Annotated in this window: 51 protein-coding genes, 3 tRNA genes and 1 pseudogene (1 of these 55 running past the window's edge); 23 read left to right on the forward strand and 32 right to left on the reverse strand. The window is 56.2% G+C overall.

The genetic code is table 11. The annotated features are described in order from the left end of the window. Together KJ653_03630 and KJ653_03635 are read right to left on the reverse strand one after the other, a co-directional pair. Window positions 1–816 (reverse strand): ABC transporter permease (locus tag KJ653_03630; protein MBU0684925.1); only part of this gene is annotated, 816 nt, incomplete at its 3' end. 16 nt (window positions 817–832) lie between these two features. Next, window positions 833–1,993, reverse strand: coding sequence for an ABC transporter substrate-binding protein (locus KJ653_03635; protein ID MBU0684926.1), 1,161 nt, complete (start codon window positions 1,991–1,993; stop codon window positions 833–835). Window positions 1,994–2,089: 96 nt separating this feature from the next. On the opposite strand from KJ653_03635, the gene KJ653_03640 reads away from it, so the two are divergent. Then, window positions 2,090–2,611: a helix-turn-helix domain-containing protein gene (locus KJ653_03640; protein MBU0684927.1), complete on the forward strand. Its 522-nt coding sequence runs from the start codon at window positions 2,090–2,092 to the stop codon at window positions 2,609–2,611. Here KJ653_03640 and KJ653_03645 read toward each other — a convergent pair. The 3 genes from KJ653_03645 to trxA form a co-directional block, all read right to left on the reverse strand. After that, a complete protein-coding gene (locus tag KJ653_03645) occupies window positions 2,608–3,327 on the reverse strand; it encodes a class II glutamine amidotransferase (GenBank protein MBU0684928.1) in 720 nt (239 codons plus the stop codon). The genes KJ653_03640 and KJ653_03645 overlap by 4 nt on opposite strands. Before the next feature lie 10 nt (window positions 3,328–3,337). Beyond that, window positions 3,338–3,751: an OsmC family protein gene (locus tag KJ653_03650; GenBank protein MBU0684929.1), complete on the reverse strand. Its 414-nt coding sequence runs from the start codon at window positions 3,749–3,751 to the stop codon at window positions 3,338–3,340. 130 nt (window positions 3,752–3,881) lie between these two features. Then, the gene (gene trxA, locus KJ653_03655) at window positions 3,882–4,295 is read right to left on the reverse strand and encodes a thioredoxin (protein MBU0684930.1); all 414 of its coding nucleotides are present in this window, start codon (window positions 4,293–4,295) and stop codon (window positions 3,882–3,884) included. 183 nt (window positions 4,296–4,478) lie between these two features. Here trxA and KJ653_03660 point away from each other — a divergent pair, with 183 nt between their 5' ends. From KJ653_03660 to KJ653_03670, 3 genes are read left to right on the forward strand one after another with little or no spacing between them, the layout of a single operon-like run. Continuing rightward, a complete protein-coding gene (locus tag KJ653_03660; GenBank protein ID MBU0684931.1) occupies window positions 4,479–4,766 on the forward strand; it encodes a PRC-barrel domain-containing protein in 288 nt (95 codons plus the stop codon). A 39-nt stretch (window positions 4,767–4,805) separates the two neighbouring features. Further along, window positions 4,806–5,315 carry a gamma carbonic anhydrase family protein gene (locus KJ653_03665; GenBank protein ID MBU0684932.1) on the forward strand — a complete coding sequence of 170 codons (510 nt, stop codon included), beginning with the start codon at window positions 4,806–4,808 and terminating at the stop codon, window positions 5,313–5,315. A 51-nt stretch (window positions 5,316–5,366) separates the two neighbouring features. Further along, on the forward strand, window positions 5,367–5,921 hold the full coding sequence (locus KJ653_03670) for a nitroreductase family protein (GenBank protein ID MBU0684933.1): 555 nt from the start codon (window positions 5,367–5,369) through the stop codon (window positions 5,919–5,921). Between the two features lie 6 nt (window positions 5,922–5,927). Here the strand turns inward: KJ653_03670 and KJ653_03675 are convergent. The 3 genes and pseudogenes from KJ653_03675 to KJ653_03685 form a co-directional block, all read right to left on the reverse strand. Then, window positions 5,928–6,420, reverse strand: a pseudogene (locus KJ653_03675) (HDIG domain-containing protein). Between the two features lie 7 nt (window positions 6,421–6,427). Then, window positions 6,428–6,964 carry a tRNA (cytidine(56)-2'-O)-methyltransferase gene (locus tag KJ653_03680; protein ID MBU0684934.1) on the reverse strand — a complete coding sequence of 179 codons (537 nt, stop codon included), beginning with the start codon at window positions 6,962–6,964 and terminating at the stop codon, window positions 6,428–6,430. A 22-nt stretch (window positions 6,965–6,986) separates the two neighbouring features. Then, window positions 6,987–7,484: an ArsR family transcriptional regulator gene (locus KJ653_03685; protein MBU0684935.1), complete on the reverse strand. Its 498-nt coding sequence runs from the start codon at window positions 7,482–7,484 to the stop codon at window positions 6,987–6,989. A gap of 185 nt (window positions 7,485–7,669) precedes the next feature. Here KJ653_03685 and KJ653_03690 point away from each other — a divergent pair, with 185 nt between their 5' ends. Then, entirely contained in the window at window positions 7,670–7,963 is a 294-nt protein-coding gene (locus KJ653_03690) for a DNA-binding protein (protein MBU0684936.1), read from the forward strand. 32 nt (window positions 7,964–7,995) lie between these two features. Here KJ653_03690 and KJ653_03695 read toward each other — a convergent pair whose 3' ends face one another. From KJ653_03695 to KJ653_03705, 3 genes are read right to left on the reverse strand one after another with little or no spacing between them, the layout of a single operon-like run. Next, on the reverse strand, window positions 7,996–8,571 hold the full coding sequence (locus KJ653_03695) for a hypothetical protein (protein ID MBU0684937.1): 576 nt from the start codon (window positions 8,569–8,571) through the stop codon (window positions 7,996–7,998). Window positions 8,572–8,574: 3 nt separating this feature from the next. Beyond that, on the reverse strand, window positions 8,575–10,020 hold the full coding sequence (locus KJ653_03700; GenBank protein MBU0684938.1) for a hypothetical protein: 1,446 nt from the start codon (window positions 10,018–10,020) through the stop codon (window positions 8,575–8,577). A 5-nt stretch (window positions 10,021–10,025) separates the two neighbouring features. Continuing rightward, complete coding sequence (locus KJ653_03705) at window positions 10,026–10,772, reverse strand: ABC transporter ATP-binding protein (GenBank protein MBU0684939.1); 747 nt, start codon at window positions 10,770–10,772, stop codon at window positions 10,026–10,028. A gap of 155 nt (window positions 10,773–10,927) precedes the next feature. Here KJ653_03705 and KJ653_03710 point away from each other — a divergent pair, with 155 nt between their 5' ends. Together KJ653_03710 and KJ653_03715 are read left to right on the forward strand one after the other, a co-directional pair. Beyond that, a complete protein-coding gene (locus KJ653_03710) occupies window positions 10,928–11,245 on the forward strand; it encodes a hypothetical protein (GenBank protein ID MBU0684940.1) in 318 nt (105 codons plus the stop codon). 96 nt (window positions 11,246–11,341) lie between these two features. After that, window positions 11,342–11,415, forward strand: a tRNA-Asn gene (locus KJ653_03715). Between the two features lie 3 nt (window positions 11,416–11,418). On the opposite strand, the gene KJ653_03720 is transcribed toward KJ653_03715, so the two are convergent. Beyond that, a complete protein-coding gene (locus KJ653_03720; protein MBU0684941.1) occupies window positions 11,419–12,444 on the reverse strand; it encodes a hypothetical protein in 1,026 nt (341 codons plus the stop codon). A gap of 177 nt (window positions 12,445–12,621) precedes the next feature. On the opposite strand from KJ653_03720, the gene KJ653_03725 reads away from it, so the two are divergent. From KJ653_03725 to KJ653_03740, 4 genes are all read left to right on the forward strand, one after another. Continuing rightward, window positions 12,622–13,080: a peroxiredoxin gene (locus KJ653_03725; GenBank protein ID MBU0684942.1), complete on the forward strand. Its 459-nt coding sequence runs from the start codon at window positions 12,622–12,624 to the stop codon at window positions 13,078–13,080. An 80-nt stretch (window positions 13,081–13,160) separates the two neighbouring features. Beyond that, entirely contained in the window at window positions 13,161–13,718 is a 558-nt protein-coding gene (locus KJ653_03730; protein ID MBU0684943.1) for a peroxidase-related enzyme, read from the forward strand. A 17-nt stretch (window positions 13,719–13,735) separates the two neighbouring features. After that, window positions 13,736–14,566: an agmatinase gene (gene speB / locus KJ653_03735; protein MBU0684944.1), complete on the forward strand. Its 831-nt coding sequence runs from the start codon at window positions 13,736–13,738 to the stop codon at window positions 14,564–14,566. A 58-nt stretch (window positions 14,567–14,624) separates the two neighbouring features. Beyond that, window positions 14,625–14,698 (forward strand) — tRNA-Ile (locus KJ653_03740). Between the two features lie 120 nt (window positions 14,699–14,818). Here KJ653_03740 and KJ653_03745 read toward each other — a convergent pair. After that, entirely contained in the window at window positions 14,819–14,941 is a 123-nt protein-coding gene (locus tag KJ653_03745; GenBank protein ID MBU0684945.1) for a hypothetical protein, read from the reverse strand. A 320-nt stretch (window positions 14,942–15,261) separates the two neighbouring features. On the opposite strand from KJ653_03745, the gene KJ653_03750 reads away from it, so the two are divergent. Next, window positions 15,262–17,040 carry a S9 family peptidase gene (locus KJ653_03750; protein MBU0684946.1) on the forward strand — a complete coding sequence of 593 codons (1,779 nt, stop codon included), beginning with the start codon at window positions 15,262–15,264 and terminating at the stop codon, window positions 17,038–17,040. A gap of 4 nt (window positions 17,041–17,044) precedes the next feature. Here KJ653_03750 and trxB read toward each other — a convergent pair whose 3' ends face one another. Then, window positions 17,045–18,013, reverse strand: coding sequence for a thioredoxin-disulfide reductase (gene trxB, locus KJ653_03755; GenBank protein ID MBU0684947.1), 969 nt, complete (start codon window positions 18,011–18,013; stop codon window positions 17,045–17,047). A 123-nt stretch (window positions 18,014–18,136) separates the two neighbouring features. Between trxB and KJ653_03760 the strand changes: the two genes are divergently transcribed. Further along, the gene (locus KJ653_03760; GenBank protein ID MBU0684948.1) at window positions 18,137–19,432 is read left to right on the forward strand and encodes a cation:proton antiporter; all 1,296 of its coding nucleotides are present in this window, start codon (window positions 18,137–18,139) and stop codon (window positions 19,430–19,432) included. A 1-nt stretch (window position 19,433) separates the two neighbouring features. On the opposite strand, the gene icd is transcribed toward KJ653_03760, so the two are convergent. From icd to eno, 5 genes are all read right to left on the reverse strand, one after another. Further along, window positions 19,434–20,609 carry an NADP-dependent isocitrate dehydrogenase gene (gene icd / locus KJ653_03765; GenBank protein ID MBU0684949.1) on the reverse strand — a complete coding sequence of 392 codons (1,176 nt, stop codon included), beginning with the start codon at window positions 20,607–20,609 and terminating at the stop codon, window positions 19,434–19,436. A gap of 19 nt (window positions 20,610–20,628) precedes the next feature. Then, window positions 20,629–21,135 carry a 3-isopropylmalate dehydratase gene (locus KJ653_03770; protein ID MBU0684950.1) on the reverse strand — a complete coding sequence of 169 codons (507 nt, stop codon included), beginning with the start codon at window positions 21,133–21,135 and terminating at the stop codon, window positions 20,629–20,631. A gap of 12 nt (window positions 21,136–21,147) precedes the next feature. Further along, window positions 21,148–22,401 (reverse strand): 3-isopropylmalate dehydratase large subunit, encoded by a 1,254-nt coding sequence (locus KJ653_03775; GenBank protein MBU0684951.1) that lies wholly within the window; start codon window positions 22,399–22,401, stop codon window positions 21,148–21,150. A 3-nt stretch (window positions 22,402–22,404) separates the two neighbouring features. Continuing rightward, window positions 22,405–23,688: a homoaconitate hydratase gene (aksA, locus tag KJ653_03780; protein MBU0684952.1), complete on the reverse strand. Its 1,284-nt coding sequence runs from the start codon at window positions 23,686–23,688 to the stop codon at window positions 22,405–22,407. 427 nt (window positions 23,689–24,115) lie between these two features. Further along, complete coding sequence (gene eno, locus KJ653_03785; protein ID MBU0684953.1) at window positions 24,116–25,396, reverse strand: phosphopyruvate hydratase; 1,281 nt, start codon at window positions 25,394–25,396, stop codon at window positions 24,116–24,118. A 104-nt stretch (window positions 25,397–25,500) separates the two neighbouring features. On the opposite strand from eno, the gene KJ653_03790 reads away from it, so the two are divergent. Continuing rightward, a complete protein-coding gene (locus KJ653_03790) occupies window positions 25,501–28,245 on the forward strand; it encodes a DEAD/DEAH box helicase (protein ID MBU0684954.1) in 2,745 nt (914 codons plus the stop codon). Here KJ653_03790 and KJ653_03795 read toward each other — a convergent pair. Beyond that, complete coding sequence (locus KJ653_03795) at window positions 28,242–28,853, reverse strand: RlmE family RNA methyltransferase (protein ID MBU0684955.1); 612 nt, start codon at window positions 28,851–28,853, stop codon at window positions 28,242–28,244. The genes KJ653_03790 and KJ653_03795 overlap by 4 nt on opposite strands. A 101-nt stretch (window positions 28,854–28,954) precedes the next feature. Here KJ653_03795 and purM point away from each other — a divergent pair, with 101 nt between their 5' ends. Continuing rightward, complete coding sequence (gene purM, locus KJ653_03800; GenBank protein ID MBU0684956.1) at window positions 28,955–29,977, forward strand: phosphoribosylformylglycinamidine cyclo-ligase; 1,023 nt, start codon at window positions 28,955–28,957, stop codon at window positions 29,975–29,977. Window positions 29,978–29,999: 22 nt separating this feature from the next. Here the strand turns inward: purM and KJ653_03805 are convergent, their stop codons facing one another. The 5 genes from KJ653_03805 to KJ653_03825 form a co-directional block, all read right to left on the reverse strand. Continuing rightward, complete coding sequence (locus KJ653_03805) at window positions 30,000–30,236, reverse strand: cytochrome B5 (GenBank protein MBU0684957.1); 237 nt, start codon at window positions 30,234–30,236, stop codon at window positions 30,000–30,002. Between the two features lie 32 nt (window positions 30,237–30,268). Beyond that, window positions 30,269–30,556, reverse strand: coding sequence for a GYD domain-containing protein (locus KJ653_03810; GenBank protein MBU0684958.1), 288 nt, complete (start codon window positions 30,554–30,556; stop codon window positions 30,269–30,271). Between the two features lie 82 nt (window positions 30,557–30,638). After that, window positions 30,639–31,169, reverse strand: a complete 531-nt coding sequence (locus KJ653_03815) for a DUF531 domain-containing protein (GenBank protein ID MBU0684959.1) — start codon at window positions 31,167–31,169, stop codon at window positions 30,639–30,641. Between the two features lie 45 nt (window positions 31,170–31,214). Then, the gene (locus tag KJ653_03820; protein ID MBU0684960.1) at window positions 31,215–31,418 is read right to left on the reverse strand and encodes a hypothetical protein; all 204 of its coding nucleotides are present in this window, start codon (window positions 31,416–31,418) and stop codon (window positions 31,215–31,217) included. Between the two features lie 72 nt (window positions 31,419–31,490). After that, on the reverse strand, window positions 31,491–33,938 hold the full coding sequence (locus KJ653_03825; protein MBU0684961.1) for a hydrogenase iron-sulfur subunit: 2,448 nt from the start codon (window positions 33,936–33,938) through the stop codon (window positions 31,491–31,493). A 276-nt stretch (window positions 33,939–34,214) separates the two neighbouring features. On the opposite strand from KJ653_03825, the gene KJ653_03830 reads away from it, so the two are divergent. Continuing rightward, entirely contained in the window at window positions 34,215–36,635 is a 2,421-nt protein-coding gene (locus tag KJ653_03830; GenBank protein MBU0684962.1) for a hypothetical protein, read from the forward strand. Between the two features lie 18 nt (window positions 36,636–36,653). Here KJ653_03830 and KJ653_03835 read toward each other — a convergent pair whose 3' ends face one another. Both KJ653_03835 and KJ653_03840 read right to left on the reverse strand, forming a co-directional pair. Next, window positions 36,654–37,091: a hypothetical protein gene (locus KJ653_03835; protein MBU0684963.1), complete on the reverse strand. Its 438-nt coding sequence runs from the start codon at window positions 37,089–37,091 to the stop codon at window positions 36,654–36,656. Between the two features lie 115 nt (window positions 37,092–37,206). Beyond that, window positions 37,207–37,279, reverse strand: a tRNA-Phe gene (locus tag KJ653_03840). Window positions 37,280–37,553: 274 nt separating this feature from the next. On the opposite strand from KJ653_03840, the gene KJ653_03845 reads away from it, so the two are divergent. From KJ653_03845 to KJ653_03870, 6 genes are all read left to right on the forward strand, one after another. Then, window positions 37,554–38,564: a hypothetical protein gene (locus tag KJ653_03845; GenBank protein MBU0684964.1), complete on the forward strand. Its 1,011-nt coding sequence runs from the start codon at window positions 37,554–37,556 to the stop codon at window positions 38,562–38,564. 64 nt (window positions 38,565–38,628) lie between these two features. Continuing rightward, window positions 38,629–40,335, forward strand: coding sequence for a type II/IV secretion system ATPase subunit (locus KJ653_03850; protein ID MBU0684965.1), 1,707 nt, complete (start codon window positions 38,629–38,631; stop codon window positions 40,333–40,335). 166 nt (window positions 40,336–40,501) lie between these two features. Then, a complete protein-coding gene (locus KJ653_03855) occupies window positions 40,502–41,356 on the forward strand; it encodes a type II secretion system F family protein (protein ID MBU0684966.1) in 855 nt (284 codons plus the stop codon). After that, the gene (locus KJ653_03860; GenBank protein MBU0684967.1) at window positions 41,357–42,289 is read left to right on the forward strand and encodes a type II secretion system F family protein; all 933 of its coding nucleotides are present in this window, start codon (window positions 41,357–41,359) and stop codon (window positions 42,287–42,289) included. A gap of 87 nt (window positions 42,290–42,376) precedes the next feature. Further along, complete coding sequence (locus tag KJ653_03865) at window positions 42,377–44,005, forward strand: type II/IV secretion system ATPase subunit (protein ID MBU0684968.1); 1,629 nt, start codon at window positions 42,377–42,379, stop codon at window positions 44,003–44,005. Between the two features lie 380 nt (window positions 44,006–44,385). Continuing rightward, window positions 44,386–44,673, forward strand: coding sequence for a hypothetical protein (locus KJ653_03870; GenBank protein MBU0684969.1), 288 nt, complete (start codon window positions 44,386–44,388; stop codon window positions 44,671–44,673). Between the two features lie 68 nt (window positions 44,674–44,741). Here the strand turns inward: KJ653_03870 and KJ653_03875 are convergent, their stop codons facing one another. The 5 genes from KJ653_03875 to gyrB all read right to left on the reverse strand — a co-directional run bounded on the left by KJ653_03875 (window position 44,742) and on the right by gyrB (window position 56,560). After that, window positions 44,742–49,946 carry a hypothetical protein gene (locus tag KJ653_03875; GenBank protein MBU0684970.1) on the reverse strand — a complete coding sequence of 1,735 codons (5,205 nt, stop codon included), beginning with the start codon at window positions 49,944–49,946 and terminating at the stop codon, window positions 44,742–44,744. 113 nt (window positions 49,947–50,059) lie between these two features. Beyond that, on the reverse strand, window positions 50,060–51,076 hold the full coding sequence (locus KJ653_03880; GenBank protein ID MBU0684971.1) for a zinc ribbon domain-containing protein: 1,017 nt from the start codon (window positions 51,074–51,076) through the stop codon (window positions 50,060–50,062). Window positions 51,077–51,190: 114 nt separating this feature from the next. Beyond that, the gene (locus tag KJ653_03885; protein MBU0684972.1) at window positions 51,191–51,907 is read right to left on the reverse strand and encodes an AAA family ATPase; all 717 of its coding nucleotides are present in this window, start codon (window positions 51,905–51,907) and stop codon (window positions 51,191–51,193) included. Window positions 51,908–52,032: 125 nt separating this feature from the next. Beyond that, entirely contained in the window at window positions 52,033–54,651 is a 2,619-nt protein-coding gene (gyrA, locus tag KJ653_03890) for a DNA gyrase subunit A (GenBank protein MBU0684973.1), read from the reverse strand. A 10-nt stretch (window positions 54,652–54,661) separates the two neighbouring features. Beyond that, the gene (gyrB, locus tag KJ653_03895) at window positions 54,662–56,560 is read right to left on the reverse strand and encodes a DNA topoisomerase (ATP-hydrolyzing) subunit B (protein ID MBU0684974.1); all 1,899 of its coding nucleotides are present in this window, start codon (window positions 56,558–56,560) and stop codon (window positions 54,662–54,664) included. 398 nt (window positions 56,561–56,958) lie between these two features. Between gyrB and thiC the strand changes: the two genes are divergently transcribed. Beyond that, on the forward strand, window positions 56,959–57,671 hold the 5' portion of the coding sequence (gene thiC, locus KJ653_03900; GenBank protein MBU0684975.1) for a phosphomethylpyrimidine synthase ThiC. Its footprint extends 553 nt past the window's final position; only the first 713 of its 1,266 coding nucleotides appear in the window; the start codon lies at window positions 56,959–56,961; its stop codon lies beyond the right edge, outside the window.

Below are 57,671 nucleotides of genomic sequence, written 5' to 3' on the forward strand. Positions count from 1 at the left end.
CCGCTCGAAGATGGCTGCCACTCCCGTGGTCAGCACGCTCAATAGCCCTATTACAAGCATCCCAGCGTACATCTTCTCGAACGCTCCGTATTGGTAGGCCATATTGTTGATGTAATAGCCGACGCCGCCGCCGACAGCGCCAAGCATTTCTGCCGCAACTATGCACATCCATCCAACGCCGAGGCCGACTTTGACTCCAGTCATCATGTACGGCAAGGTGAACGGCAACACAACCTTGGCGAAGACATCTATCCGTCTTGCCCCAAGCGTCCGCGCGGCGTCGATCAGCACGGGGTCCACGCTCCTGGCCCCCAAAATGACGTTCAGCAGAATCGGGAAGAATATCCCGAGGAACACAATCGCAACGGGTCCCCACAAAAACCCAAACGCTATTAGGAATATGGGAACCCAAGCGATGGGCGGAATAGGCCTGAAGAGCTCCATGATCGGCCTGCCGATGGCGTCAGCGTTGCGCGACCGGCCCATCAGAAGGCCGACCGGTACCGCTGAGCAGAATGCGAGTGCGAAGCCGAGTGATATTCGCTTCAGACTGGCATAGATGTGGTTTGTCATGTAGAGTCCAGACGGATCCTGATGTGTGAAGGAATCGAAGAATGCGGCCAGCACGTGCCACGGATAGGGTATGAAACCAGGAGTCGATGATCGAGGGCTTCCAGGAAAAGGCCAGTCACCATGCAACCAGGCAGAGTACAGCGACCAGAGGGCGATGAAGACTGCAAGAGATGAAGCGCTGAGGAGGACTCTGAACCAGTTCGAAAGCAGAAACTCTCTGAACCTTTTCAGAATATCTTCCATATGTCCACTCTCTCCCCTAGATGCGAGGGGAAAAGAAAGAGGTTTGGGAGCTCAGGTCTTGATCTCCAAGCTGAGGCCTTTCCTCTCGAGCGCGATCTTCAACAGCAGGAACTGGATAGAACTCTCTCCCGGTGTTGCCACGGTCTTGTTCACGAGGTCCTTCAGGTCGGTGATTCCCGAGCCTATTTTTCACGACGATACCGCTGCCCTCGCTGTTCGCTTGTGCGATGATCGTAGTCCCGGCACCGTTGATAAGGTGCTGCAGTATTGCAGGAGGAGCTCCCAGGTATCCGATGTCGACGCTCTTCGCGAGGAAGCCGGTCATCTCCGCACCCCCGTTGGCGAATGGCGCCCCAACAGCGTCTGTCACACTGAGGCCGTACTTCTGAAAGAGCGTCTTCGTTCCGCCAACGCTGAGATTCTGGGCGACCACCTGGGCCATCTGGTGCAGGTCCCCCAGGAGATATCCGAGACGGATTGGCGACGACGGGTTGAGAATCGTCTCGCTTGGAAGAACACTCGAAGCAGCATCGAGCATCGAACCGTTCGCGTAATGGTCGACGAAATCCCCCTCAGACGTATAACCCTGTGCAGTCAGGTTCGCCATGTCGGTCTCGACATACATGTTCGTGAACTCTTCGAGGGCGGATCTGAAGCTCGAGCCCATCAGATAGCCGAACTTGATGTGCTCGAACGCCGCCTCAACGACCGTCGAATTCCTAGAAGTGAATTTTACGGCCATATTGACAAGGAGCGTGTAGTTTGCACTGCTCTTGTTGTCCATGGCCTCTAGCATCCACTGGGTCGCGTCGATGTGGGCTTTCACGAACCTCTTCGTGAGTTCGGCACCGTTCGGACCAGCCTGGAACTCGTTCCGGACCACGACCACACAGCACGGATGGTTCGACATGATCTCATTCGACCACATCATCACATCGCCAACCCCGCCAGCGACGGAATCTGAGACATATGGCTCCCAGGCGATGTACGCGTCCACCTGACCGGTTGACAGCGCAGCTTTCATGTCCTTGGGCGCGAGAGTGACATACTTCACGACACCGCCTTCAGACCTCTTGCTCAGCAGAAGGGCGGTCGACACTCCACCCACGACAACTACTGCAACCACGACAATGGCTATGATCATCCTCTTGTCCATGTTGGCTCCCCATTCCATCATTGGCTGGTGCTTATTAAGCCTTTTCTACATATGTACGAAATAGAAGATACAATTGTATAAATATGTGGGCTACAATTAACACCTTCAGGATACAACATGGACAAAGCTAGGCATCTACTCTCTGCCGCAGCCGAATCCGATACCAAGTTCAGGGAGACTCTCCACGAAGTCCTGAAGGGGCTCGGCTGGACTGTTCAAGAGCTGTCCAAGAAGGCGGAAGTATCTCCCAGCACGCTTTACAAGATCATCAACGAAGACCGGTCTCCATCTATGGACGTCCTCAGGAAGATCCTCAGGGCTGTACGGGAGGCTGAAGGACTGACAGCGGGGAGCTTCATCGCGCTGATTGTCACCAGGCGAGTCCTCGACGAGGTGGTCGAGAGATCCGTCCAGATAGGCGATGAGAAGGTCAAGATACGGGAATACCCTGCGGCGACGGTGGAGGACGCCATCGTCTCAGCCATCCGCGCCGAGAGAGATGGTGCTGTCGCGGTCGTATGTGCGCCGATCGTCAGTCCGACGATTGAGAAGATTCTCGACATCCCAATCGCAACAATCGTTCCCAAGGACAGCGTTACGGAAGCAATCAGACTGGCCGCCAGAAAAACGAGGGTCTAGCGGATCATCTCGCGCCTCACTTTGAGATCGAGGCCCACGGACACGAGCTGCCCCTTCTTGACCTGGGAGGTCCTGGTCCTGTAGCCCAGGTACGTCTCCTGGAACAAAGATACATACGACCCGCATTTCGCGATTCTGAGGTCGTAGTACTCCGGCAGCTTGGTGTAGTCCCTGTATCCAAGCAGCACTTTGCCATCGGAGACCAAGAGGGCTGCAGCTGAGAACTTGTGCTTCACGATGTCCTCCAAAATGACAGACTTCAGCGCGGTCTTGATATCGCCCTCCTCCGACATCCGATCCGCGAGGAGTAGAAGCAGTCTCTCGCTATCAGTGTCCCCCTTTGGCTTCCGGCTCGTCACTGGATGGAAGTCATGAATAGTGCCGTTGTGTCCGAGCACGATGCCGTCCACGACGAACGGATGGGTGTTCATCATGACCGCGCCGCCCTTCGAAGCCGCCCTGACATGCGCCACAACTATGTTGGGGACATCGAGAGCTGGAATGTCCTCCAGCGCAGAATCGTACGACGGATCCAAGAACGCCTCTCGAGGGCTCCTGCCGATGTACCGTGGATCCCCTCCTCTGAAAGAGACTATCCCCCAGCCGTCCCTATGTCCGGGTTCCTTGGTCCCGGGGATTCTCCCGACCTGGGAAACGTGACGCAGGTCGACCAGGGCCCCCAGCGGGAAGTCGTCCCTGAAGACCACTCCGACCATCCTACACATGTCACAGCACCTTCGGGACGACCTCGAGCTCAAGGTCCATGGAGTTGGTAACGAGACACTTCCGCTTCGTGACGGAGATGGCCCTCTCCAGGTTGGACATCTTCGATCCAGAGGCGAACCGCATCTCCGGGTGCAGGGTTATCTTGACGAACTTCTTTGCGCCTTCCACCACTTCCAGGTCCCCTACTGCCTTGCACTTGTACTCGAGCAACTTCATTCCTAAGTCTCGGGAGACATGATCGAAGACGATCTGGAAGCACATGTTGGCCGCACCGACGAATGCATCCTCCGGAGTGAGAGGGCCGTGCATTCCATCCAACTCCACGGGAGCGGAGTAGTCGATGACCTGCCCGTTCTGACACTGGAGCTTTCCAGGGAACTTCTCGTTCCAGACAACAGTCGTCTCGAAATTCATTGGTCTCGACAGCTCAACGGGGTTATCGCGATTTATACTTTCCAGCGCACGTTCCAGCGCTTTCGCTGGCAATTCGAAAAAGAAGAAGATAATGGGGGCTGGATGAGTTGATCTTGAGCGATCTCTAGGCTCAACCAAGGGCCTTGTTGATATTTTGCTCTAGTATTGCCCTAGGCGCGGCGCCGATCATCTTGTCGACCAGCTGACCGTTCTTGAAGAAGAGAAGAGTCGGGATGCTCATGATCTTGTACTTGCCTGCTGTTGCGGAGTTTTCGTCCGTGTTTAGCTTGCCGTAGACGACCTTCCCCTGGTAATCCCTTGCCAAAGAATCGATCGTCGGTGAGAGCATCCTGCAAGGACCACACCAGGGCGCCCAACAGTCGACCACTACCTTCGGATACTTCTTGATGAATTCCTCGAAATCCGAATCCTTCACGGGAACTGGCGCTACTGGCCAACCGTTCCCACCCGATTTGCTGGCGGCTGCATTCTGCATCATCGCGGCCATCTTCTTCTTTCTTATCTCCTCGATTTCGCTTGACATATTGTCCACCGGGTTATGCACGCTTGTGCATCATCTATGCAATATCGAATGCGGACCCACTAGTTAACTATTGCGACGAATCAATGGGCACATCGGCACTCAAGACGTAGTCTTGAGACGGGCAGACCTTGGCTGGACAAGCTTTTTAAGCAACGGATGGCGATACGGTCGCAGGGATGCAGGATGCTCGAGGAAGCTTCTGAACTGATTGGATTGCAGGTCTACACTAGCCAAGGCATTTTCTTGGGAAGCATAGGAAACCTTGTTGTGGATGTCGATGAGAACAAGGTGCAGGGACTGTTCGTGACCAGCACGAATCCGCTCCTCGTCGAGGGGTCGAAGTCCGTCAATGTCCCATACAGATGGATCTCATCGATCGGGGACATCGTCATTCTCAAGTACTTCCCCAAGAGGGTCGCGGTCAAGAGGTCCTCGAAACCAAAGACTGAAAGGCCACCGGTCGAAGATTGAGGAAAAAGCATTTTATCGACCGCTCGCATTCTCGCGTCCGTGCCTGGACCCAAGATCGACCCATCGTGCTATGTCGCGCCAGAGGCCATCATCATCGGCGATGTCGTAATTGACAAGGGCTGCAGCATCTGGCCCTTTGCGGTCATCAGGGCGGACCTGTCCCAGGTGAGGATCGGAGAGGGTTCGAGCATACAAGAACATTGCCAGATACACGGCAACCCCGGCAGACCAATCATCATAGGGAGGAACGTATCCGTTGGCCATGGCGCGATAGTTCACGCCGCGCAAATCGGGGATTATGTGATCGTGGGAATGAACTCGACCATACTCGACGGAGCTGAGATAGGTAGTGGATCCATAGTTGGTGCCAACGCGTTGGTGAAGGAGGGCGTGAAAGTGCCGGAAGGGAGCCTGGTCGTCGGGGTTCCTGCGAAGATAGTCAAACAGGGGGACCCTTCCCTCAGAGAAGCGGCCAAGAGGAACGCTGAAGCGTACCACAAGCTCCGAGATGCGCACAAACGTGGCGAATTCGCCCGTTACAAGGCCTGAGCGCAGGCGCGCGGGGAAGAGTTCAAGACCATCCATATGATTCTGAGCCTCATGGAGGAAACGAACGGAACAACGGTCTGGGACGCCATTGCCACCAGAAGGAGCGTTAGGAATTTCGAGGACATACCGGTTGAGGAAGAGAAGCTGACCAGATGCCTTGAGGCAGCCAGATTGGCGCCGTCGTGGGCGAACAAGCAGTGCTGGCACTTCATCGTGGTTCAGGGAAGGCAGAACGTCGAGAACCTTGGCATTGTGCCGATCAACATCAAGAACGCGCCCGCACTGATCGTCGCTTGCGGTGACCCGGAGAAGAGCGGCAACATGGATGAGAAGCCCTATTTCATGGTGGATGTGGCGATTGCTGTTGAGCACATCATACTGGAGGCGTGGGAGCAGGGCCTAGGGACGGTCTGGGTCGGAGGGTTCAGGGAATCGAAGGTAAGGACAGCGCTCGGGATACCCGAGAACATCAAGGTCGTGGCTCTCGTCCCGATAGGTTATCCAGCCGGTAGGGACACCATCGGGATGGTGCTGGCCAAGAAGATAATGGGACTGGGAGGCAACAGGAAGGAGCTGAAGGAGATCGTCCACTACGGCAAGTGGTAGACGCCCTCAGCGGATTTCGTCGATGTTGACCCCGCAAACCCTGGAGAGCTCCTCGTGAAGCCTCATGATCTTCAGCGCGGCCTCGTGCTCTCCATGTCTGGCCACGCTGGCCACCGCTTCTTCGATGTTTGTCCTTTTGGTTCCAGAAATCAGGTTGTCAGCATGGGCAACGATCTTCTCCTCTAGAGTACGAGGAGTGTAGTTCTTCCTGGGGAGACCCAACCGCTCCGCCGCCCTCGGCGTTATTCCAGCGCCTATGTGCCTTTCGATTATCTTCACTATTGAATCTGGCAATGCCAGCTCGGAGGCCAACTTTGCGCCTTCGATGGCGTGCGTCATGCTGTGACTCTTGCATCTTCCCAAATCATGGAGCAGCCCGCCCATCTTCACAAGTTCGACGTCGGCACGGCATCTCTTGGCAATCCTCACGGCGAGCTCCGACACGGCCTCAATGACTGATGACCTCCTGGTTGCACGCATGTTCCCTGAGGATCCTCATGCACTCGTCACTGCTTGGTAGGTGAGCGCTCTTTGGTCTTGTTGCGGTCAACGACTGTCTTCCCCCTCGGGTTCGGGACGATCCGTAGCCTGCCCTTGAAGGGCTTCTCAAGGGATTTCCCGCCCTTGTACCTATCCATGAATATTGCCAGAGCCGCGACCTCCGAGTGCGGCTGATTACCGACGGAGATATTGCGGTCCGCGAGGTCGTAGACCTCGCGAGGGACCTTCTCCGCACCGACAACTATGAGCAGCTTATTCCCCTTGATCGTCGGCAGCGCCTTCGATAGGCTCTCGCCGTACATGGTAAGGTGGACCGATTCGCCATCCCATGCTTTGAGCGATTTGCGCCAATCTACTCCGGTCTTGATCTTGAACTTGCCCCCGAAGCGAGCTACGACGCTCTCGACCGTCTTCTCAAGGACCGGATCCTCCGTGGAGACCCAAACCTCGTCGGCCCCAAGCGCCCTGGCTGTGAGCGCGACATGCGTGGTGACCCTCTGATCCCTGGTTGGTCGATGGCCGAGCCTTAGGACGACTATCATCAGAATCACCCGGACCGCTAGGTCACTCCTTGACCCGCTCGATCCTGTGGCCCCTATAATCCAGCTTCGTGCTCCTCTTGACCAGGCTCTTGAGCATTGTGAATGTGACGCCAAGTACCTCGGCGACGTCCCCAGCGAACTTGCCCTGGGCACCCACCATCTCGTAGATCTGCTTCTCGATCTTCTGGAACTCCTTCTCCTCCATGACCGCAGCTGCGAGGACATCGCTGATCTCGTAGACCGGCCATGAGGCGTTGATATGGAAGGAGGTGTAGTAGGTGTGGTATGCTTTCTCCGGCTGCTGCTCGGGAGAGGTCTGCCATCTTGTCTCGACTAGTTTCATCTTCTCGAAGAACAGGAGAGCCTCCTTTCCCGCAGGCCCGAACTGCTTCTCAATGTCGCGGATCGTATGCCACTCGAGGGTCACTAGTTTCAGGACCTCACGCTTGACCTTGGTATCGACCGCCCGGAACATTGGAACCAGTTCCGCCGGCTCGGTGATAACCTTGATCCGCGTCATGGACGGACCCTATCCTTCTGGGGGCATATAAGCCTAATTGGAATCCTGAATGCACATTTTTGACCTACTGGCTAGTTCAAAAAAATGGTTGCGAAAGACAGAGCGGCACGTGGGATATCCGGCTTCCCGATGGGGAGAGATTTAAGTAGAGAAACACTCTACCGCAGAAAACAGAGCGTGCTGCAATGATGGCCAAGGACTTGAAGGACAAGTCGAAAGTCGACGAAATAGTCCTCACAATCGTCGAGAAGAATGAGCCGAGGGAGTTCCAATCGAAGTGGAGCGGCTCCTCGGGCAGGGTCTGCGACGCGGTTGGACAGGACGAGAACGGCGACAGTGTCTCCCTGACACTATGGAACGAAGACATTGAGAAGGTCGAAATCAACTCGAAGATCAAGATAACGAACGGTTGGGCCTCGGCTTACAAGGACAAGCTGCAGGTCAGCGCAGGAAAATTCGGCAAGCTCGAGATCGTCTAGGCTCTCGGCGTGCTATTCGATTGTGACCATTCTCATACCCACAGCCAGAGCGCTGTCATAGCGACGGCCGGCAGGACCGCCATCAGGAAGTCATCGTCGACGTACTTGATTTCGAGGTTTTCCGACGCGATGGCGATCGCCGCTCCTACAGAGGCCAGTGCTCCTGCGAACAAGAACGACATCTCGCTCGAGAGAAGGAGGGCGGAGATGCACAATACGAGGTAGACGCCGGATGAGACCGGGACAGCTATTCTTGCATCGACCGAATTCCTCAGTTCGCCGATTAGAGGGTCCACGATAGCCATACCGATCAACGCTGCCGTGGCGATCTCGTGCGGAAACAACCACAACACCAAGGTTATCCCGGCCGCAGCCCAAGCGAAAGACGCTATCTGGTTCCTTTCGTGCGGTCTCAGGCCAAGGAAAGTGATGCCCTTCCAGAGCCTGATGGCTTCGAACATCGAGACCGCAGCAAAGAAGGCGATGAGCAGGACCCATCTCTGGAGGCCGACATACGGGAGGTCGACCGGGATGGAGTAGTACAGAGGCGCTAACGCAATGAGCACGTGGGTCAGGCGTCTCACGACGATATCGCTCTTCACCATCATACCTCACACACTGAACGAAGTCCTAGCCCATTTCCCCTCGATTCCTCTGAACAGGATGAACGTGGCCGCGATGAGCGAACCGAGGACCAACGCGATCCCTGTCAGAGCAACCGACCAGTTGGATTGCAGGCTGAACGAAAGGATGGTCAAGCAGACATTTGGAAGGAAGGCCAATATGCTGAATTTCGACAGGACGCTCGTGTCGAACAGGAAGGTGTTGGTTTTCAGGCCGGTCAAGTAGGCCGTCATGACCACCATATAGAGGGATGTGACGAACATGACTATCAACGCCAGCCAGAGGAGGTTCGTCTCCCCGTTCAGGATCGAGATTGCCACCACGAAGAACGCGGATATTCCCATGGTCAGGAAGAGGAACACGCTTATCCTGATGCGGATCAACTGTGGCACCGTCACCGGAAGGAGAGAATAGTATTCGGCCAGGTCGACGTTGTTCAGCCAGCTGTACATCATGACGCCTATGAACCCTACCATGGCAGCGTAGAATACCGCATTGAACCCAACGGGGATCGAGAGCCCGTAGTTGACGTACCACGTGGTGAACGACAAGAACAAGAGCGGGAGTATGAATGAGAAGAACATCTTCGCGATGATGCCGCTCCTGCGAAGGTCGAGGAACTCCTTCGAGAGAAGGGATCTGTTGAGGCCTCTGAACATGCTCACCCGATCATAGTACTTCGGGAGCAGGTCGGCATGCGACTTCGATGATATGTTTATGCGGACCTGGACAAGGTAATAGGCCAGGATAGCGAACACCGATGCCACCGCCGCAGAAGCTGCGGCATACATAGACGCCTCAGAGAGATTCACGGCAAACGGTCGAACATCCATCTGAAACCCTAACGAAGGGAGGATGAACTCGAGGGAAGGGTATCCGAAGATCCCGTAACCGATGATGAGCAAGGCAAAGGCGGCCGTGAATGCTATGAACGCCTTCACGTTTCGGATGTAGATGACAGAAGCGAAGAAGCTGATCGACATGCCGATCATGAATGTCAGCAGCACTGCGACGAAGAACAAGCCTATGCTGCCTAGGTGAAAGCCCATGAACGGGGCGGCCGCCAATATGCCGAGCGTTCCGGGCATCAGGAGCAACAGAACATAGAACATGGCGTCACGCAGATAGATGCCCAGAAATGTGGTTCTGAAAGAAATCGGCAGGAGGTACGGCATCGCGACCAGGTAGTTGCTTGTCCCATGCCTCCTCTCCAGATACTCTCTACCCATGAGGCCGAACGCGCCGACGCTAAGACCATACAGGAACGCTGAAAGATGAGCGAACGTCGCTAGGCGATCAAGCGAGATCGTCTCTAGCATCTTGTCGATGGTCAGGCCGCTCGCGAACGAAAGTAGAAAGACGAACAACGGGAAGGTCAGAAACCTCTGCTTGCCGGAATATGATGTGTGCGTCCTGAACTCTTCCTTGAGCATCAGCCTCAGGAGGTCTTTCGTCCCGGGTCACCCCCGATGCCGCGCACACCTACCGATCGGAGGAACAACTTCTCAAGGTTCTCTCCACCCTTGACCAGGTCGTCCAGCCTCCCCTGGGCGACGACCCTGCCAAGGTTCACGATCGAGAGCTTGTTGCACAGCCTCTCGGCGATCTCGAGGAGGTGGGAGGCCATGAACACGGTCCCGCCTTTGGAGATGTATTCAACTAGGTACTCTCTGAGCAGCCTCTGATAGATTGGGTCGAGGTTTATGAACGGTTCATCCAAGAACAAGAGCCTCGGTTCGTGGATTAAGGCTGATGCTAGCATCAGCTTCTGCCTCATGCCTTTGGACATGTCCTTGCAGATGGTGCCCTTCTTCTCATCGAGATCGAAGAACGAGAGCCATTTCTCGATTCTATCTTCGAGATTATCGAGCTTCCTAACCTTGCCGACGAAGTAAAGGTATTCGTACCCAGTAAGGTAGGTCGGAGGACTCTCAACCTCTGGCACGATCCCGATCAACTCCTTTACGTGTAACGGCTCTTTCAGCACATCTACTCCGAGCACGTTCACAGAGCCCGAGGTTGGTGCGAGCTGACCCGTGAGTATCCTGATGAGAGTGGTCTTGCCAGCGCCGTTCGGGCCGAAGAATCCGAAGAAGTCGCCCTTGTCGACGGTGATGGAGACGTTGTCCAGGGCCTTCATGTTCCCGTAGTGCTTAACGATGTTGTGGCCCTCGATCACTGTCATTTCGAGCTACGCTATTTGTGAGACATTATATCAAGCTTGGTCGGAGACAATGCTACCAACGCCCTTGTTCCCCCGTCGCCGTTCATATATTTCCTCGTGCTATCATGTAGCACGATACATCGACTTCGACACTCTCCGCACAGAAGGTGACTTGGATGAAAGGCAATGCTGGCAAATCCGTACTCACGAGCAAGATCGAAACCGAGATCGACCTACTTCAGAGACATGTGGCGATGCTGAAGGCGATCATGGACAATGAACCGATAGGGATCATCAGGCTCTCCGAGATGCTGAAACACCCGCAGCACAAGGTGAGGTATTCCCTGAGAATACTCGAGCAGGAAGGACTTATCGAACCTTCCCCTGACGGCGCGGTGACCACAGAGAGGATTCAGGACTTCCTCGACCACCTGAAGGACATACTCGAGACAATGAGCAATACGGTCAATGAGCTGCGGGAGTCAATCGAGTAATCGTGCTCCCGCCCCATGGTTTTCCGATTCAAGGCCGAGAGGCAGCTGCAAAAGCTTATCTAACGGGTCACTTTAACTGCGCCTGCAACCACAAAAGCCGTCGTAGCTCAGCCTGGTAGAGCGTCCGCCTGTTAAGCGGAAGGTCAACGGTTCGAAACCGTTCGACGGCGCTTTCATTTTGCTGCTAAGGGCGAGACCACGGTCTTCGCCTTCGAATCACCGAATATGAGTCGGCCAACCCTGAATATCATAGGTCTCTTGCCCCTCGACCATCTGGTCAGATCTATCACGAAGAGCGACGTCGCGAAAACGGGTATGATCATATCCAGCCAGCCGCCAAGGGTCAGTATTGCCCCCAGGAATATGAAGAAGATGAGAATGCCGGAGGCGAAACCAACTCTCTGTGGGAGATTGTCAACCATCCCAATGTGCTCCATGATGAGGACCACGACGGCCGCTGCTATCACGAGCTCGATCACGATCGGAACCAGGAACGGCACCGGAGAGCCCACGAACATTCCGGACGCAAGGAAGCACAGGAGAAGGAACATGAACCCCAGAACGGCGAACATGCGAGGAGACCATGTTGGTGCAGCGTGGCTCGGCGCGAGCCAATCCTTCGGCAGGTGCTTCGCGAAATAGACTAGGCCGAAGACGGCACCGATGGACAAGAGGTACATCGGCACCAAGGGCACGTAGGGGTTCAGGAGCGCCGTGCAAACGAGGACGTCCAGGAATAGGATAACGAGAACTGTCTCGAATCTCTTCCTCGTAAGAAATCTCTGCCCCTTCAGGTGGGGGTAGAGAATGGCAATCAGTAGGATAGGCAGAGTGATGCTGACAGCCGAGTGGAAGATCGTGAGCCAGACGGCCCAGATCCAGTTGGTGCCCAGGTACCGGCCGTACTCTCCAAGGCCTCCCAGGTCCATCCAGTTGGGGTCGAAGAAGCTCTTAATCGCGACCCCTTCCTCAAGTATGCCGTAGGCCGCGCCCATGACGATCACGCTGGCCCAACCCTTGTTCCAGATGACGGAGAGCTCCCGGACCACAACAACGCCTCCGCCATACAGACCCAAGAGCAGCGCGAACGAGAACGGGTTGAAGAACTCGCGTGGAGGAGACGACCCCGACAGCATTTCCGCGATCATCGGCGAAAGAAGAGCCAAAATCCAGAGGGCTTTCCCCTTCTCCGTCATCATTGAAGGTTTCGCATTTCGGGGTATTAATCTGCCCGGAACCGTTATCAGATATGAGAACACACAGGCCAGTATCCTGATTTGACGGACTCCCGTGAACGATTTGTCCGAGAAGATAAGGGACTAATGAAATATACGGACTTGGCGTTCGAAACGTCACTCAAGACGGAAGTTGCAGAAATGCCAAGAATCAATGTCGGAGACAACGCCCCGGATTTCGAGCTGGAGGACCAGAACGGCAAAAAGGTGAGATTGAGCCAGTACAGAGGCAAGAAGAACGTCCTGCTGGCGTTCTTCCCGTTCGCTTTCAGCCCCGTGTGCACGAACGAGCTCGGAGAACTGAAGGAGAAGGAGGACTTGGTGCTGAAGCTCGACACGCAGATACTCGCTTCGAGCGTCGACAGTACATGGTCCGAGAAGGCATTCGCAAAGGAGCTCGGCGTGAAGTTCCCGATCCTTGGGGATTTCAAGAAGCAGGTTGCACCTCTCTACGGAGCGCTCTACGAGGACAAGGGTTTCGCGAAGAGGACCATATTCGTCATTGACAAGAAAGGAAAGGTCGCCTACAAGAGGGAATATGACCCTGGCACTCAGCCCAGCATCGATGAGGCACTCGAGGTCCTGAAGAAGCTGAGGTAGTCACCGCGGCAGGACAACAAGATTTATTAGACACTCTCAGACTAGCTCCCAGTCGGAAGACCATCCTAAGGTGATTGGAGTTGGCGTGGATCAAGGCCCCAAACAAAGACAGCGTACGCGGCAAGACAAAGAAGGTCTACGACAGGATAATGAAGGAGCGAGGGCACCTCGCGAACATATTCCTCGCTCAAGGAATGGACCCTGATGTTCTCGAAGACCACTTTGACCTGTATGTCCATCTCATGATCGGTCCAGGTCCGCTATCCAGGGAGGAGCGGGAGATGATCGCTGTGGTCGTCTCTGCGGCGAATAGGTCGGCCTATGGAGCGATCCATCACTCGGAGGCTCTCGAGACGGTGGAGAAGGACCCTAAGGCGCTCTACAACTTACTCAAAGAGTTCGCATCGAAGCATGAGACCCTCAGAAGTAAGGGACTCCTCGCATATGCGGCCAAGCTCACGCTGGACCCGAAAGACATAACGAAGGACGACATTGACGACCTGAGAGATGCTGGCCTGACCGACGAGGAGATACTGAGGGCGAACCTGATTGCGAGCTACTTCAACTTCTCGAACAGGATAGCGCTCGGTTTGGGCGTGGAGCTTGAGGAAGGCGAGGCCAGGACCTACAAGTACTAGTTTCTGAGCGTCTGCACATGGCATCTTTTGAGGAACAGGCACAGGCGCTCCCGAGAGGTACCGTCGTCGTGCTGGGTGTTCCGTCGGATGAGAATTCGTCCTTCCTGAGGGGCGCAGCGCTCGCTCCGAAGCACATACGAGAGGCGCTGCATTCGGGCTCGGCCAACATGATGACCGAGCTCGGCGTGGATCTGGGATCCTCGGCCGGCTGGGCCGAACTCGGGGACTTGCCACTGTCGACAGGCGACATAGCATTTGCGAAGATAGAAACGACGATCTCCCAACTGCTGGCATCAGGCGTGCGTGTCCTTGCCCTCGGGGGAGACCACTCAATCACTCATCCGATTGTGAGGGCCTATGCAAGGTCCTTCCAAGGGCTGACCGTCCTCCAGCTTGACGCTCATCCTGACACATATGACGAGTACGACGGGAACCGCCATTCGCATGCGTGCCCGTTCGCGCGGATCATGGAAGAAGGGCTTGGCGTACACCTGGTTCAATTGGGCGTAAGGACCATTAATCCGCACCAGCGGCAGCAGGCGGAACGATTCGGGCTGACGATGGTGGAGATGAAGGACTGGTCACCGGACAAGCTCCCGAGGCTCGAGGGGCCAATCTACCTATCGCTGGACTTGGACGCGTTGGACCCGGCATTCGCACCAGGAGTCTCTCACCACGAGCCAGGGGGATTCACCACGCGCGACGTACTGCGCATCATTCACGGCCTACCTCAACCAATCGTGGGCGCGGACATTGTGGAATTCAACCCGATGCGCGACCCAGTCGGGGTCACAGCAATGCTCGCGGCGAAACTCTGCAAGGAGATCGTGGGTAGGATGCTGCTCTAGGCGAGATTGGGCACCACAGAAACCCTAATAAGCCCAAGGGCATTATGACGGAATACAAGGGCCCGTAGCTTAGTCCGGCGGAGCGATTGGCTCATAACCAGTTGGTCATCGGTTCAAATCCGATCGGGCCCACTGTACATCTTTCCTCGGCGAAATACCAGCGCTTTCGCTCAGAACAGGAAAATGAAAATTGCGACAAAAGCGAAAGGATTTGCGCTTAGGAACTGATACCAAAAGTACTAGCAAAAGCACTTAGAACCGGCGTGGCGGCCTGTGCTTCTGATAACAATCCTTGCAGTACACGGGCCTTCCGTCAGTTGGCTTGAACGGGACCTGTGCATCAGCACCGCAGTCGGAACACTTCACAGTGTGCATCTCCCTTGGTCGGGAGCCGAAACCGCGATCGTCTCTGCGTGGTCTGTCGTTAATGAGGACTACCTCCTTCCAAATCTCACTCTACCCCTTGCGGAGCCGAATGGTAAACCCGCTATGTAACTGACCTGTATATTAAGGCGATGGCCTGAACCAGCGATTCGGTGAAGGATTGGGGGGTCTGAGCAAAAACCCTCCGACATAGGAGATGACCGTGGGACACGAACGTCGGACTAGTTTGATGGATGAGGGACTAGAAGATGATTGTGCTCATTGAAAAAGAGTAAAGACGTCTGATGTCATCGGGGGTGCGAGATGACCACATGAGAGAAACCAACATTGTCGCGCTGTTCTCAGCGACGGACATCCAGGACCTTGACATCCATCCTGATGGACGCAAGGCGATCTGCTCGGTCAACAAAGGGGCCAACTGGGAGCTTGCAACGCTCGACCTGACCAAAGGGAGCCTGAAGAAGTTCTTGTCTGGGCCTCAGTCGCTCACGCACCCAACATTCTCCCCAAACGGAGACAGGATAGCATATCATGTCGACTTCGAAGGAGACGAGAACCATGACGTTGTCGTTATCCGATCCGATGGAAAAGGCGCAAAGAAGCTCACTGACGGGGTCGAGGACAACTTCGAGCCGCAGTTCTCCCCGGATGGAGAGACGGTTTCCTTCATCTCCAACCGCGTGAAGGACACCGAGAACCTCTACCTGATCGGTTCCAAGGGCGGGAGAATGAGGAGGCTCACAAACGAGCCACTCCCAGTGAGGCAGTATTCCTGGTCTCCGGACGGCAGATGGATAGCCTTCCTCACTGGGGTTGGGGACGAGGATTACATCTCGTTGGCCGACACGAAGAAGATGAGAACCAAGAGAGTGCTGCACAAGAAGAATGTGGAGCATGGACTCGCAGGTGAATGGGGCGAGGCAGCCCCTTGGTCGCCTGATGGCATGAATCTCTTGTTCGTATCGAACGAGCACGATTCGCAGGACATCGGCCAATATGACATCAGGACTAAGAGGTTGAGATGGCTCGTGAGATCCAAGTACGACAAGCACCAGCCGATGTTGTCCTCGGACGGCAGCAGACTCGCATACCTGGAGGTCGACGACCCGAACATCGCGGTCAAGGTGAAGAGCGGAGGGGCGACAAGAGTGGTCTCGCCCAAGGACGGAACCTCCAGAGCACTCCACTGGCTTCCGGATGGTAAGGGGATGGTTTTCGTGAACGGCTCCGCTGTGAGACCGGAGGAGGTCTTCGTCGTCAGGGACCGTACCCCGAGAAGGCTCACGAAACTTATGAAGAAGCCGATGAAGACAAACGGGATGGCATATCCGAAACTGGTTAGATACAGGTCGTTCGACGGGCGCATGATACCGGCCATGCTCTACATCCCAAGGGACAAGTCCAGGAGAGCGGGAATAGTCCTGCCGCACGGCGGCCCTGATATGATGGATACGAATCTCTGGGATCAGCTAACGATCATGCTCGTTGACAAAGGCTTAGCTGTGATCAAGCCCAACTACAGAGGATCGACCGGTTATGGCAGAATGTTTCAGCACCTGCACGACAAGGATTTGGGCGGTGGAGACTATCTCGACACTGTCTATGCTGGCAAGTATCTACTTGATGAAGGTCATGCAGACAGAGATCGGCTCGGTTACTGGGGTGCGAGTTACAGCGGATTCACTTGCATGATGGCGTTGACAAAACATCCGGACATGTGGGCCGCCGGCGTTTCAATCGTCGGCTTTTTCGACTGGATCACGGAGCACGAGAACGAGAGAGGGTACCTGAAGGCATATGACGAGAGCAAGATGGGAGACTTCTCAAAGAACCCAGATTTCTTCAGAGAGAGGTCTCCGATAAACTTCCTGCACCAGCTGAAGGCCCCTCTGCTCATGACAGCATCTGCGAGGGATGTCCGATGCCCTCCGACGGAGTCGAGGGCAGTGGTCGCGAAGCTGAAGGCGATGGGTAAGAGGTTCGAGTACCATGAATACCCCGACGAAGGGCACTGGCCGAGGAAGCGGAAGAACCTGAAGGACTTGTACATGCGATCCACCAGGTTCCTGGACGAGAACATGCCGAAGTAGACAATCAGGGCAAGCGGCTGTAATAAGGGTTCATGAGGTCTTCGAAACATGCGAGCGCAGCGGCGGCTCCGCCGTGGACCGCGGCGACGACTTGTCTGATCCCTCCGGAGACGTCCCCAGCAGCGTAAACGAAGGGGACGTTGGTCCTAAACGATCGGTCGACCGTAACGAAGCCGCCAGGATCCATCTCCAGACCAAGTTCGGTAGCCAGTTGTGAGCTTGGTATCTCCCCCACAGCGACGAACACGCCGTTGATCGCGCGAGTCTCGGCGGCGCCGGTCTTGACGTTCCTCAGCTTTACCGCGGAGACCTCCTCCTTTCCCACTACCTCGTCCACAACCGTGTTCCACACAACAGGTATCTTGTGCCCCTTGACCGTGTCCTGCAGGTGTCTGTCAGCCCGGAACGAGTCGCGCCTGTGCACTATGGTCACCTTTGCCCCGATCGAGTGCAGATAGAGCGAATCCGTAAGAGCCGTGTTCCCTCCGCCGACGACGATGACTTCACGGCCCTTGTAGAAGAAGCCATCGCATGTAGCACAGTACGAGACCCCCTTGCCGATGAGGCCCTCCTCCCCAGGGACGTCCAGCTTCCTGTGAGAAGAGCCAGTCGCAAGGATGATAGCTTTGGCAGTGTACCTTCCAGACGTGGTTGATATCTCGAATTTCTCAGCTGACCTGACTCTGAGGACTTCCTCGCCCTCCCTGATTTCGATGTACCTCCGGGCGTGATCGGCCATGATCTCCATCAGCTTCATCCCGGGAATCTCCGGGAACCCCGGATAGTTCTCGATGTTTGGGCTGGTGAGGACCTGGCCGCCGGGGACCCCCTTCTCGAGTATGATGGCCTCCAGGCCAGACCTCCTCGCATAGATCCCCGCCGACAGGCCGGCCGGTCCAGCACCGACTATGACAGCGTCATAGTCGCCGAGGACGGACTCAGCAGGATCGGATGCTACGCCTTCTATGGCCATCGATCCTGTGAATCCACGAATGCCGTATAATATGTTGGCCCTTGAGAGGCTGGACTTCTCACGGACGGATAGCCAGTCCAATATCATAAAATACAGTCTCCGGCCCTTCACAAGACGAGACTGATGGAAGCCCAGACGATTACTGCGTTTCTTGCTATCGGCTCCATCATTTTCATTGGGTTCTTCGGAAGTCTGATTTTCACGAGATATCGAATTCCAGACGTTCTGATTCTAGTGGCTCTTGGCATGATCATCGGCCCGGAAGTCCTTGGAACGATGTCCCACCTCGTAACGTATGGCACTCTGTCTGAAATCGAGCAATACCGAGACTTGTTCTTGTCGGCTGCGCTCGTGCTCATCCTATTCAACGGAGGTTTGAACCTAGGTTTGCGAGCCGTGATTCAGTCGATGAGGCTCGCGACGCTAACGACAATCCTCACGCTGATCTTGGAGATACTCCTGGTCGCCACCGCACTCCACTTCATCATGGGTGTGGATTTCCTACTAGCATTGGTTGTCGGTTCCATCATAGGAGGTACGGGCGAGGCCGTCGTCATACCCATTGTGAAAAAGATGAGAATAGGCGAGCGGACGAAGGCCATGCTGATCATGGAGAGCGTAGTCACGGATGTTATCGTGATCGTGGTCGCCATCACGCTGATGTCTCTGATCGCCATCGGTGATTTCAGTCTGATGGCCATAGCTAGACAATTGGCTGTCAAATTCGTGGTCGGCGGGCTCGTGGGTTTCACGGCCGGGATCGCCTGGCTCTTCGTGCTCCAGAGATTGCAGAATCAACCTCTCTCCTACATGATCACTGTCGGAGCGCTCTTCGTAGTCGCCGGCTTCGTGGAGATGTCACCAATAGGGAGCTCGTCGGCGGTGGCCGCGCTTGCCTTCGGCCTAGCGATCGGCAATAGGAGGTTCGTCAAGAGATGGCTGACTTCGGTGACTCTAAGGCTGTCATCGGACGAGCACATACATGATTTCCACTCGGAAATCAGCTTCTTCGTGAGGACCTTCTTCTATGTCTATCTTGGACTCTTGTTCAGGTTCAAGACTTTCGAGCCCATCCATCTCGCCATAGGCATCGGGATAATCGCAATCATCGTGATCGTCCGTAGGGTCACCTCACTTATGGCCTACAGGGTTGGCGATCTCGAGAAATCAGATGCTGACGCATTGTTCGCGATGATGCCGAGGGGCCTCGCCGCAGCAGTCCTGGCAACGATGCCCGCGACTCTTCTTGCGGGCACCAGTGTCTGGTCCCCTGAGTATGATCAACTGTTCCTGAATGTTATCTTGATCGTCATCCTCGGAACTACCATGCTCGCAACCATCCTCAGCTTCTGGACCGAGAAAACGATCGACAAGAGGAACCGGCACAGATTGAGGACAAGACTCGCAGAGGAGTCCTAGATCAGCCCATGCAGGAAACGATCTCTCGGGCGAACTCCGAGGTTCCATAGGCACGGCTGCCAGCTCGCCGAGCAAGATCTTCGGTAAGGACTCCTTCGGCCAATACCTTCTCAAGAGAACTGACTATCAGACGACCAGCGCTCTCAAGTCCTATGTGCTCGAGCATCAACGCGCCGGATAGGATGAGTGAGGACGGGTTGGCGATGTTCTTGCCCGCATACTTCGGGGCGGTCCCATGGACTGCCTCGAAGACAGCTGTGTCATCTCCGATGTTAGCACCGGGTGCCAACCCCAGCCCGCCGATCTGGGCAGCACAGGCATCCGCGAGATAGTCTCCATTGAGGTTCGGGGTCGCCAAGATGGAGTACTCATCGGGCCTTGTCAGTATCTGCTGGAACATGTTGTCCGCTATGCGGTCGTTCATCACAATCCGACCAGGGGAAATTCCACCTGCGAGCTTCAGCTCGCTTTCCGGCACGACCGAATCCGCAAACTCGAACCTTGCGAGTTCGTACCCCCAATCCCTGAAAGCGCCCTCCGTGAACTTCATGATGTTGCCCTTGTGGACCAAGGTCACGGACTTCAGTCTCTTCTTGATCGCATATCTGACTGCAGCTCGGATGAGGCGCTTGGAAGCGAACTCCGAGATGGGCTTGATTCCGATGCCGCTATCCGGCGAGAGTTCGATCCCCATCCTCGACTTCAGAAACCCGATGAGCTCGAGAGCCTCCTTAGAGCCGCTCCTCCACTCGATGCCTTTGTAGACGTCCTCTGTGTTCTCCCGGAAGATCACGATGTTCATCTTCTGAGGTTCCTTGACAGGACTCGGCACACCCTCGAAGTATCTTACTGGCCTGACTGAACAATAGAGGTCCAAGGCCTGGCGGATGGACACGTTGAGGCTTCTGATCCCTCCACCAATCGGCGTTGTCAGTGGTCCTTTTAGCGAGATGCCGCGATCTCTGATCATCTGAAGCGTCTTCGACGGCAGCCACTCCCCCACTGCCTTGAATGCCGCCTCACCTGCCAACAATTCCTCCCAGATCAGAGTGGCCGTGCCTTCAGTGGCTTTGCCGACGGCAGCGTCTATGACTGATCGGGCTGCAGCCATTATGTCGGGTCCGATCCCGTCGCCTGGGATGAACGGGATTCGAATCTGCTTGATCTCGCGATTCATTCTTCCGTTCTCCTACATACTATTCCAGCGCGAATCCGCCGTGCTTCTTCAGATGAGGAATCAAACCGCCGTCCTCAAGCAATACTTGCATCGTCCTCGGAATAGGAGACGTTCTGGCGGTCTGCCCCGTGCGTACGTTGATGACTTCTCCCTTGTCGAAGTCCACCATTATCTCATCGCCCTCGGCTATCCAGCCAGTATCACATTCAATCAAGGGAAGGCCCACGTTGAACGAGCTCCTGTAGAATATGCGCGCGTACGACCCCGCAATCACCGCTGCAACTCCGGCGGCCTTCAGAGCACGCGGTGCCTGTTCCCTGCTTGAGCCGCACCCGAAGTTCCTGCCCGCGACCACAAAGTCGCCCTTCGTGACCTTTGAGAAGAACTCAGGATCGATATCCTCCATAACGTGCTTCGCAAGCTCGTTCATGTCATCGATCTTGAACTTGTACCTTCCTGAGATGATGTAATCCGTGTTGATGTCGTCGTTGGGGACGAACCTGTGCGCTTTCCCAGTCAATTTCATCGCATCGCCCTCTCAGATCTCCCTCGGATCGGTGATCTCGCCCTTGATGGCCGAGGCAGCCACGGTCTCCGGCGAGGCCAAGTATATCCCCACATCCTTGTTGTTCCCCATGCGTCCCTTGAAGTTCCTGTTGGCGGTCGAAATGACATTCTCGCCATCAGATGGAATCCCCGCATGAGTTCCCACGCAAGGACCGCAGCCAGGCGTGACAATTGCTGCGCCAGCCTTCAGAAGCTGAGATATGATCCCACGATCCATCGCGCTGAGGAGTATGCTCCTTGACGCCGGGGCAACGATCATCCTCACACCTGTTCTTATCTGATGACCTTTCAATACTCTGGCAGCTGCCTCGAGGTCGCTGATTCGTCCGTTGGTGCAGGTCCCAAGGAAGGCCTGTTGAATCGCTATGCCTCTGAGATCAGAGGCATCTACGACTTTGTCCACGGAGTGAGGCTTCGCCACTTTTGGGACGAGGTCGGATGCATCGAACTCAAAAACCTTCTCGTAAGTGGCGCCGTCGTCACTCGAGACAGCATTATCGGCCCGAAGACCGCGTTGGGAGAGCCATTCCGCGGTCTTCGAGTCGAATCCAAAGGGACAGAACTTGGCCCCCATCTCGACGGCCATGTTTGCTATCGTGAATCTTCCATCCATGATGAGCGAATCGATCGCTTCTCCTGAGAACTCGACGGACCTGTATGTCGCCCCATCGGCAGTCAGAGAGCCAATGACCTTGAGCGCGAGGTCCTTCGCTCCTATGCGGTCCGCAAATCCTCCGGCGACCTTGATGGAGAAGCTCTCAGGGACCTTGAACCACAGCTTGCCTGTGAAAGCCGCAGCAGCCACATCCGCCGAGCCGAGTCCTGTCGAGCACGCGTTCAGAGCGCCGTATGTGCATGTGTGGGAATCTGCTCCGATTGCGAGGTCCCCTGGCAACACATAACCGCCCTCAGGCACGACTTGGTGGCAGACGCCGTCCCCCACATCGTGGATTGGGATGGACCTTGTCCGTGCGAAATCCCTGATCTTGAAGTGTATCTTGGCGACTTCGACCGATGGGCACGGAGAGTTGTGGTCGATCACAACCGCCATGCCTCGCTTGGTCTTGGGAGCCGAGAAGCCCAGGCTCTCGAGCTCCCTGATCATCATGGTGGATGTGCCGTCCTGGGACATGCAGAAGTCGACCGAGGCGACCACAATGTCCCCGGCTCTGCACTCAGCTCCTGAGTGCACAGACAACACCTTCTCTGCAATCGTTTGATCCATCCGTCAACTCCTCTTGAAGCCATGACCTACGTTGGAATCCGTCGTTGCGACATTCCTTCCAGACGCCGCCTGGAAGATCGCCATGAACTCATCGTCCGTCAGGTTCCTCTTTTTTGTCTCCCCGATGCGGCAGACCTCCAGCCTCATAGTCTCCATTGCGTCAGGAGAAGCGGAGAGTCCCAGCTGGTCTAGCTTGTGCTTTATCGAGGCCTTCCCAGAGTGCTTACCAAGAACGATCTTCCTCGTGATCCCTAGCATGCCCGGGTCGAACGCCTCGTAAAGGCTCGGGTTCTTCAGTATGCCGTCGACATGGATGCCCGATTTGTGGGTGAACATGTTCTCCCCCACGATAGGGTGGTTGAGTGGAATGCCCAAGCCGGATGCCTTCTCAACATGTTTGCACAGCGGGAGTATGTGCTCTGCGTTGTACTTCTCGATCCCGTAGTGGCTGTGGAGATTCATCACGAACACTTCGAGGGATACGTTTCCCGCCCTCTCGCCGAGACCATTTACCGTGGTCGAGACCCAGAGCTTCCTGTCCTTGAACTCGGCTGCAGCCTCGCATGCTGCGAGTGCGTTCGCAATCGCCAGGCCGAAGTCGTTGTGCGCGTGAAACTCTACGTCGATGTCGACCGACGACATCACCGAGCGTATCAACCTCTTTGACTTCGCGGGCGTGAGGACTCCCACCGTGTCACAAATCCTGAACCTGTCCCCGCCGGCCTTCTTTCCAACGGATGCGAACTCGATCAGGTAGTCTATCGATGTGCGCGTGGCGTCGCCTGCGTTGAAGCAGACATAGACACCTTTGCCTTTCGCGAAGCTCACGCAATCTGCGAGCTTCTCAAGCTGTTGTGCGCGTGTGATCTTGAGCTTCTGCTCGAGGGCCATGTCAGAGGTGTCCGTGGATATGGAGACAGCGTCCACTCCGTGCGCGATGGAATCTGCAACATCGGCCTTGACCATCCTGTTCCATCCCATGATCGACATCCTGCTAGTGATTTCATTCAATAGTTCAGCAGTCTTCCTGTCGCTGTCGTTGTAGGTCGCAAACGTCTCGAGCTGCTCGATCCCCATCTGCTCAAGCTTCCTAGCGATCTCCAGCTTCTCATCCATCGTGAACGAGATGCCAGGCATCTGCTCGCCATCACGGCAAGTCGTGTCAACAATGCAGATATCGCCGAGAATCGGATTGCGGGCCTCAGCATGAGCTGGGAAGATAGACCCTGCTGCTCCTTCGTCCACGCACGATCGAACGCCTTTCTCACATCCACTCTTAGTGCTCATCAACAACACCACCTACAACCGCATCGGTCAACCCGACTTTCCTAGGCATCGGCCAGGTTGCTACCACGGTTCCCTATGCCCGAGATTCTGCAGGCCTCTCGAGCATGAACTGCGAAGAGGAGATCGAGACGAACAAGAAGCGACTTTCAGAACAAATCCGGTTGCTTCTCGGAACGATGCCACGGGTTCTCCCTGCCTGTATGAGGGAGATGAGGAAGTAGTATTATTACCATTGTGTCCATTATTGGACGCTGAATTGACTACTTGTCGTATACTTGACTTTCTTCTTGGTCAATTGCCCAATAATATCTTCAATATTGAGTCAAATGACTCCGACGATGGGGCAGGATAGCATGCAAAATCGGCAGTTGGCAAGCCCTCCAGACATCTCGTACTACTGGCCTGGTGGAAAACCTCTTTCGAAAACCTAGTGTCTCGCGAAGGCGCTCTTCCCTAGATATCTCGCCTTGCCGCCGAGGTCCTCCTCGATCCTGAGGAGGCGGTTGTACTTGGCGGTCCGCTCCCCTCTCGACGGTGCACCGGTCTTGATCTGACCCGCGTTCGTGGCCACGCTGATGTCGCTGATCGATGTGTCCTCCGTTTCCCCTGACCTGTGCGACACGACGCAGTTGTAGTGCGACTTCGAAGCGAGCTTCATAGTGTCGAGCGTCTCGGTGAGGGACCCGATCTGATTGACCTTGATCAGTATCGCGTTTGCCACGCCCAGCTTGATGCCTTCGGCAAGGATTCTCCAGTTGGTGACGAACAAGTCATCTCCGACGAGCTGTATCTTCTTGCCTAGCCTGGAAGTGATGCCTTTCCAGCCGGCCCAATCTTCCTCGGACATTGCGTCTTCAAGGGAGGCGATGGGAAAATCCTTGCACAGATCCGCGTAGAGGTCCACCATCTCATCAGGTGTCAGCTCCTCCATCGACCCTTTCCTGAATACGTACCTCGAGCCATCGTAGAACTCGCTCGCGGCGGGGTCCATTGACAGAAACACATCCTTGCCAGCCTTGAGTCCAGCATCCTCGGCGGCTTCTACGATAAGCTCCAGCGCTTGCCTGTTGGAGCCGAGCTTCGGCGCAAAGCCCCCCTCGTCCCCCACGGCGGTGCTCAGGCCCAGCTTCTTGAGTCTGGCCTTCAGGGAATGGAACACCTCTGCCCCCTGCCTGAGAGATTCCCTGAAGCTCTTGCCGCACGGGACTACCATGAACTCCTGAAAATCGAGGTTGTTATCGGCGTGCGCCCCGCCGTTGAGGATGTTCATCATGGGCACTGGTAGGACGCGGGCATTGGCTCCGCCTAGGTATTCATACAATGGAACTCCAGCATCCAGAGCCGCGGCATGCGCGACTGCAAGCGAGGTGCCTAGAATGGCGTTGGCACCGAGCTTCGACTTATCTTCAGTGCCGTCCAGCTTGAGCATCGCGAGGTCGATAGACTTCTGGTCCGATGGGGGCATGCCGACGATTTTCGGAGCGATCTTCCTGTTAACGTTCGCAATCGCCTTCTGTACCCCTTTGCCGAAGTACCTGCGCATGTCGCCGTCCCTGAGCTCGACGCATTCCTTCGAGCCGGTCGAAGCGCCGGAGGGCACTGACGCCCGTCCGATCTTGCCGTTGCTCAGGACAACGTCGACCTCGATAGTAGGGTTCCCCCTCGAATCGAGGATCTCCCTTGCCTTGACCGCCTTGATCTCGGCCATCGTATCGATGCACTGAAAGGCGCGTGAGGATAAAGCAATTGCTGGGTCACTTCCGACAGCCCGTCGAAAGGTTTTATACGCTGGCCAGGTTCTGTGAAGGGCGCATGAACGTGTTCGCTCCTCTCGACAAGAGGCTGCAGGAGCTTCTTGAGAGACGAGGAATAAAGGAACCAACTGAGCCGCAGAGCAAGGCGATTCCCGCAATCCTGTCGGGCCATCATGTGCTTCTCGTTGCACCTACGGGCATCGGCAAGACAGAGGCGGCCATGCTGCCAATACTGCAGATGCTCGCAAACTCGACGAGAGGAGGCATCAGGTGCATCTATGTCACGCCTCTGCGCGCGCTGAACAGGGATTTGCTCAGGCGCCTCAAGGAGTTCGGGGAGGCCGTCGAGCTCAAGGTCGCGGTGAGGCACGGCGACACGCCCCAATCGGAACGAGTGGCACAGTCGAAGAGCCCGCCCGACATACTCATTACCACGCCGGAGACGCTGCAGATCATGTTCACTGGCAGGATACTAAGACAGCATCTCGCAAGCGTCAAGCATGTTGTCATCGACGAGATACACGAGCTCGCTGAGGACGAACGGGGGGCGCAACTCGCGATAGCGCTCGAGAGGCTCGTTCGAGTCTCAGGCGAGTTCCAGAGAATCGGTCTCTCGGCAACGGTCGGATCAATAGACGAGGTCTCCAAATACCTGGCAGGGGTCGGAAGGACGATTTCCACGCTAACGGTCTCCGCCGTCAAGGACATGCGGATCGGGGTAGAGAGCCCAGCCGAAGACGATCAAGACAAACACCTGGCGAACAAGCTTCAGACCGACCTGAAGCACATTGCGTGCATGAAGCGGTGCAAGGAGCTGATTGAGGAGCACCGATCGACCCTGTTCTTCGTGAACACCAGGGACTCCGCGGAGGCTCTGGGCATCAGGTATCATCTCTGGGACGAGGACTTCAAGGTCGGAGTCCACCACGGCTCCCTATCCAAGGAGATCAGGATCCAAATGGAGGACGAGTTCAAATCGGAGAAGTTGAAGGCGCTCATCTGCACTTCATCTCTCGAGCTTGGCATCGATGTGGGCTCGGCTGACTTCGCGATTCAGTTCAACTCCCCCAGACAGGTAACGAGGCTGATCCAGCGGATCGGAAGGTCAGGACACAGGATAGGCGAGATCTCGCTGGGCAAGATCGTCGCGACGGAGCCTGGTGAGATCGCCGAGAGCCTCGTCATCGCGCGCAGGGCGATGATCGAGGAGCTGGAGAAGTTCAGTATCAGAGAGAATCCGCTCAGCGTCCTCGCGAACCAGCTCGTGGCTATGACGCTGACAGAGCCGAGGGTGGACAAGGAGTTGGCATACACGACGGTCAAGAGGGCCTACCCTTTCAGGAGTCTGCTGAAGAAGGACTTCGACGACGTCGTTTCGCTGCTTGGCGAACTGCATGTTCTCTGGAACGATGAGACTGGCTTTCGCAAGAAGACCACTGGCATGAAGCACTTCTACGACAACATCTCAATGATCCCGGACGAGAGGACATACAAGATCAGAGACGTCTCTTCTAGAAGCATCATAGGCACGCTCGACGAGAGCTTCGTCGCAACCTATGCAGAACCATACTCAACCTTCGTGACGAGGGGGAGGACCTGGCGCGTCGTGGAAGTGGCCGAGGACGAGGTCGTAGTCGAGCAGGTAAGGGAGTTGGCTGCAACGCCATCCTGGGTCGGCGAGGAGATCCCGGTCCCATACGAGGTCGCCCAGGAGGTCGGGGCTATGAGGCGGTTTCTGGAGCTCGACATGTACCCAGGAGACGAGAACGCGAAGAAGGAACTCCTGACCTGGATCAGAGGCCAGGGGGACCATGTTCTCCCGACGGACAAGCTTGTGACCGTCGAGCAAGGGGACGGAGTCATAGTCATCAACTGCTGCTTCGGGAGCAAAGTGAACGAGACCATTGCGAAACTGGTAGCAGGTCTCTTGACCGCCAGGTTCGGGGAAAGCATCGGCGTCCAAGCAGACGTCTATGCGATCGTGCTCGAGACTCCGAGAGGGGTCAGGGCATCAGACGTCGTCAGGATCCTCAAGGAGAGCGATGGCTCGTCCTTGGGCCAGCTCATGCGGCTCTTGGTCAGGAACTCGTCGTACCTGAGGTGGCAGTTCGTACATGTTGCCAAGAAATTCGGAGCGGTGGCCAAGGGCGCGGACTACAAGATGCTGAACCTATCCAAGTTGGTCGATGTGTTCGAGCGCAGTCCCATCTTCGAGGAGTCGGTCGCCAAGACACTCTGGGAGAACATGGACATCGAGACTACCTCGGCTGTTCTGAAACGCATCCAGGACGGCAGCATCGAGCTGAGGACAGGCCCTCTCTCGCCGATGGGAAAGGCGGCCATCGGGACCAGGAGAGAGCTGATGCGGCCCCAGAGGGCGGACAAGGCAGTGCTCAACGCCCTCAGGGAACGACTGCTCAAGGAGGATGTGGTGATGGTCTGCATGAACTGCAGGACGCAGAAGAGGTCGACCGTCGCACATCTTCCTGAGAGGATCAAGTGTGCCAAATGCGGCGGGGTGCTTATGGCCGCACTACAGCCATATGTCAAGTCTCATTTCGCCATCCTGAAGAAGGGAGCGTCGAACGAGGACCAGCGAAAGGAGCTGAAGCGAATCTACAAGAACGCCAACCTTGTGATGGCGCACGGGAAGAAGGCCGTTATTGCGCTCGTGGGGAGAGGCGTAGGACCGGACACGGCAGCTAGGCTTCTGGCGAGGTATCAGACCGAGGAAGACGAGTTCCTGAGAGACATCCTCTCTGCAGAGATCATGTACGCCCGCACAAAGAGATTCTGGGACTAGCTGCGTCTTCCTCTGAAGTCCAGGCCGACCACATAGAGCTCCGAGCTCGTCGCCCTGGAAGCCTTCGGATGGTGCACATGCACCTCATCGAACTGTTTCTTGACGAGCTTCACGAACGCAGGACTCATGTCCCCGTAGAACATCTTCACAACGAAGTTGCCCCCCTCCCTTAGGACCTTCATCGCGAACTTGAGCGCGTGCTCGCACAGCTCCACCGAACAAGCGTGGTCATAGGGGTAGTTCCCACTGATGTCCGGTGCCATGTCCGAGATCACCACATCCGCCCCGTCTGGGATGACCTCGAGCAGCCGAGCAACGATCTCGTCCTTTCTGATGTCCCCCCTGATGAACGCGACGCCCTCGATAGGCGTCATCCGGTCGATGTCCATTGCGATGACCTTCGATTCCGGCCCCGCGAGCTCCTTGGCCACCTGGGACCACCCGCCCGGGGAAGCGCCCAGGTCGACAATCGTATCCCCGGTCCTGATAAGATCGAACCTGAAATCGATCTGCTGCAGCTTGTAGGAGGACCTGCTCCTGTAGTGCTCCCGCTTTGCCTTTCTGTAGTATTTGTCCCTTCTGCGCTGGACCTGCCACTGTTTGCTCACGACCTCCGTGAAGCCTCTACCTGAAGATATGGTTTTCCCGTGTCAGGACGAAAAAGGTTTAGACTGAAGACGCAATCGCCCAGAAGCAGCGGGAGACACGCATGCCCAAGAGGATGACTTACGCCCAAGCCGGCGTCGACATTGACAAGAAATCCAGAAGCATCTCAGCTCTGGTCGAGCATCTGAAATTCAAGAGGGAGGGGCTCGGAGCCCCGATCGATCTGCCAGGCCATTTCACTGGCCTCATAGACTTCGGGGACTATGCCCTGACGCTTTGCACGGATGGCGTGGGGACGAAGCTACTGGTGGCAGACGCAATGCGCAAATGGGACACGATCGGCATCGACTGCATCGCAATGAACGTCAACGACACCATCTGCGTGGGCTCTGAACCGATAGGGTTCGTGGATTACATAGCGATCGAGAGGCCTGACAGGAAGGTCACTTCCGAGGTGGGCAAGGGGCTGGAGCGCGGAGCCGAGATGTCGAACATGACCATCGTTGGCGGAGAGATCGCTGTCCTTCCGGAGCTCGTGAAGGGGTTCGACCTGGCAGGCACTTGCCTCGGGATGGTCAAGAAGGACGAAATCATCACAGGAGACGCAATCAAACCAGGCGATGCGTTGATCGGATTGCCGAGCTCGGGGATTCATTCCAACGGCCTGACCCTGGCGAGGAGGATATTCGAGAGCAACCATATCGGATACAAAGAGAATGTGAAGGGGCTCAAGAGATCCGTCGGAATGGAACTCCTGGAGCCCACGACGATCTATGTGAGACAGGTCCTGAAGCTGATCGACAGGTTCGACGTCGAAGGCATGGCGAACATAACCGGCGGAGGCCTTAGGAATCTGATTCGGCTCAAGAAGGGCATCGGATTCGAGATCGAGGACCCCATGAGACCGAACCCGATATTCGATGTGATGCAGGAGCTCGGCAACGTCGCAGACAGTGAGATGTACCAGACATTCAACATGGGCATGGGTTACTGCATGGTCGTGCGTGAAAGGGAATCCTCAGATGTTGTCAAGGCTGCAGGCAAGGGAGCGAAGGTCGTCGGACATGCAGTCCGGTCGAACAGAGTTACTGTTCCTGGCCTCGGCCTCAAGTACTCCAAGTACTGAGGTTGGGGTCAAGAGCTGAGCACTAGTCCTTCTTCAGCGTCCCGATCAGAGGATATCTCTCGACCACGCTCTCGTCGTGGGGCGCGTCGTCCATGGCGGATGTCAGATCCCGACCTGAGTTGTGAAGGTCCTGGTGGAACCCGCCCGTCCATGAATCGCTCCGGGATACGTCGTACACATTGCCGTTCACCGCGACAAGTATCGGTGCTCCGTTCTGACCGTTGGCCTTAGCTAGCTCGTCCCTTGTGTATTCACGCATCGCTACATCATCCTCTTGGGTGGAAGGACTCTTCACTTCTTCAGGGCGCTAAGGAACTCGTCGATTGGCAATGCAGACAACGTCATCGTCTCGAGCGTGCCCCTTGAGCCCAGCTCGACCATGACCTTCGCAATGGTCTTGTTGTCCGGAGCCTCCAGTATGTTCAGGAAATCGTACTTACCCAGCAACGCGTACTGATGGAGCACTTTCGCCCCCATCTTCCCAATCTCCGCATTGACTTCCTTCAATCGGTCAGGCTTCTCCTTGAGAGTCTTCCTCCCCTCGTCCGTGAGTCTGGACAATACCACATACAAGCTCATGCGATTCCTCCAGAACAAATGCAGGGCAGGCCCTTGGTTTAGTCTTTTCGGGGTCCCTGTCAGGGTGCGGCATCTCCGGGGGTCACTCGGCCATAAGGGAGCCGACCACTGCACCGAGAGCTGTGCAGGTCTCGAGCGACAATCCGCGATTTGTCACATCGAGATGCTTCTGGCTAAGAACGAAAATCTCCTTCGGCAAACCGTGCGGGCCGAGGCCGAACAGTAGTAGGATCGATCTTCCTGACTTGAAGAGCGCTCTGGTGTCGGCTGTAGAGACCGCTCTGTCCTTAGCTGGCTTCCTCGTGGTGATGACGACCTCTCCGAGTTGCGGCGGGAAACCTTTCTTCGGGAAACCGAACGCGGAGAATCTCCCCTTTTGGGCGAGTTCGATCAGGTACTTGCCACTCTCGCCTATGCTCGTCGTGGTCGAGACCCAGTTCGCGATCTCGACGGGCGTGGATAACTCTTTGTCGTACGGAAAGCCGAAGGTCGCAAGGTTGCAGTCGAATGCCAGCGCGAGCGGCCCGGCTCTCGCCAGCGCTCTTCTGTGGGATTCGTGGAACTTGACCGGGTCGTAGGAATTGAAGAGACCGATCGTGACCCTACCAGGCATGGAACTCTCGGTGGTGCAACAGCGTCGATGCTCTTAGAACTCTGCCTAATCGGGAGCTTTCCTCACCCTGCCACAGATAGCGTACTGGTCGCCGTCGAAGAATACTTCCATGTCGGGGTTCTTGTTCTGTAGCTCCTTGATCTTCTCGAGTACCTCGCGCAGACTCAGCTCAGTGTTGTCCTTGTTAATCTTCACGAGCACTCGTTTTTCCATCTTCAATCCCTGTATGTGCCAGACGCAAGATACCAATTCTTATTGAACCACTGAATATAAATACGTTTACACAAGGTCGGATTCATTGGCAGTACGCGCGCCCACGCGTCAATGACCCGCGTGCGAGGACTGACCTGCCGAGTATGTTCCCTTGGGCCCGAAAACAGGGTTGACCTTGTGCGCAGAGGCTTCGAGGGCCTTCCTCCTTGCATCGGGAGGCACCTTCCCGAGCTGCCGGATCTTCTTGTCGAAGTTGTCGATGTGTTTCGGGAGCACTTTGTAGATCGGCAGAAGCATGGGCACGAATGTCACCCTGTCCTTGCCTATCCCCAGGGCGTCCAGTTCCGACGCGAGTCCCTTCAATCTCTCTTCAACGATGTGGGCGATCTCACCGCCCTCCTCGTCCGATAGGATGACGCCGTCGGCTCCGTAGGCGAACGCTCGGAGGATCTCCCGCCTGCCCATCCTCGCAGCAGATGGGACCCTCATCATCCTGATCGAGGGCGGATACTCCAGTCTTGCAGTGCCTGCGCTGTCAGCCGCGACATAAGCCAGAGTGTCGCCAAAGAATCCGACTATCCTCAGATCTGGCGATGCCGCATCAAGCAGGCCGCTCATCTCAGAATCCACCTGTGAATCGGTGTAATGGGCAAGCTCGAACACGCGCTCGGGGCATTCGGAGACGCATGCCCCGCAACCTATGCAGGCGAACGTATCGACTCTTGGTACCTCGTCGACCTGGATCGCCTTCGCCGGACAGATCGCCTCGCATGCTTTCCACTTCGTGCACTTCATCCCGTCCGCGACAATCGCCTTCACTGGGTCAACGAGCATCTTACCTGTGCCCAGGAACTCGACCACCTGTCCAGCAGTGCTCCTGCCATCTATGACGCTATCCCTCACATCCTTAGGCCCGAGGACAACACCGGCAGCGAATATTCCGGATCTATGGGTGGATACCGGGTCCAGCTTCGGATGCTTCTCAGACACGAACCCGTCCTCACCCAATGGCACCTTCATGAGCTTTGCCAGCTCGGCGGTCCCCTTGGAGGGCATCATCGCGGTGCAGAGCACTACCATGTCGAACTCATTCTCGATGATCTCGCCGAGGGTGACATCCTCGGCCCTCACCATGATTCCGTTCGTGCCTTTCTGTATGTCCGAAACCTTGCCGTGGATGTACTTGACTCCGTAATCCTCCATCGACCTAACATAGAACTCCTCAAAGCCCCGACCGGCCGCCCTGATATCAATATAATACACGTAGACCTGCATGTAAGGGAAGGTCTTCCTGAGTATCACCGACTGCTTGATCGCGTAGTTGCAGCAGATCTTGCTGCAGTACGGCATGCCGACCTTCCGCGTTCTCGAACCCGCACAGAGGACGTACGCCACCTTCTTGACCCTGTTGCCGTCCGCTTTCCTTTTCAGGACCATGCCAGCGCCGCACTCGTTGATCATCAATCGCTCCATCTGAGTCGCAGTGATGACATCAGGCAGGGACGTGTCATACTCGTGGAGCTTCTTGACATCGAACATGTCGAAGCCTGTGGCGACGATCGCTGCTCCGACCTCGAACTCCTGGAACTGTTCCTTCTCCTCTAGGTCGATCGCGTGCACAGAGCAGACCTTGACGCACACACCGCACTTATTACACTTATCGAAATCCACAACGTACGATGCGGGCACCGCCTGTGGGAACGGCTTGTATATCGCCTTTCTCTCGTAGAGGCACTCCTCGAACTCGTTTAGGGTCTTAGCGGGACAAACCTTCTCGCACTTGGCGCATCCAATGCACTTCTTCGGGTCGACCCCCTTCGGGCCTATTCTGACCTTGACCTTGTAGCTACCCGGTGTTCCCGAGAACTCAACAACCTCCGTCCCAGTGTACAGTACGATATTCGGGTGAGTCCCTGCATCCACCATTCGTGGGCTCAGGATGCACGTGGCGCAGTCGAGCGTCGGGAAGGTCTTGCTAAGCTGGGCCATCCGGCCGCCGATGCTGGAGCTCTTCTCAACGAGATAGACCCTGTACCCCGAGTTTGCCAGCTGGAGCGAGGCAGATATTCCTGCGATCCCGCCCCCGATGACGAGCACCTCCTTGGACATCGTCATCTCCTTCGGGAAGAGGGATTCGAGCCGAGCGGCTCTGAGAACGCCGCCCTTGACCAGGTCCTTTGCTTTCTTCGTGCCCTCGTTCTTGTCCTTGTGGACCCAGGAGCACTGCTCCCTGATGTTCACCATCTCTAGATTGTAGGGGTTGATACCGGCATCCTCGAGGGTCTTCCTGAAGGTCTTCTCGTGCATCTTGGGAGAACATGACGCTACGACGATCTTCGTCAGGCCATTCTTCTTGATGTCCTCGACGATCTGGTTCTGTCCGGGCTCGGAGCATGTGTAGACGTTGTCTCGGCTGATGACTACACCCTCAAGACCTTGAGCGTATTCGGAGACGGCCTTGCAGTCGACGGTCCCTGCGATGTTGCTTCCGCAGTGGCATACGTAGACCCCGATCCGTTCGTCCTTCTCCTCCTTCTTCTTCCCTTCGACAGCCATATGCGTGATAGTGGAGAATGCTCAACAGGGTAATTGTTCCTTTGGGCGGACTCAGTCCTGACCACAGTAAGCGGATGCGGGTTCTGGTTTATGGGATATCAACCCGCGCTGGACCCTACTGCCCAGAGCCGATTCCCGTTTGGGTAACTATAAATATTTCAATCTGACTATTTAGACCAGGACGGGACGTTACGGACATGAGTATGTGTTTGAAGCACAATCTGCTTATCCAAGTCCTGTGCTCCCCCCATCGAATCTGACGGTCAAGGAGAGTTGATGCCAAACCCCGACGAGCCGGCCGAGAACTCCATTGCATGCCCCATATGCGGCTACCAGTCGCCAAAGGGTGCGACCAGGTGTGAACACTGCTACACTAGCCTACAGGCCGAAGAGAAGACAACGGGTGCTGGAGAGACCGAACCGGATCGCGGCCAGAACGAAGAGGGCCTTGAGGAACTCAGACTCGTTCCTGGAGTCGGCGAGGCGAAGGCCGAGACTCTGTATGAGGCTGGATACCGCTCGCTGAAGGACCTGCAGGAAGCTAGCGTCGACGAATTATCAGCAGTGAAGGGCATCAGCGAGAAGCAGGCCGCCAAGATAATCAGGGGTGCAAACAGTCTTACGAACCCAAGCGGGGCCTCCCCGCTGGCAAACTGGCTTTCGGGAGAGGACGAGGGACTCTCCGAATGGCTTTCGGGGGAAGAGAGGGTCCAACCGGAGGCGACGGCAATGAAAGCCGACGCCCCACGGGATAATTCTCTGGCGAAATGGTTGGCTGGGGAAGAGGAGGATGTGAACGTCTGGCTTGAAGAGACCAGGGCACCTGAACCCGCTCCACAGACCATCGGACCTAACGAGGTCCTTGCAAGAGAAGCTGAATTGATCCAGCTGCGCGAGACCATGCGAGAGAAGCTTAGCCAGTTCGAATCAGGGGACTTCGACGCGCAGGCGACCATCGAAGAGCTCGCCAAGGCCAAGGGTGACCTCGAGATAGAGAGGGGCAAGGCTAGGCAGCTCGAAGAGGAACTCGAAAACGTCAAGCGTGGGAGCATTGCGGTCATCAAGTTCATCAAGAACCAGCAGGGGTCTGAGATGGACCAGAGCACGCTCACTGACAAGCTGGCATCTGAGATGGCAAACCGGGAGAACCTCGAGCTCAAGATAATGCAGCTTGAAGAGGTCAATACGACCCTGAAGGAGGAAGTCGAGGCCGGGATTCAGGAGCTTCCTCCAGAGGCACAGGAGCTCAAGCGCAGGGAGACCGAGCTCGCGGAGATGAAGGCCCAGCTCGAAGCGATGAAGAAGCAGCTCCTGGCTAAGGAAGAGGCTCTGAGTCAGGGCATGCTGTCTGCACCCCCTGGGACTACGGTGATGATCGATGCAGGATCCGCGCAACGCGCAGAGGAGTCAGCCAGAAGGGAGCAGGAGCTGGCCGCGAGGATTCAGGAGATCGAGGGAAAGTTGGCCGAGGCGGATGTCCTGGTCAGACAGAAAGATGAGATGCTCAAGATCTCAGGCGGTTCTGCGAAGACCGTCGACAAGGAGGTCATGAGGAAGCTGGAAGACGCCCAGAGACTCGAGCGCACACTTGCGGTCAGGGATCAGGAGCTTCAGAGGGTAAGGGGGGATCTCAAGGTGAGCACGGAGGACCTCCAGAAACTCAAGGAGCCGATGAAGTACAAGGAAGAGGAGATGCTCAGGCGTGAGGAGGACCTCATGTTCCGCGAGCGGCTGCTCCAGGAGGAGCTGAAGAAGGTCACCCAGTCCAAGGCCGAGCTGACATCCCATGGCGAGATCGACCTTAAGAAACGCCTAGAAGTGCTCCAGGCAGAGGTCACGGCGAAGGAGGAGTCGATCAGGAACAAGGAGAAGTACCTGTCCGCCAAGGAGGAGGAGCTCAGGCTCAGGCAGCAGGGCGTGATATCCGACGAGATAGAAAAGCGCGAGCTGGACCGGATGCTCGAGGTCAAGCAGGAGAAGGTAAAGACGGGCACCGCCAGGCTCGACGACTTGCTGCTAGGTGGTATGCCGTTCGGTGCGAACGTGCTAGTCTACGGTCCTCCGTTCACTGGCAAGGAAGTGCTGCTCAACGTGTTCATCGCGGAGGGGCTCAAGAAGGGCATACCCGCGATCTGGATCCTGACAGAGAAGTCCCCAAAGGATGTTCGCGAGGAAATGACTTTCGTGGTCTCCGGATACGAAGAGTACGAGAAACTCGGGCTCGTGAGATATGTTGACGCGTATTCCAGGAGCATGGGAGATGACTCCCAGGACCCGTATGCAGAGTATGTTGAGTCTCCGACGGACTACGAATCAATCCAGAGAGCCGTGGAGACTGCCGCGAAACCGATGCGGGAGAAGCACCCGTATTATAGGGTCGGCTTCCGATCCATTTCCACGTTGATAGCGTACCTCGACCCTGGCACAGCGTTCAGGTTCCTGAGCCCTGTTGTAGGCAGGAGAAAGCGGGACAAGGCAGTTGCTATGTACACCATCGAAAAGGGCGTCCACGGTGAGCAGGAGATCCAGATGATAGGCTCACTGATGGATGGGATGATAGAGTTCAAGGTCGAGAACCTGAACACCTTCCTGGCGATCAGAGGCATCTGCGACGTTCAGTCGAGGTCTTTCATCAGATACTCCGCAACGAAGGTTGGCGTCACAATCGGTTCGTTCTCGCTGGACCACATCAGATAGATCGGTTGCAGCCAGCTTTCACGCGACTTCCATCGAGCGCCCCTTGTCTTTGGCACCTGGCGCCTTCTGAGGAGGACCACCCTGAATCTGCGGCGGAGGAATAGGTGGCGGAAGTGCCAAGTCCCTGGCGCATATCACCGCGGAGGGCATGCAATTGGCATAGATGGCCGTCAGGACGGGATTGAACACCTCGCTCGGCAACACGTTCGTCTGAGACCACTGGCTGGCCAGTTGCTTGGCCTCGCCGTCCCAAACGACTCTGCCCTCGATCTTGATCATTCCAACGCCCATGTAGTTGACAGTGAATCTGAAATCGAATTGGGCATCTCTGTCCGAAATCGCACTAACGCTTGTCACGGCTGTGTTCTGATCAACCCTGAGATGAGGTATCCTCTCGCCTAGCTTGGAGTACCTCTTGGCATCTATGGAAACGAGTTCGAACGACTTGATGGGCATGAAGCAGAACCTCTGCGGTCAGCTCTAAGAGCATCTAGCCAATTTAAACTATCCCACGCACAGAAATGAGTGCAACGGGAACTCCTGAGCGACGAAATCATATGAGAGATCGAGGTGCCGTGGGCCGGACTCGAACCAGCGACTTCAAGATCTTCAGTCTTGCACTCTCCCAGCTGAGTTACCACGGCATCCGTGAGCAGATTGGCAGTTACGCACAACCCTATATTAAACCTTGGCGAGCGGCACTTCGTCACGGTCTGCCCGGGAGGGCTTGGCCCGAGCATTCATTGAGGCGGCAGTCTTCGAACATTCGTCGCTGCGAGTAGTGTGCTCTCTCCGGGCGAAGTCTTCTGTCGTTTTCTCCACAATCCACATGCATTTTTGTGCGATACCAGAAACGACAGTTTTAAATATGTTCCAGTAGCTGATTAGGTTACTTCGAAACACCTGTTTGGTGGTCTGATGAACTTGTCCCCCCAGCACGCGAGCTATTGTGCAGACTCGACCGGCAACCGGATCAAGAAATCACCGCGGTGGGACAACGGCGAGGGCGTGGCCTCCACAATCGGAACAATCATGTCGCTCCTCGTTTTCTTGACGGCCTTTGGGATGTTCACGAACCAGTTCGTGCCCGTATGGATGAGCGACAACGAGAGCAGCCACATGTCAACGGTCATCCAGCAGTTCACGACGCTCAAGTCGTCCGTGGACATCAGCATCTCTTACAACTCAAACAGCAGGATAGCACCTACGCCAGTGTTCGTGCCGATCACTTTGAGCTCGGCAGGCATCCCCGTGTTTGCCGCCCCCACCGCGGGGATACTGCGATACATTCCCGAAGCGATCAATCAGAGGCCTATGTTCAACATCACCTATAGTTACATTTCCCCAACTGGCACGCCGAACACCTTGAGCTCGAGCAACGATGGGCACTCAGGCGGCTCGCTAGACCTCTACTGTCCCAACAGATACTTTGTCGAGCAGCACTTGGTCTACGAATCGGGCGCAGTGATCCTCAACCAAAGCGATGGTGAATTCATCATTGCCGGGCCGCAGTTCTCAGTCAGGAACGTTGGGACTGCCAGCTCCCCGGAGATTGTGGTAATGTTGACCCAGATCTCGCTCCAGGGCCTGAACAAGACCATCGGAGGCACTGGCTCCAAGGGAGTCACTGCGGACCTGCTATATGCGGACACGACGGCATACGAGAACAGTGCAGGATCTCAGGTTACCATCACAATCGTCTCGAACCACGGCTATGCATGGTATGAGTACTTCCTGAGCAGGCTGGACGGCACGGCCGACATGACAATAGGTAACGGGTTCACCCTGACGAAGGCACTTCTCCCATTCCCCCCATCCCCCAACAGAATGAACAACTACTACGTGGTCACCCTGACAATAGACAATGTACATATTCTGGACTACACGCATGCCATCGTGAAGCTCTCGATAGGGGAGCTCGGAGTATAGGAGTGATCTCATGGCTGAAGCTCAACCAAAGGTAAAACACGAAATCGATGTCAAGGCCCCGCCGATGCCACTTGGCGCCAGGATATATCAGGGCTGGGTGGGAGCTGTGAGCAAACTGAAGTCGTCCCCTATCGAGATCAGGGCTCCGAGAGGCGCGGCCGCACGGAAACGCGACTGGAGCCACGGTAGGGGTTCAGTGTACACCAAGATACCGCCGATCACCGACACCGCCATTCAAGAGATCGGGTTCTACAGCGTGGTCGAGCCGTTCAGTTACACAAGAGCGACATACAACAGCACGATCAGCGAGTACATCCTGACCAACATAGAGCCCACCCTGACCGAGGACGAGGAGGAGCTCCTCAAACTCATCAAGGAGACCCTTGAGAAGACCCTCGAGTACGAATGGGACAAGCTGGCCGTGATGGACAACAAGACATTCCTGGAGAGGAGCGTGGACAGTTTCATCAAGTCCAGAGGCATGAGCATCGAGCCGATCTCCAAGGACAAGATCACGTACTTCATCTCGAGGGACTTTGTGGGCTACGGGAAGATCGACGCCCTGATGAACGACAAGAACATCGAGGACGTTTCGTGCGATGGCGTGGGAATCCCGCTGTTCGTGTTCCACAACAAGTTCGAATCCATCAAGACGAACGTGTCGTTCGAAGACGAGGACGACCTCAACTCGTTCGTGATAAACCTTGGCCAGAGATGCGGCAAACAGCTGTCCGTCTCGAACCCGATACTGGACGGCACGACACCCGAAGGGCATAGAGTCCAAGCGACATACGCAAGGGAGGTCACGACCAGGGGCGCGTCGTTCACGATAAGACGGTTCAAGGAGAAGCCCTTCACTCCCGTCGAGCTAATCAAATACGGAACGGCGTCACCCGAGATCGTTGCGTACTTGTGGCTCAGCGTTGAGCACGGCGAATCCGCAATAATATGTGGTGGGACTGCCAGCGGCAAGACGGCGACACTGAACGCAATGGCCCTATTCATACCGCCAGGCGCCAAGGTCGTCACCATGGAGGATACGAGGGAGATCAATCTGCCGCATGAGAACTGGATCCCCGGTACGACAAGGTCCGGCGTTGGTGAGCGTGGCCCGGACGGCAAGGCCGCAGGAGAGATCGACATGTACGACCTCGTCAGGGCGGCGTTGAGGCAGAGGCCAAACTACATCATCGTCGGTGAGGTCAGAGGCAAGGAGACATACACGATGTTCCAGGCGATGGCGACCGGGCACACGACGTTCTCCACGATGCACGCTGACAGCGTTAAAGGAATGGTCAACAGGCTCGAGAACCCGCCCATCAACTGTCCCAGGATACTTCTCACGGCCCTAAGGAACGTCATCATCCAGACCCATGCGAGAGTCGGGATGGGCATGGTCAGGCGGATCAAGCAGCTCATTGAGATCGTCGGTTTCGAGCCCGAGACGAACGAGCTCATAAGCAACACCGTCTACGAGTGGGACCAGGCGTCTGACAAGTTCATATTCAAAGGCCACAGCTTCCTTTTCGACAAGATCATGGAGATGAAGAACCTGACCCACGAGGAGCTCACGCAGGAGTTCGAGCGCAGGGTCGACATCGTGAAGTACATGGTCGCGAAGGATATTGCGGACCACCGCGAAATATGGGGTCTGATCAGGGAGTATTACAAAGACCCCAAGGCCACCGCGGAGATGGTCCGCAAGGAGCTCCACGGGGCGGCTCCCAGACCCGCGCAGGTAGTAGTTTCCGGAGGTGAGGCAACTGCCTGAAATATCCGACGTCTTCAAGCAGGTCGAGGTCAAACCTTCTCAGTACCTCAAGACCTCGATCGCGCAGACGGGCGAGAGGCTCGGCCCGCATGCTGTAAGACTCACGAAGGGCGCTGTTCCCGAGTACATCAAACTCTCGCCGTTCCAAGACCTCGCGTGGAGGACGATGGGCAAGTACGCCAAGACGAGGACAGCCCAGCTGCAGCAGCTGGATGACTCGCTCCTGAAGGCCCACATGAAGATCAGGCCAGAGGAGTACCTGGCATATGTGTTGATGGGCACGCTCGTCTCAGCTATCATAGGCGTGGCAATCGGCATAGGCGTCGGTGTTGTCCTGTTCGGCCTCCTGGGCGTGAGCGTGGTTCTCAGAGTCGTGGTGGCGGCCCTCGCGATTGGCCTGCTACCGATAATGGCATACATGATGTTGCTCGGCTCCCCGCATTCGAAGGCGAAGAGACGCGGAAGAGACATAGAGAAGAGGATCGCCGCCGCCATGAGCTTCATCTCGGCGATGGCGTCGGCCGATGTCAACATCGATGTCATATTCAAGGAGCTGTCAAGGCAGAAGGTCTACGGAGAGATAAGCCAGGAGGCCGCGTGGATCACCAGGGACACCGAGCTGCTGGGGTCTGATATCCTTACGGCCATCAAGAAGGCTGCAAAGAGGTCCCCGTCCTCGAAGTTCCAGGACTTCCTTCAAGGCGTCATCACCACATCGACATCCGGCGGACAGCTGAAGCCGTATTTCCTGCTCAAGGCCGAGGAGTACCAGAAAGAGAACAAGCTTGCCCTCAAGTCCCAGATGGAGACCCTGGGTATGCTCGCGGAGTCGTTCGTGACCGTCGTCGTCGCGTTCCCCCTGTTCCTTGTGCTCATCCTGGCGATCATGGCCATCGTCGGCGGGGGAGACCCCCAATTCATGGTCATGATGCTCTATCTGATAGTGCTCGGGATGATCCCTGTGTCACAGTTCGGTTTCATATTCGTCATCTGGAACATGTCAAAGGAGAGTGCGATGTAGATGCCGCCTCAGAAAGCCATGAATGAGCAGGAGAGGGAGAAAGCCCTCAAACGGATACTGGCAACTGACAAGGTGGACCTGACGAAGACCCTCCTGGGCGCTTCGATGGGTGTGGCCGCGCTGTTCATATTCATGGCAATCGTGGACAACATGGGAAGCCTGAAACTCCCACTAGACCCGATCGACTGGATCATCTTCGCAATCGCGGCGATCATCGGCCCGTACGGATTCTACGCGACCACCAGGGAGAAGCGCGTTAGGGAGATCGAGACGAGGCTGCCTGACTTCCTGAGAGATGTCGCAGAGGCCGGCAGATTCGGCATGACTCTCGCGAACGCAATAGTCGTCGCATCGTCCGGAAGGTATGGTCGGCTGACACCAGAGATCACGAGGATGGCCGCGCAGATCGAGTGGGGCGTGCCCGCCTCCGAGGCCATCAGGCTTTTCTCCGAGAGGGTCAAGACGCCTCTGGTCACAAGAATGGCGTCCATCATCATGAAGGCCAACGACGCAGGCGGCAATGTCGCCGATGTGCTGAGCATGGTCTCGCACGACGCAAAGGACACCATCCTGACACAGGAGGAGAGAGGCGTTACGATGCAGACCTACGTCCTGGTCGTATACATCGCCTTCTTCGTGTTCATCGCCACCATCCTGATCCTGCAGGGCCAGTTCCTTCCGAAGATGGAACAGGCAGGCAAGCAGGTCAGCGAGCAGGCGGAGAAGCAGGGCCTGGGGGAGATACCGGGTGTGAGCATTCAGGTTGACATCATCCCTACGGTCTCGTTCATCTTCCTGCTGTCTGTGGTCGTACACGCGATAGGTGACGGTCTGCTGGCGGGAGTCATAGCGAATGGGAGCATACCGATAGGCATGAGGCACAGCTTCATAATGCTGATCGCAGGGTTCGTATCATTGAGGGTCATCGGGTGAGTAAAGATGACAGAGACTGAACAGCCCAAGATGCAAGTTGAACCTGGAACCGAGGAACCGAATGAGAAGAAGAAGGGCCCAGGCTTCATGTCGGCGTACTACAACTTCCTGCTGAAGATCAAACCGAAGCCCTTGATGATCGCCCTCCCCAAGAGCGAGACCGGCACGGACATGTCGAGGATAACGGACATCCCCAAGATTTCCGAGCCGAACGTGGACGAGGTGGAGCTACTTCCGATCAAACAGAACTACGTCTACGTGAGGATCAAGTATGACAACAAGTCCAACGAGTACCTTTACGAGGTCATCGAGCCGAAGCTGTCCGAGGACGAACGGGATGTCCTGACGCTCCTGAAGGAGACCCTGGTCGCTTCTGTCGAGAAGATGACCGAGACGGTAGCCGAAGAGAAAGAGAAGTACCTCAGGAGGATAGTCGAGAGGCTCATGGTTCAGCTCGGGGTAACGCTCCACCCGATCTCGAAGGAGAGGGTGACTTACTACATCATCAGGGACTTCATCGGATACGGTGTGATCAACGCGATGATGTCAGACCCGAACGTGGAGGACTGCTCATGCGACGGCGTCGATGTCCCATTCTACATATACCACAGGAAGTACGGCTCGATCAGGTCAAACCTGAGATTCGTCAAGGAGGTGGAGCTGGACGGATATGTCGTCTGGCTGGCCCAGAAGTGCGGCAAGCACATCTCTGTGGCGAGCCCGCTGCTCGATGCAACGATCCCGGACGGTTCCAGACTGCAGGCGACCCTCGGTAGGCACGTGACAAAGAGAGGATCCTCGTTCACCATCAGGCGGTTCAAGGAGAACCCGTTCACGCCCCTCGACCTGCTCAAGTTCAAGACAATGAGCACGGAGATGATGGCGTATCTATGGATCTCGATCGAGCACGGCCAGTCGATGCTCGTCTGCGGAGGCACTGCGAGCGGCAAGACTACTACCCTCAACGCGATCCTGCTTTTCATCCCGCCTCAGATGAAGATCGTCTCCATCGAAGACACCAGGGAGCTCAACCTGCCCCACGAGAACTGGGTCCCGGGCCTCACGAGGGAAGGGTTCGGAGGCAAGAGCCACATCACTGGCAGGGCGTCAGGCGAGATAGACATGTTCGATCTCCTCACATCAGCCATGAGACAGAGGCCACAGTACCTGATGGTCGGTGAGGTCAGAGGCAAGGAGGCATACGTCGTCTTCCAGGCCATGGCCACCGGCAAGACCTGCTACTCAACCTTCCACGCGGAGGACGTCCAGGCGATGGTGCACAGGATGGAGAACGACCCGATCAACCTGCCAAGGGCGCTTATCACGGCACTGAACATCGTCCTACTCCAGGCACAGGTCAAGGTCGGCACCAAGATGACCAGGCGTGTGAAATCTCTTACTGAGATCGTTGGCATCGACCCTGAGACGAACGAGCTCATCACCAACTCGGTCTACACATGGAATCCCGCGGATGACAGCTTCAACTACAGCGGCCACAGCTACGTTTACGAGAAGGTCAGGATGGCCAGGAACTGGGCCCCGAGAGAGATGGAGAGGGAGATCAAGAGGCGTGTGGACATCCTGGAGTACATGAAGAAGATCGGGATGGACAACCACAGGAAGGTCGCAACGATCATCTCTGCATATTACAAGGACCCCGAGAAGGTCATGAAGGAAGTGAGGGCAAAGCTGGCTGAGGGCGCGGAGAAGCTCTGAGTTTGTTGATTCTGAGTATCTTCAAGACTGGGGGCGTAATCCGATTCGGGGCTATGCTCTTGTTCACGACCAGGATTTCCTGCCAGGGGACGATGCTTCCCACCGCGCGCTCGAGCGACCAGTCTAATACTGACCGGCTGCATTCACCATCGCAGGCAGACTGGACGAAGGCCCACGTGGGCTCCTTTGGCTCTCTATTTGTTCTGGGGACCGCTCGTGATATGGGGCATTTTCGTTGCCGCCTTGATTCTGGTGGGATCTCCGATCCGGGTTAGGGTCAATGTGATGTGTGTTGCGGGGGCGGTACTCGGGATTGCTGCTGTGACTGCCGGATGGGACTTCAATACTAACACCACCTTGTGGGAGAGCTCCATGGGACTGTGGTACTTCATCATAGCATCATAGCTCGCCTTGTTGACGCCTCTCTAGCCGGCCTAGGACGGGCGCTCAGCCTAGCAATCGATCTGAACTTCGCCCACCTGTACGGATATGATATCTCAGGTGACGGGTATATGATCGCCTTCGTCTCCGCGGCGACAGTGATCCTCAGAATGGCGCTCCCGGTCTTTGTGGGACACCGGGGAGACTGGTTTCAGATGACGATTCGTGATCGACTGCTGACCGTTCGAGCGAGGGGGCTGCACCTGACCGGGAAGCCATCGACCTAGGGCCCTGCCAGAACAAAGGGAAATGAAAAGCGTATAAGGGGTTTACTGGGTTTGGAGGCTCGAAAGGACTACTGGTTCTCGTCCTCTTCGCCTGACCCGGTCTCTTTCTCCTCGCCGCTCACGGGCGTCTTGATGATCTTCTTGGGCACGACCTTTCGGTCTATCGGCCTTCTGATGACCATCCTGGGCGCCATTGCCGGAGGCACCTGCTGAGCCTGTGTGCCGCCTCTCTCCTCCGTCAGAGGCGCCCCCTCGACCGCCCTCTCCTCGGGCGGCGCCGCGGGTGGCAGGCCCTTCTTTGGCGGTGCTACTGCTGGCTTGACCGCCCCGAACACGGTGCCGCACTTGTGGCACACGTTCGCTTCCTTCGGGTTCAGCGTGCCACAGACCGGGCACGGGACCGGGCCCTCCTTCTTCTTCTCCTCTTCCCTGGCGAGCCAGTCGTCGAAGCTGATGTACCCAGGCTGCGCCATCCACCAGGCCTCGAATGCCTTCTCGCTGAACTTCTTGCCTAGCTCGGGCTTCGCGAGCTCGCGGTACTTGGAGACGATCTCATCGTACTCCTTCCTCATGCGCTCGAGGTAGTCGGCCTCCACTTCGGTCTCGCCCGCGAACTTCACGCCACAGTTCGGGCACTCGGTCGATTCAGCAGGTATCCACGCGCCGCACTCGGAGCACTTCATCGTGCCAGCTTCGAACTCGACACCACACTTCGGGCATCTCTTGCTCGCGGCCGGTATGAACGCGCCGCACTCGCCGCACTCCACGAGTTTACCAAGACCATATATATAAGTGTACACGGTGAAGCCAGCAACAACGCCAACAACAGCGACGATGATGAGTACCCAGACCCACCACGGGAACAATCCGCCCGAGACTTGTGCGCTCACATGGATCGTGGTCGCGCTGTCATAATCGGAGTCGAGGATCACGGCCCTGACGGTGTATGTACCAGTGTCAAGAGATGGCGGTATTCTCAGGAGGACGATTATGCTTCCGTCCAGGCTCGTCGTCTCAACGGTGCTGTTCGAGTCCGGCACAAGCTCGCCGGAAGAGTCGACCAGCCAGAACACAACTCCTGGCAGACTCTTGACAGGGTCACTCATGCCGGCGTAAGTCACCGTCGCACTGATGACCATCATATCGCCAGCATTGTATTCGGCGAAGTCACTAATGATCACCACATCGACTAGCAGCTGCGTTATGTTGAAGGGTGCTACAGCGAAGTTGTTGGCCTCGTTCGGCTCTGCTATCGATCCCGGCCCATCAAGCCAGACCCAGATCTCGTAAGCGCCTGGAGTTGTCAGGTTGATCGGCCACAGGACCGTGACCAGGAGCGTGTTCTCCGTCGCGTTCGAGGAGATGTTGTAGTTCGCTTTCGTGTGGATGGTGTGGTTATAGCCTGCGCCCCTGACGCCGATCTCCACCTGGAAGGCATCTACCCGCCTTCCTCCAAGGTCCCTGACAAGGGCTCGGACGTTGACCTGGTGACCGAATACATCGCTCGTTACGTTGGTCGTGCCGCGCTGCACATAGATGTCCGAAGACACGATGGACAGGTCCGGCCTGACATCGGTCACGGCAATGATGATAGTCTGCTCATTGTTCATGTAGTTCGTTTCCACTTGGTCATGGCCCTCGTTGACCCTCATCACTAGGGTCACATCAGTCCGAACCGTCACTGTCGGAGACGTGAAGGTCTGTGTCACCTCGAGAGATCCGCTAGCGGCCGAGAGAGACACGCCAGAGACATCCCAGGGTATCGGAGCTATCGACCCGCCGGCCCATGTGACATAGAGAACCAGGTTTGGATTGACGAACGGTGCTGCGTTCAGGTTCTGCAACTGCGCTCTTACCGTTACGGTCTCTCCTCCTGGCACAGCGATAGCTGGGGTCGTCTCGATTGAGGACAGCAGCAGATCTGGGTGGTCGTACACCATTATCTGGATGCTATCATGGTTGTTTAGAGGATCCATTTCCTCGTAACCGCCCATTAGAGTAGCCACAACCTCAATCGTGTGTTGCACTCCAGGATTCGCTGGATTCCATGGAACAGATGCCAATATGGATCCACCGGGCGTAATTCCCGTGATGTTGTCCGATCCGACGTACGCACCATCATCGAAGAAGTCGACCTGAACCAAGGTGCTCACGTTGTTTCCGTCATTGTAGATTCTCGCCTGTAGGTCGCACGCCGTCCCAACGATCACGAAGTCGATGGACGCCTTGATGGATGGATTGAGGGGTGATCCCGCACTGACCCTGATGTCCGGAAGGCTCTTGATGGTCAAGATGCCAGATGCGATCGCGGGCGTAGCATCATTTATCTCGCGGATCACGTTGAGCCTGTCTGCCACAACTAGGAATGTGTGACTGTTCGGGTCGACCTGCCCCGATGCGGTCCAGCTGGCACTCGCAACTCCGGACAAGCCTGCCATGATCACCGGTATGCTCGTCGTGGCGAACAGTTCGTTGTTATCTACATCTGGAATGCCATTCTTGTTGAAGTCGTCGAAGAACTCGACAGCAACTTTGTAGGCGCTCGCAACACCAGTGTTGTTTATCCTTCCATATATCCAAACAGTCTCCCCCATCCTCAGGTGCGTGATGGAGACGCCTGTTGCGTTTAAAGCCCAAACAGGTGTGTAACCCTGGTTCACGCTGAGGTCGCATAGAGCGGCTGGAATCGTCATTGTGGCATAGGTTGCGTTCCTGCCGAGCGGCTTCTCATAGGGCTTGACGCTCAGGGAGATTTCCGAATCTCCCGAAGAATTGTCAGCATAGTATGGCTGTCCCGCAACTGCAGGATATGTGTACGTAGCATTGACCCAGTAGTTCCCCACGAAGGTGGAACCGATGGAAGTCAGTCTCGTGCCAAGCGAATTGACCTTGGCAACTCCGAGTGATTCTGGCGCGGCGCTGCTCATCGCCCATCCGGCTGGGACCTGGCTGACATATGATCTTGTGGATACGTTCACGCCTGGCAGAGGCATTCCTGCCCCATCGAGGACAGTCACATGGATCCATCTGTAGATCAGTGCTACAGCGTCGTCAGTAACCTCGATTGCGGGTACACTCGTGTTCGTGAACCCTGCCTCAACACTACCGGAGAGTTCCGGTATCTGGCTAAGGTCAGAATCCTTGATGGAGATCTTCTTGGTCCATGAATCCCAGGCCGTCGTGATCTTGCCATCCATCACCACATTGGAGAACAATATGGTCGCGTTCTCTTCGATGACAATGTTCACGCCTTCCATAACGGAGTCAACGACCTCTAGTATCCCGTCTCCCCTGACAACAATGTTGATCGGATACTGGCTTGTGACTCTTGATTTCTGGAACAGCAGTTTCGCAGGGGAGGCGGCGGTTCCGTCGACATAGATCGTCTTCGTGTATGAGCCAGGCGGTACCAGCTGGAATACCGAGTTCGTGAAACTCAGTGTGCCTCCAGCGGCGACAATGACATCTCCTGCATGGTAGTATGTCATGTTCTTGATGTCAAGAGATGGAGGGACGACCAACCATCTGGAGGGATCAGGGCTGGGCGCAGAGAGACCTATTATCGAAACAGTGACATCGAAGCTCTGATCAGCGTGGGTCATGGCAGGGTAAGCGGGGAAGGAGAATGCCTCCGTAGATTTGAATGATCCATTTACTCCTGTGATGTCGTAGGAACCTACAAACCTCGAGTCCATTGATCCACTGCCTGTGATGATGTCGGTGAGATAGGGTATTGTGGCCTTTCCGTCACTCTTCGTCATCGAATAGGTCAAAGCCGTCTCACCCATATAGGCAAGAATCTCGGAAGGGGGCGTCGTTGACACACTCCTCGGAGCGTAGTATATTGCCTGCAGACCCTCTAACTCGGTCGCGCCAGTGAAGTTGGCTAAGACATTGGAGTTGGATGTGGGGACGCCGTATTCATCACCGATTGTTGTATTGAGCCATCTGTAGATGAAGGCGTCAGCTCCAACAGTGAACATTATCCAGATACGATCGAATTCGACGAAGCCTGCTCCAGGCCCATTCACGAATCTCATGTTCATGTTTCTGACATCGCCAACAGTCGCTATCGTCGACAACGGGAGATTGTAAAGTCTCTCAGTGCCTGGTGGATCGGTGTTGACAGGTACAATCGACGTATCAGAATACGCACTACCTTGCCTTGCCCACTGAACATGCGCCGTTCCGCTGTAAGCTGGGGCGACGGCATATGTCGCCACAAGCGTGGCTGAGCTTACTGGAAGGGCATCAGAAAGACCGCTCACGTCCCATGTGTCGATTTCGAGGGTTTGTGTCGGCAAGACCTGAATAGTCCCTCCATCCACAACCGCGAGGTTCGTCAAGGATCCCGAAGTACTATCAGCGAGCCCTCTCGTTAGGGGGACTGCTGGCGATGCACTAGCTCCAGATGCCATGATGGCTGGGGCTCTGTCGGCTAGGGCTCCCGTGTATGTCTGGAAACTAGCTCCGTAGAAGTATGCATGAGACATGTCGTTGATTACTATCGCATTATGCACATGCCAATCCGCCGCAACTCGAGTTGGTCCGAAATCGACGCTGATATAGCTGTTGACGGCCAGAAGCGTCGACTCACCGTTCAGGGTCAAATTGCTCGCGGACACGAGGTCAGTAGCATACTCAGGAAGGTCGAATATGGACGAATCATAGAGCTCCAGGGTCGAGTCGTTCAGGGTGATTGCAGGACCGTCATCGGCCGAGTCGAAGGTTATCGCGCCGCTCGATCCGATCACATACTGTGCGACCAGCGTCGGCGGGAGCGCCATGATCTCAGTGTCCGTCAGGCTGACGTTCGCGTCCGTTCTCAGGATGATGTTCCCTGGGAACATGAGCAACGAGTTGTTGGTCGCAATGAGCTTACCGCCATCCTGGACAGTGATGTTCAGGAACGGCCATGGGTTGATCTGGTCCAGGTAGGCAGTGATGGTACCATGGTCCAGGACGAGCTTGCCGCCCGCGAAGACAGTGATACTGTGCTTCAGGTTAGGATTGTTGTTGCTGATGATGCTCATGGTCGCGTCCCTGATGATCAGCTCTCCGCCGACTCGAACTTCGACATTGCCGTCGATCGGCTGTTCGATGTTCTCTATGGTATACGTTCCGTTCTGAACGATCAGGTCGCCCGCGGCGGCTCTCGTGGGCGTCATATCGGCCATGAACAGAAGGCCCGCGAAGGCGGAAATCACAAGACACACGACGGCCAAAGCACTCAACGTTCTATTGGCAACTAGCTTGTCAGCTTTGCCTTTCATAAAGTTCACCCACCCAGGATGCTGGGTACTGCGGGAAGAAGTAAGCAGGTCAGCCATATAAAAATGTATTTACCGCATTCTCATGTCGAGGAAGGGTTTTCCGGAGTGTCTGGCTAGACCACTTTCTTCTTCACGATTTTCTTGACGAAAATCTGAGGTTTCCTGAGCAAGCCCGACTTCTCGCCTTCATCTGCTGACTCTATCTTCTCTTCCAACTTCGCGAGCGCGTCCTTGATGTTCGCGCCACAGGCGTAGCACATGAGCGCATCCGTGCTCACCATAGTCTTGCAGTTGGGGCACGCGATCTCGTCCTCGGATGCTTCCTCCTCGGGGACTGTCTCGGGCTGGGCGACCTCCTCCTCCCTGATCTTCTGACCACAGGCGTAGCACATGACCGCGTCCTTGCTTATGACCGTCCTGCAGTTCGGGCACTGCATCTCGTCCTCGCTCAGGTTGGCAGGCGCCTCGGACTCTTCCGTCCTGACCGGCGGGACGAGGAAACCTTTCGCGAGCATATCCTTCTGCTTGTCCAGGAGCTTACGAGCGTCCTCTGACAGTTTCTCTCGGTCTCTCCTGATGGTCTCTTCCTCCTCAGCGAGAGACCTCTCTCTCGCAACGAGAGCGTCGCGTCGGGACGTTATCTGCTCGAGCAACCTCTGAGCCTCCTCCTCCGACTTCTTGAGGAGCTCTTCCCGGTCAAGGAGGCTCTTGCGCCTGTCGGAAAGCTCTGACTGATGCTTGCTGATGTCCGCCAGTTGGTCCTGGGCGTCCTTCTCCCTTGCCTCAGCCGCGTTCATGGTGGCCTTGGCGGTCGCTTCCAACTTGGACATCTCAGCGCTCTTCCCCTCGACCTGTGATGCCTTCTCCTGAACGGCGGTCTCGCGCTTCTTCAGTTCTTCTGACTTCTGGTCGAGCGAGGATTCCTTCTGTCTCATGGAATCCTCCTTCTCTCTCAGACGCTGCTCGAGGGTGTCGAGCTCGGACTTCTGCTTCTGGACATCCTCAGTCTGGGCCTTCAGCTCGAGGTCCCTCTTTCTGACCTCTGCCTCCTGCGTCTTGAGCCTCTTGACGGCATCTTCTATGATGTCCGAGATAGTCGGGTCCTTCTGGTCCTTCTGGTCCTCTGGCATGGTTCATCCCTTGGGGAGTCTCGACGCTGGTTCTCTAACGGGACTGCGGATTGCGAACGCACACATATAGGTTGTGTAATACTACAAAGTTTTGATTGGCTCAGGCCCTGACCCTCAGGGCGCGCTGAGCAATGGCCCGAGCACCTGAATGCCGTTCCTGCCCACCTCGATCGCGTGTCTCTCCATTGAGTGCTCCGCAGCCCGCATCTTCTCAACCTGGAGGAACCTCATGAGCTTTCCGCGCTGCCTGTCGAGTCCAAGGTGCATTATGCCGTCCGCCAGGAAACCCTCGTTGCCGAGCAGCTGCGACTCGCCAGTGAGCGAGCGCTCCATGATGATGAACGCAGTCAGGTTGTTGTCCCTGAGCATCTTGAAGAAATAGAACATCTTCTTCCTCATGTCCTGGACGTTCTCCATGAGGGAGTACAGAGCACCCAATGAGTCGAGCACGAATATCGAGAACTTGTCTCCGTGGGTCTTCCTGAACCTCTGGATCATCTTCTCGATGAACAGGACGTAGTCGGTCTGCGCATCCTGGCCTATGACCTCGTCGATCTGGTCGATCTCCCTAAGGTCCGTCAGGTCGGAGATCTGCATCTTCATGGAAAGCTTCGCCCCGATGCTCTCCATGTTCTTCAGGTGGCTGTCGGCCGTCTCCTCGAGTGTGGCGTACAGCCCGAATTCGTTCTTGTCCCTCAGGTACTGGGACATGAGGGTGTAGCAGAAGGTTGTCTTCATCGATCCCGGAGGACCTGTGACGAGTATCACCTTGGGCCTGTCCACGTCGTTCTTGAAGACCTTTTCCAAGCCTGGTATAGAATCCTTGAACACTAGTGAGCCCTCCTGAGCGACGGGGCTGTGGTCTGATGCTTGGGGTTTTCAATGCCATCTGGTCTATTAAATCTTTCCGGGCCGTTATCAGAATTGAAACGATGGCCAGTCAGTCGAGCTGGGGCTCATCCCTCGTCATTCCCGGAGTCATCATCTGACCCGTCTGACTCCTCGTCCTTCCCGTCGCCCTCGTCTTCGTCCCCGTTCTCGTCGACTATGTCTCCGTTCGGAGTGGGACAGCTCGTGAGCGTCCTGCTCGCGACCGCGCGCTCCTCCTCGCTGAGGCCTATCAGGCGCGCGACCGCGCTGATCTTGTCCTTCTCTTTGAGCTTCATGACCCTCACGCCCATCGTGGCCCTCCCCTGCAGGCTGATGCCCTGCACTGGCATCCTGATGACCATGCCGTGGACGCTCGTTACAATCAGCTCGTTGTCATCCTCGACGGTCTTGACCGTGATGACGTCCCCGTTCCTGCCGCCGGTCTTGATCGTGATGACGCCCTTGCCACCCCTGTGGATCTTTCTGTAGTCCTCGACGAGCGACCGCTTTCCGTAGCCGTTCTCGGTGACGGTGAGAAGATGGTCCTTGGGATCCACCACGGCCATGCTGACGACCTCGTCGCCCTTCCTGAGCCTTATCCCTCTGACGCCGTATGTTGCCCTGCCGGTCGGGCGCACATCCGTCTCCGCGAACCTCGCGGCCAGGCCCTTCCTCGTCGCCAGGATGACCTCCTTGGAGCCGTCGGTGATGGTCGTGTCGACGACCTCGTCGCCATCGTCGAGCTTGATCGCGATTATGCCGCTCTGCCTGACATGGGAGTATGCCGAGAGCCGCGTCTTCTTGATGGTTCCGTTCTTCGTCGCGAACACGAGGTAGTGGTCGTCCGTGAACAGCTTGACGGGTATGGTGTTGACGACCTTCTCGCCGTCCTCGAGGTGCTCGAGCAGGTTCACGACCGGTTTGCCCTTGGCGTGTCTCCCGCCGACGGGTATCTTGTAGGCCTTGAGCCAGTAGACCCTGCCGTGGTTCGTGATGTACATTACATAGTCGTGGGAACTTGTTATGAACAGGTCGACGACATAGTCCTCCTCCTTCGTCTCCATGCCCATCAGGCCTACGCCTCCGCGCTTCTGCGACTCGTATGTTTCCAGCGGCAGGCGTTTGATGTATCCAGTCTGGCTGATCGTGACCACGACATCCTCGACTGGTATGAGGTCCTCGATGTCCAGGTCCAAGGCGTTCGCCTCGATGGTCGTCCGCCTCTCGTCCCCGAACTCCTCCTTGACTTCGGCCAACTCCGACTTGATGATCCCTAGGATCTTCTTCTCATCCTTCAAGATAGATTTGTACTCGTCTATGAGCTTCTTCGTCGCATTGGCCTCGTCCCGGACAGCCTGCATCTCCATGCCCGTGAGCCTCTGGAGCTGCATCTCGAGTATGGCCTTGGTCTGTTCCTCGGACAGGAGGTACTTGGCAATGAGCGCGTTCCTGGCCTCCTCCCTCGTCTTCGCCTTGCGAATGATCCTGATGACCTCGTCCAGATGGTCCAGTGCTATCATGAGGCCGGCCAGGATGTGCGCTCTCTTCTCCGCCTCTCTGAGCATGTGCTCCGTCCGCCTCTTAACCACATCGAATCTGTGCTCGATGTAGTACTCGAGCATCTCTTTGAGCGAGAGCGTCTTGGGCTGGTTGTTCACCAGCGCGATGTTGATGATTCCGAAGGTCGTCTGGAGCTGGGAGTGAGCGAAGAGCTGGTTGAGCACTACCTCCTCGATCGCATCCCTCTTCAGCTCGATCACGACTCTGAGGCCTTCCTTGTCCGACTCGTCCCTCAGATCCGATATCCCCTCGATGGCCTTCGACTTGACCATCTCGGCGATCGCCTCGAGCAGCGAGGACTTGTTGACCATGTACGGTATCTCCGTAACGATCACAGTGGCCCTGCCGGTGTCCTCATCGTGCTCGACGGTGTACCTGGCCCTTACCCGAATCCTGCCCTTTCCGGAGGCGTACGCCTCGTAGATGCCTTGGGCGCCGTAGATGATGCCTCCCGTCGGGAAGTCCGGGCCCTTGACGACCTCCATCAGGTCCTTGAGCTCGGTGTCCTCGCCCTTGATCTGCCGGTCTATCATGAGCGCGACAGCGTCCACGATCTCGTTCAGGTTGTGGGGCGGGATGTTCGTTGCCATGCCGACGGCGATCCCCTGGGAGCCGTTCACGAGTAGGTTCGGGAACTTCGCAGGAAGCACCAGAGGCTCCTTCAGAGTCCCGTCGAAGTTGGGAGCGAAGTCCACCGTCTCCTCGTCGACGTCCCTGAGCATCTCAGCAGCGATCGCCGAGAGCCTGCATTCCGTGTACCTCATCGCAGCTGCAGAGTCGCCGTCCACGCTGCCGAAGTTGCCCTGTCCGTCTATGAGCGGGTATCGCATCGAGAAGACCTGGGCCATGCGCACCAGGGTGTCGTAGATCGCGAGGTCGCCATGCGGATGGAACTTGCCCAGGACCTCTCCTACGACCCTTGCGGCCTTCTTGTGGCCCTTGTTGTGCGCGAGGCCCATCTCGTTCATGGCGAACAGAATGCGCCTGTGGACAGGTTTCAGGCCGTCGCTGACATCGGGCAGAGCTCGACCAATGATGACGCTCATGGCGTAGTCGATGTACGACTTCTTCATCTCGGTCTCGATCGGCCGTATGATAAGTCTGGCGGCTATTGGTTGCTGTTCTCCCTCGGGTGCCTCTTCCATCCACTACCACCTACACATCCAAGAACTCCACTTCCTTTGCGTGGTCGTGGATGAACTGTCGGCGAGGCTCAACGGCATCGCCCATAAGAATCGTGAACAGCTCATCGGCCTCCACGGCGTCCTCGATCGTGACACGCTTCAGGGTCCGTGACTTGATGTCCATTGTCGTGACTCTGAGCTGCTCCGGGTTCATCTCGCCCAGGCCTTTGTACCTCTGTATGTCCACTCCGTCGCCCAGCTCCTGGACGACCTCCGAGAGCTCCTTGTCGCTGAACAAGTACTTCTCGGTCTTGCCCTTCTTGGCCCTGTACAATGGAGGCTGGGCGATGTAAATGTAGCCGTGGTCGATCATCGGCCTCATGTACCTGAAGAAGAAAGTCAGAAGCAGCGTTCTTATGTGCGCCCCGTCGACGTCTCCATCGGTCATGATGCATACCCTGTGATACCTCGCTTTCGCGATGTTCATATCGGCGTCGATGCCCGTGCCCAGAGCTGTGATGATGGTCCTTATCTCCGCGTTCTTCAGCATCTTGTCCAGTCTTGCCTTCTCCACGTTCAGGATCTTGCCCCTCAAAGGTAGGATCGCCTGGAAGGTCCTGTCCCTGGCCTGCTTCGCGCTCCCGCCTGCCGAGTCACCCTCTACAAGGAAGAGTTCGCACTTGGTCGGGTCCTTCTCAGAACAATCTGAGAGTTTGCCTGGGAGGTTGCCGACATCTAGCAGGCCCTTCCTCCTCGTCAGCTCCCTTGCCTTCCTCGCGGCCTCCCTGGCCTGGGCGGCAATGATCGCCTTGCTGATGCAGGTCTGGGCCACCTTCGGGTTCTCTTCCAGGTATTCGAACAGTTTCTCGTTCACGGCCGACTCGACTATGCCCCTGACATCGCTGTTGCCAAGCTTCGTCTTCGTCTGGCCCTCGAACTGCGGCTCCGGGAGCTTGACGCTCAGGATGGCGGTCAGGCCCTCCCTGACGTCTTCTCCGCTCAGGGAATCGTTGTTGCCACCCTTCAGGAAGCCGTTCTTCTTGGCGTAGTCGTTGAGAGTCCTGGTCAGAGCGGCCCTGAAGCCCACAAGATGCGTCCCTCCCTCAGTCGTATTGATGTTGTTGGCGAATGTGTGAATGTTCTCCGCGTAGCTGTCCGTGTACTGCATGCCAACCTCGACCTGCATGCCGTTCCGGTCCACATTGACATATATCGGCTTCTCGTGCAGGCAGGTCTTGCTCCTGTTGATGAACTGGACGTACTCGACGATGCCTCCGTCGAACTTGTAGGAATTCGACTGGTTCGTCTTTGGTTCCGATATCGTGATCTTCAGGCCTTTGTTGAGAAAAGCGAACTCTCGCATCCTGCCAGACAGGGTCTCGTAGTTGAACTCGGTGCTCTCGAATATCTGAGCATCCGGTTTGAACCGGATGGTAGTGCCCGAACCCGGGGCCTCACCGTCGACCTTGATCGGACTTGCGGGCACGCCACGCTCGTACCTCTGGAAATGGATCTTGCCTTGCCTCTTAATCCTGACCTCAAGCCATTCTGAGAGCGCATTGACGACGCTCAGACCGACCCCGTGGAGGCCGCCCGATACCTTGTAGGTCTTCCTGTCGAACTTGCCACCTGAGTGCAGCTTGGTAAGAACGAGTTCGAGGGCATCCTGCTTGTACTTCTTGTGCATGCCTATCGGAATGCCTCTGCCATCGTCCTCCACAGTGACGCTGCCATCATCGTTCAGAACGACCGTGATGACCGTGCAGAAACCGGCCATGGCCTCGTCGATGCTGTTGTCGACCACTTCGTAGACAAGGTGATGAAGGCCGTGAAAATCTGTGCTGCCGATGTACATGCTCGGACGCTTTCGAACCGCTTCCAACCCCTCTAGAACCTGGATGTTCTCCGCATCGTACGCACTATCTTCCATGAGATTTTGACCCCTATGAGACAGGCTCAAACACCGAATCTTTCTGCGCGCATCCCATCCTTCTTTCGGCGCTTTATTTGGCCTTCAATTTCATCAACAGATTGCGTGTATATAAATGCTTTGAGAATACCGTCTGGCTGCATGCAGGAACCCCCCTTCGTTTCTACTGCAATTTTCCGTCGATTTCACTCCATGATTTCCATGAGAAATGTCGGCACTTGACGACAAGACGACTCTGGCCTGTTTGGCGACGGAGGGAAGGCATTGGAGACTGGTGAGACAAGTTCGTCACGGTGGTTGAAATAAGACGCGAACTCAGTCAGACTGGACCGACACAAATCATCACCGGTCAATGAAAGGATTTATACCGATGAGGCAATCTGTAGCTCCGAACCTGGATGAAAGCTGGTCGAAAGAGCCCTTTTCCACAGGAAATGAAGGGGGTTTCGAAGAAAGAAGGAATCGAGCCAGACAAGTTGAAGGCCCTTGTCCGAGCAGGAAAGGTCGTAATCCCTTCGAACCCCGCTCATAAGAAGCTAGTCCCTTGCGCAATAGGCGAAGGTCTCAGGGTGAAGATCAACGCAAACATCGGCACCTCAAGGGACTACATAGATGTCGACGAGGAGCTCAGGAAGGTAAGGGTGGCCGTCAAATACGGTGCGGACGCGATCATGGACCTGAGCACAGGAGGCAAAATACGCCAGATAAGGAGAAAGATCATCGCGGCATCCACAGTGCCCGTTGGCACCGTACCTATCTACGAGGCGGTGTGCAAGACCTCAGGGAAGGGTGGCCCTGTCAACATGACTAGCGACGACCTCTTCAAGACGATAGAGGAGCACGCCAAGGATGGTGTGGACTTCATGACCGTCCACTGTGGAGTCACGAAGCTAACGGCCGGGTCGCTAGTGAAGCACAAACGAGTCACGGGGGTCGTGTCAAGAGGTGGAGCGCTACTAGTGGCCTGGATGCACCAGAACGGGAAGGAGAACCCGCTCTTCGAGGATTATGATTACCTGCTCGAGTTGGCCAAGGAGCACGAGTTCGCCCTGAGCCTCGGCGACGGCCTGAGGCCTGGGAGCATTGCCGATGCGACAGATGTCCCGCAACT

Source organism: Candidatus Thermoplasmatota archaeon (assembly GCA_018814355.1).
Classification (GTDB): Archaea; Thermoplasmatota; Thermoplasmata; order UBA10834; family UBA10834; genus COMBO-56-21.

What these genes read in the sequence shown, in the direction of transcription:
- KJ653_03635 (MBU0684926.1), bottom strand. Translation starts at nt 1,993, where the DNA reads ATGATGGAATGGGGAGCCAACATGGACAAGAGGATGATCATAGCCATT.
- KJ653_03640 (MBU0684927.1), top strand. Translation starts at nt 2,090, where the DNA reads ATGGACAAAGCTAGGCATCTACTCTCTGCCGCAGCCGAATCCGATACC.
- KJ653_03645 (MBU0684928.1), bottom strand. Translation starts at nt 3,327, where the DNA reads ATGGTCGGAGTGGTCTTCAGGGACGACTTCCCGCTGGGGGCCCTGGTC.
- KJ653_03650 (MBU0684929.1), bottom strand. Translation starts at nt 3,751, where the DNA reads ATGAATTTCGAGACGACTGTTGTCTGGAACGAGAAGTTCCCTGGAAAG.
- trxA (MBU0684930.1), bottom strand. Translation starts at nt 4,295, where the DNA reads ATGTCAAGCGAAATCGAGGAGATAAGAAAGAAGAAGATGGCCGCGATG.
- KJ653_03660 (MBU0684931.1), top strand. Translation starts at nt 4,479, where the DNA reads ATGCTCGAGGAAGCTTCTGAACTGATTGGATTGCAGGTCTACACTAGC.
- KJ653_03670 (MBU0684933.1), top strand. Translation starts at nt 5,367, where the DNA reads ATGGAGGAAACGAACGGAACAACGGTCTGGGACGCCATTGCCACCAGA.
- KJ653_03680 (MBU0684934.1), bottom strand. Translation starts at nt 6,964, where the DNA reads ATGATAGTCGTCCTAAGGCTCGGCCATCGACCAACCAGGGATCAGAGG.
- KJ653_03685 (MBU0684935.1), bottom strand. Translation starts at nt 7,484, where the DNA reads ATGACGCGGATCAAGGTTATCACCGAGCCGGCGGAACTGGTTCCAATG.
- KJ653_03690 (MBU0684936.1), top strand. Translation starts at nt 7,670, where the DNA reads ATGATGGCCAAGGACTTGAAGGACAAGTCGAAAGTCGACGAAATAGTC.
- KJ653_03695 (MBU0684937.1), bottom strand. Translation starts at nt 8,571, where the DNA reads ATGATGGTGAAGAGCGATATCGTCGTGAGACGCCTGACCCACGTGCTC.
- KJ653_03700 (MBU0684938.1), bottom strand. Translation starts at nt 10,020, where the DNA reads ATGCTCAAGGAAGAGTTCAGGACGCACACATCATATTCCGGCAAGCAG.
- KJ653_03705 (MBU0684939.1), bottom strand. Translation starts at nt 10,772, where the DNA reads ATGACAGTGATCGAGGGCCACAACATCGTTAAGCACTACGGGAACATG.
- KJ653_03710 (MBU0684940.1), top strand. Translation starts at nt 10,928, where the DNA reads ATGAAAGGCAATGCTGGCAAATCCGTACTCACGAGCAAGATCGAAACC.
- KJ653_03720 (MBU0684941.1), bottom strand. Translation starts at nt 12,444, where the DNA reads ATGATGACGGAGAAGGGGAAAGCCCTCTGGATTTTGGCTCTTCTTTCG.
- KJ653_03725 (MBU0684942.1), top strand. Translation starts at nt 12,622, where the DNA reads ATGCCAAGAATCAATGTCGGAGACAACGCCCCGGATTTCGAGCTGGAG.
- speB (MBU0684944.1), top strand. Translation starts at nt 13,736, where the DNA reads ATGGCATCTTTTGAGGAACAGGCACAGGCGCTCCCGAGAGGTACCGTC.
- KJ653_03745 (MBU0684945.1), bottom strand. Translation starts at nt 14,941, where the DNA reads ATGCACACTGTGAAGTGTTCCGACTGCGGTGCTGATGCACAGGTCCCG.
- KJ653_03750 (MBU0684946.1), top strand. Translation starts at nt 15,262, where the DNA reads ATGAGAGAAACCAACATTGTCGCGCTGTTCTCAGCGACGGACATCCAG.
- trxB (MBU0684947.1), bottom strand. Translation starts at nt 18,013, where the DNA reads ATGGCCATAGAAGGCGTAGCATCCGATCCTGCTGAGTCCGTCCTCGGC.
- KJ653_03760 (MBU0684948.1), top strand. Translation starts at nt 18,137, where the DNA reads ATGGAAGCCCAGACGATTACTGCGTTTCTTGCTATCGGCTCCATCATT.
- icd (MBU0684949.1), bottom strand. Translation starts at nt 20,609, where the DNA reads ATGAATCGCGAGATCAAGCAGATTCGAATCCCGTTCATCCCAGGCGAC.
- KJ653_03770 (MBU0684950.1), bottom strand. Translation starts at nt 21,135, where the DNA reads ATGAAATTGACTGGGAAAGCGCACAGGTTCGTCCCCAACGACGACATC.
- KJ653_03775 (MBU0684951.1), bottom strand. Translation starts at nt 22,401, where the DNA reads ATGGATCAAACGATTGCAGAGAAGGTGTTGTCTGTGCACTCAGGAGCT.
- aksA (MBU0684952.1), bottom strand. Translation starts at nt 23,688, where the DNA reads ATGAGCACTAAGAGTGGATGTGAGAAAGGCGTTCGATCGTGCGTGGAC.
- eno (MBU0684953.1), bottom strand. Translation starts at nt 25,396, where the DNA reads ATGGCCGAGATCAAGGCGGTCAAGGCAAGGGAGATCCTCGATTCGAGG.
- KJ653_03790 (MBU0684954.1), top strand. Translation starts at nt 25,501, where the DNA reads ATGAACGTGTTCGCTCCTCTCGACAAGAGGCTGCAGGAGCTTCTTGAG.
- purM (MBU0684956.1), top strand. Translation starts at nt 28,955, where the DNA reads ATGCCCAAGAGGATGACTTACGCCCAAGCCGGCGTCGACATTGACAAG.
- KJ653_03805 (MBU0684957.1), bottom strand. Translation starts at nt 30,236, where the DNA reads ATGCGTGAATACACAAGGGACGAGCTAGCTAAGGCCAACGGTCAGAAC.
- KJ653_03810 (MBU0684958.1), bottom strand. Translation starts at nt 30,556, where the DNA reads ATGAGCTTGTATGTGGTATTGTCCAGACTCACGGACGAGGGGAGGAAG.
- KJ653_03815 (MBU0684959.1), bottom strand. Translation starts at nt 31,169, where the DNA reads ATGCCTGGTAGGGTCACGATCGGTCTCTTCAATTCCTACGACCCGGTC.
- KJ653_03825 (MBU0684961.1), bottom strand. Translation starts at nt 33,938, where the DNA reads ATGGCTGTCGAAGGGAAGAAGAAGGAGGAGAAGGACGAACGGATCGGG.
- KJ653_03830 (MBU0684962.1), top strand. Translation starts at nt 34,215, where the DNA reads ATGCCAAACCCCGACGAGCCGGCCGAGAACTCCATTGCATGCCCCATA.
- KJ653_03835 (MBU0684963.1), bottom strand. Translation starts at nt 37,091, where the DNA reads ATGCCCATCAAGTCGTTCGAACTCGTTTCCATAGATGCCAAGAGGTAC.
- KJ653_03845 (MBU0684964.1), top strand. Translation starts at nt 37,554, where the DNA reads ATGAACTTGTCCCCCCAGCACGCGAGCTATTGTGCAGACTCGACCGGC.
- KJ653_03850 (MBU0684965.1), top strand. Translation starts at nt 38,629, where the DNA reads ATGCCACTTGGCGCCAGGATATATCAGGGCTGGGTGGGAGCTGTGAGC.
- KJ653_03855 (MBU0684966.1), top strand. Translation starts at nt 40,502, where the DNA reads ATGGGCAAGTACGCCAAGACGAGGACAGCCCAGCTGCAGCAGCTGGAT.
- KJ653_03860 (MBU0684967.1), top strand. Translation starts at nt 41,357, where the DNA reads ATGCCGCCTCAGAAAGCCATGAATGAGCAGGAGAGGGAGAAAGCCCTC.
- KJ653_03865 (MBU0684968.1), top strand. Translation starts at nt 42,377, where the DNA reads ATGTCGGCGTACTACAACTTCCTGCTGAAGATCAAACCGAAGCCCTTG.
- KJ653_03875 (MBU0684970.1), bottom strand. Translation starts at nt 49,946, where the DNA reads ATGAAAGGCAAAGCTGACAAGCTAGTTGCCAATAGAACGTTGAGTGCT.
- KJ653_03880 (MBU0684971.1), bottom strand. Translation starts at nt 51,076, where the DNA reads ATGCCAGAGGACCAGAAGGACCAGAAGGACCCGACTATCTCGGACATC.
- gyrA (MBU0684973.1), bottom strand. Translation starts at nt 54,651, where the DNA reads ATGGAAGAGGCACCCGAGGGAGAACAGCAACCAATAGCCGCCAGACTT.
- gyrB (MBU0684974.1), bottom strand. Translation starts at nt 56,560, where the DNA reads ATGGAAGATAGTGCGTACGATGCGGAGAACATCCAGGTTCTAGAGGGG.